Consider the following 57,671-nt stretch of genomic DNA (forward strand, 5'->3'; position numbering starts at 1 on the left):
ATATCTGCGTTCAAAAGTTATCTTTCCAAAAACAGTAACAATAGTTCTCTCTCTTATCCCTTTAACCTCAAGCCTTTCCCTGTCCCTTGTCTCCATTAAACGCTCATCAAACTCTTCAAGAACTTCCGCTAAAAGTTCTATGAATTTCCTGCGCAGTATCTTCAATAACTCTTCCTCCACACCCTTGAAAGTATCCTGACCATGTAGTACACTTAAAATGAGTTCAATCATTGGGTCTCACACTCCTTCTTTTTAGAGGTTGGTGTGTGAGACCCATTCTATATTTCTATACCATTTTCCTGCTTCTACCCACAAAAATAAAACTCAGAGGACCGGATTTTTCCTTTTTTTGCAGCCTTTCAAGATAACTGTAAAGTTCTTCCTCGACCTCCTCCCGGGAATCTATCCGGTTAACCCTGTCCTTGACCGGACTGCAGTAGGGCAGCCCTTTCAGGTACCAGGATATGTGCTTACGCATAATCCGCACTCCCCGCCCCGGACCATAATAATCCACTGCCCTGCGCAGGTGGTTGCAGGCCTGTTCGATTATCTCCTCATAATCAGGCTCAGAAACCGGCCTGCCTTTTTCGATAAGCCGGCGCCCCTGGCTTATGAGCCAGGGATTCCCTCTGATGCCTCTGGCCAGCATTACCGCCTGACATCCTGTCATCTCCAGCATTCGCCCGGCATCCTGAGCTGAAAAAATATCGCCGTTGCCGATCACAGGAACCTCCACCCTGTTTACCAGCTCTGCGATAACTTCCCAGTCAGCCTCTCCCTGATAAAACTGCTCGCGGGTGCGTCCGTGCAAAGCCAGAGCTTCGACACCAGCATCGACCAGTTTTTCAGCCAGGTCAAGACTGCTGCTGTCGTCTATATCCCAGCCCTTCCTCAATTTGGCCGTCACCGGCAGGTCGACACTTTTTTTCACCGCTTTTACAATATCACAGGCAAGCTCCGGAGTTTTGAGCAGAGCTGCTCCTGCTCCTCCCCCCGTAACCTTGGGAGCCGGACAGCCCATATTGATGTCTATCAGATCAGAAGTATATTCCTGTTCTACCCGCTCAGCCGCCCGGGCCATAATTTCAGGATCCGCTCCAAATATCTGAACGCCGGTATAACCATCCTGCGGCCTGATGTCGAGCAGAGATTCCGTCCGGCTGTTACACTGGACCAGTCCATGGCTGCTGACCATCTCGGTAAAGACCAGCTCAGCACCGTACTCCCTTAAAATCTGGCGAAAAGGCAGATCGGTCACACCGGCCATGGGAGCCGGAATTAAAGCGGTGGAAAGCTCAAGATCTCCCAGTGTGATCATTATTTTTCACCCGAGTTATAGAAATTCATTATATCCCCGGTATCCAGGTGCATAAGGTTGCCTTCCCGATCGATTATCAGCTCTCCCCTTTCGGATATCTCCTGCACTGTGCCGGAAAAAAGCCCCTGCTCGGTTCTTATCTTGATTTTGCAGCCTCCAAGGCCCAGAGCTTCGACCCAGGTTTTGTGCAGATCTTCCCTCGCTTCCTGACGGGTTACCTCTTCCAGATTGGTTCTGAACTCTGCAATTATTCTGCTCATCAGAGCTTCTACAGGCGGAGCCATTCCCTCTTCCCGTACGAGGGAGGTTGCCCGGTCAGCTATTTCCCGCGGAAACTCTTCTATATGGGTGTTTATACCCGAGCCGATAATCACAAGGTTATCACTATCACCACAGTCCAGAAGTTCGCTCAGTATGCCGGCCAGCTTTGAATCTGAAAGCAGAATATCGTTAGGCCACTTTATATCGGCATCAAAACCGAAGTGCTGCAGAGCATGTTGAATAGACAGCGAGGCCAGAACAGTATAGATATACAGCTCCTCGGGAGCAACTTCGGGCTTGAGCAGCAGAGAAAAATAGAGTCCACCTCCAGCCGGCGAGTACCAGCTTCGCTGTCGGCGGCCCCGGCCTGCGGTTTGTTCTCCGGCCAGCAGCAGGAGAGGAGGGGTATAATCCCCTGACTTAGCCTTCTTTTTTATCAGCGAATTGGTCGATTCCACCTCGGAATTGTATTTTACCTGCAGCTCCGGCCAGATTGTTTTAATGTCATCATGCAAATTCTCCAGAATCTGATCATTAAAGAGAGATTTTTTCATACTGCACTCACCTTTTTAAAGTAATTTTCCAAATCTTCTTTTTGTTGAACCAATCATAGGATCCATTTTGACTTGCTCAGACTATTATAATATAATCTTAACTGTAAAGCAACCATAAAATAAAGAAGGAGGAATTCCATTATGATAAAAAGGCTAAATAAAATATCTTTGTTTTTTATTTTTGCGGCAATCCCGCTGATGATATTCATCGCCTTTCCCGCTGCCGGAGAAGAAAACCCGGCTCAAATAGAGCAAAACTTTGTGGCCGATATAGCCGACGAAGTGGAAGAAGGGGTGGTCATGATCGACACCGAACGCCAGATAGAAATTGCCGAAAGCCATCCTTTTGAAGAAGAAATCTTTCGCTTCTTCTTCCCGGATCGCTACGATGAGATGCCCGAACCCGATGATGAACCCCGAACACGGGAAGGGATCGGCAGCGGTTTTATAGCCACCGAGGAAGGTCACATCATTACCAATCAGCATGTAGTTGCCGATGCCGACGAGATAAAAGTTACCATCAAAGGTTACGAAGAACAAAAAGATGCCGAGGTTATCTGGTCTGATTACGGACTCGATCTGGCCATCCTCAAGGTTGAAACAGATGCCGAACTGGCTCCCATACCGCTGGGAGATTCAGAAGATATCAGGCAGGGGAACTGGGCTGTGGCCATCGGCAATCCCGTAGGTTTTGATTACACCGTAACCCTGGGGGTTGTCAGCGCATTAGAGCGACCGATCGAAATCCCCACTCCCGAAGGGCAGGTCCGGCGTTACCGCAATCTAATTCAGACCGATGCCGCCATAAATCCGGGAAACAGCGGCGGACCGCTCGTAAATATCGACGGTGAAGTGATAGGAATCAACACAGCAGTAGCTACCAGAGCTCAGGGAATAGGATTCGCCATTCCCATCAACGAAGTCAAATTCGCCCTGGAAGACATTCGCGAATACGGTGAGGTTCGCATCCCCTGGCTGGGTATATATTATCGGGAGGTCACACCTGAATTACAGGATCACTTCAATCTTGAAGACGATACTGGAATAATAGTGGTCGATGTCTTCGAGAACAGTCCCGCAGATGAAGCCGGCCTGCAGCCCTATGACGTGATCACCGAGCTGGATCGGGAAGAAATCGAGACAACCGAGCAGTTCGCCGACAAAATCAGAGAGCGTGAGGTCGGAGATGAAATACTGCTCCGGGTGATGCGCGAAGGCGAGCCTGACCTCATTCCGGTCGAATTAACCAATCAGCCGGAAGAGCTTTAAAATCAGCAGCATAAACTGATATAAAAACTATTAAGAAAATATGAAAAACAATAGATTAATCCCCGCCGCCGGCAAAGTTTGCTGCCAGCAGCGGGGATTTTTATTTTCCAGACTGGCTCTTTATTTTACGATGCCCGCCCGGCCAGCTGAATTTTTTAGCCGCTGGCAGGTCGGCAGTGTTCCGGAATTTTGATCAGATTATAACGAAGCAGCATTCTGCTCAGATAGGCGTAGAGTGGAATCATTCCGGCTTGAGATATTACCCGGGACGGCACGGTAGCTATATAAGGAATGCCGAACAAAGAATTCTGAAAATAGGGGACCATCAGGACGGCGGTTATCACCTGGGTGATCGCAATGGTGATAAGTATATTGCGAAAGCTCTTTCTACCGGCAAAGAAATAACAGATGAATATACCCGGCATAAAACCGGTGAGGAATGAAGTCAGAGTAAAATGCGGCATGTAAGGGCCCATGGGGTTAATAAAAAACCCGATCAGGTCCGAAACAGCCCCGACAATACCACCAACCAGCGGTCCAAAAGCGATTCCAGCGAAGACTATCGGCAGACCGCCCAGGCCAATTCTGATTCCCTCTGCCCCACCTAGAGCGATTCTTAAACTAAATATCCTGGTAAAGATTATGCTCAGCGCTATCAGAAGCGCAGCATATACCAGGCGGTGGGTGGAGATTTTCACTGCTCCATACACCCCCTTTCTCTCTGGTCCATGGCAGGTACCCTGGCACCAAAGAGAAAGGCTCTTTGGCGACAGCGGACGCAATAACTGCACCGCAGCCTTGAGGCTTTCGTCTTCAGGCAACGTCCCATCCCGAAGCACTAACACGCACAGTTATTTACTCTGCCACTTGACAAAATTGTAACATATTTCATCGAGCATTACAACAGATTCATAATCTTTCTAATCAATGGTCGCTTCCAGTTTCAGCAGTTTTTTTGTTCTCTTCCCCCGCTCTATAACTGCCTGGACTGCCGTCAGCCCCATCGAATCTCAAAATTATTTTAGGTTCTTCTTGTTATCAGTTGATAGATATCGTATAAGATCACTATAATATCATGATAGTAACGGCTGGAAGATCCTTATTTTAGTAATAACTCAAACTTCCCATTCCTCTAAATTTTCAGCCATGTCCCAGAATTTGTATTCAAAGCGGCTGCTGATGACAAATAGTTCTTTCAGTCGCTGACGGCGTCGGTCTGATAGATCTTCCGCATAATCTTCCATAAGCTCCCGGGCCCAATCGGTGAGCTGACGGAAATCATCAGAACTATACATCTCTATCCAGTCTCGATAGAGATTTTCCTCTGAGGTATCCCCCGTCTCAACCAGCCTTTCACCTATCTCCAAAAAGCCCCAGAGACAGGGTAGCAGCACGGCCAGAATTTCGGGAACCGAGCCTTCTGACGCCGTCCTGACCAAAAAATCCGTATAGGCCTGGCAGGAAGGAGATTTTTCCTCCCGCTCAAGATCCTCCAGCTCGATACCAAATTCCTTTGCATACTGGCGGTGCAGTTCCATCTCCGTATTCAGTATTCCATCCATCAGGCCGGCAAATTTCTGCATAACTTCCAGCTTCTGCGCCCGGGCTCCGCCGTAAGCAAAAACCCGCGAATAATCGATAAGGTACAGATAATCCTGCCTGAGCCAGTACTTAAATTTGGCTTCCTCCAGACTGCCGTCACCTATTCCCCGAATAAAAGGATGCTCATGCCAGGCCGACCAGATAGAGTCCGCATGTTCTCTTAAACTTTCAGTAAAGGACATCTCAACCCCTCCTTTAAAGTTTTAGCGATTCAGTTAAAAGCGGAAACAGGCCGATTCATTGGCTAAACTCCTCCAAAAGAGGTATATCGATTAAGTTCAGAGCTTTGATGAGCACATATCCAATAATAGCTCCGGGGATGGCGCTGGCCGCAAAAATACCCATAAAATAAATCGAAGTTTGAGCGCTGCCCATAGCCGGAGCTACCAGCATGCCGCTGACAGTGCCGCCGATCAGCGAAGTGCCCAGAGGCTCGGTCAGGGCGGCAATCTTTTTATCGGTCAGTCGATAAACATATCCCACAACTATACCGCCGAAAAGACCGCCCGGCAGAGCAAATATAGTGCCAAAACCCAGTGATAACCGCAAAAATCCGGTGATCATGGCTGCTGCAGCTGCCAGCCAGGGGCCCAGAAGGATGCCCATGATGGAGTTGAGAGTATGCTGCAGAGGCATAACCCGGGTTGGGCCAAGTGGAAATGATATCCCTCCCAGCACTGTACCCAGCGCCGCAAACAGACCTGCTGCCACGACCTTTTCTGTTGATATCATTATAATTCCTCCTCAAATTTTGGTATGCGGAAAGTCTGGATTTTAATTCACGCAAAAAAGGCATGATCCGCACAGAGGCAGACCATGCCTTTAGATATTCTATCATACCAGCTATGAGCTGCTTCCCTGCGCAGGTATTATCCCGTTCAGGTTTTAGGGATCGGGATTTCAACCCCTCTCAGCCTCCCCTTCCCGCGCCAGGCGGCAGGGAAAGCTCTCCCAGCTTCAACATTTATGAGCTTTTATTTATCTGGTTCAGCTATCAGTGCCCGGGAACAGAACCGGTATCCTGTCCGCTTTCCGTGCGGGGGATATCGGGAAGCTCTTCCTCTTCTGATTCCTTTTCTTCCCCGGCAGAATCAGATGGCGATGATTCCTCTTCTTTTTCCTGAGGTTCTTCTATTTCCTCTCCCTCCATCAGCTTTTGAATCTGCTCGGATTTGAGAGTTTCATGTTCTTTGAGGTTTTCGACGACACGCTGTACAGTTTCAGCATTTTCTTCCAGAAGATCCCTGGCTTTGCGGTGACACTGCTCCATAAAAGAGCTGATCTCATCATCGATTTCAGAGGCTACATCTTCGCTGTAATTACGCCCGGTTGAGAGATCTTTGCCGAGAAAGACCTGCCCATCCTGCTGTTCACCCAGCGTCAGCGGCCCGAGCTTATCGCTCATGCCGTACTGGGTTATCATGGCGCGGACAATTTTGGTCGCTCTTTTGAGGTCGTTTTGAGCTCCGGTGGAGATGTCATCCAGGAATATCTCCTCGGCCACCCGGCCACCCAGAAGTGAAGTAACTTTGTCGAGCAGTTCCGATTTGGTCATAAAGTTTTTATCGTCTTCGGGCAGAGGAATGGTAAAGCCTCCGGCTCCTCCCCGGGGAATGATCGAAACTTTATGAGTTCTGTCAGCATGCTCCAGCAGCTCTCCCAGAAGAGCATGACCGGTTTCGTGGTAGGCCACCAGATTTTTCTCTTCCTCTGAAATTACCCTGCTCTTTTTGGCCGGACCGGCAATAACACGATCGACAGCATCATCAAATTCAGTCATCGTTATGACATCCTTGCCGCGGCGGGCAGAAAGTATAGCAGCCTCGTTGGTCAGATTCTCCATATCAGCACCGGTAAAGCCCGGTGTTCTTTTAGCCAGAATCTCGGTGTCAACGTCGTCGGCTACAGGCTTGTTCTTAAGATGTATCTCCAGAATCAGTCTTCTACCCCTGATATCGGGTTTATCGACAACTACCTGCCTGTCAAAACGTCCAGGCCTTAAAAGAGCCGGATCGAGCACGTCCGGTCGGTTGGTAGCCCCCATCAGAATAATACCTTCGTTGGATTCAAAACCGTCCATCTCGTTAAGCAGCTGGTTGAGCGTCTGCTCTCTCTCATCATGACCGCCGCCTACGCCAGCTCCTCGCTGACGGCCGACCGAATCCAGCTCATCTACAAATATTATGCAGGGTGAATTCTCTTTGCCTTTTTCAAACAGATCTCTTACCCGCGAAGCTCCAACTCCAACAAACATCTCTACGAAGTCAGAACCACTTACAAAGAAGAAAGGCACTCCGGCTTCGCCGGCAACAGCCCGGGCCATCAAAGTTTTACCGGTACCCGGAGGTCCCACCAGCAGAATCCCTTTGGGAACTTCAGCACCCAGTCTGGAGAACTTGCGAGGATTTTTTAGAAATTCAACAACCTCCTGCAGCTCCTCCTTGACCTCTTCATAATTGGCCACATCATCAAAGGTTACATCCTTATCCTGTTCCTGCATCTGATTGGCTTTGCTCTTGCCGAAAGACATCATCTTGCCGCCACCGCCCTGCATGCGCTGCATGATAAATATCCAGGCGATGATCAATATGCCTATCGGCAGCATATAGCCTAAAATATTGAGCCACCAGGGCGCGGAAGGTTCGGGTTCGGTCGATATTTCTATATTTTGAGCCCTCAGGGCCTGCATGAGGTAAGACGTATCCTCCGGAGGCACATCTACTTCAAATTCCTGGCCCTCGAAGGTGCCCTCCACCCTCTCACTGCCGACCATGGTGACCTCATCGATATTACCGGCTTCTACCTGGCGCATTAGCTCAGAATAGGTGAATTCTTCGATCTCTTCTGGACCCTGCTGCATAAAAAACTGGGCTACCAGAATAGATATTGCTATTAAAAGCAGATAAAAGCCGATATTCTTGGCAAATTTGTTCAAATGCACTTACCTCCTCTCAGGCTTCTTCTATAAAATGATTTCACTTGCTTTCTCCTCTCCGAATTATACATTGCACAATTATACCACACCGAAACCCTTTTGTAAAAGTTCCCTAGTTGTATTCACCTTCCTCAAGCACTCCGATAAAGGGCAGGTTGCGATATTTTTCCTCATAATCCAGCCCATAACCGACCACGAATTTATCGGGTATCTCAAAGCCGTTAAAATCTACATCTATATGCTTATAATCGCGTCTTTCCGGTTTGTCCAGCAGAGTGGCCACTTTTATGCTGGCCGGCTTTCTGGTCTCGAGCATGTCAACGACGTTTCTCAGGGTTAGACCGGTATCTATAATATCCTCCACTATCAGGACGTGTTCGCCGCTGATAGCATCTTCAAGGTCTTTGATAATTCTGACCGTCCCGGTCGATTCGGTGCCCGAATAACTGGAAACTTCCATAAAGTCGAAGGTTACCGGCATATTTATGGATTGAGAAAGATCAGCCATAAACATAACTGCTCCTCTCAATATACAGACCAGTCTGAGCTCGGTCCCTGGTTCATAGGCATCAGTTATCTCACGCCCCATTTCTTCAATTCTGTTCTGAAGTTCATCCTGTTCGATAATAATTTCGGCCAGCTTATCCTCAGCAATCTTGGCAGACAAAATAATTCACTCCTCTCGATTTTTACAGAAATCGACCCGCAGTATTTTCTCAGTTGCAGGGGTAACTCTAAACCTGTGATCACATCTCATATTTACAATCCAGATTATCTTTCCGCTGTAATCCACCAGCAGGGGAATTTTATCGCGGCGATGGCGGGGAACCTTTTCGTCGATAAAAAAGTCCTTCAACTTTTTTCTGCCACTCATACCCAGCGGCTGAAACCGATCTCCCGGCCTGCGTGTCCTGATGGTCAGCGGCCAGCTGATAGCTTCTGCATCCAGAAAAGCAGTCTCCGAATTTTCAGCCTGATCCCGCCAGTTCTCCGGCAGATTCTGAATTTCCAATCTGAGATTATCTCCTCCGGGCAGCTCAATTTTACCCGGATCTTCCACCCGGATATGATAATCAACACTCTCATTTAATTTCTGCCAGACCTGATCCCGAAAAGATAATACTCCATACTCCTCTCTGACCAGCACTCCTTCCGGCAGATGATAGTCCCGGCTTTTAGATTCCCGGCCGGCCTTTTGCAGTATTTCCTCCATCAACTCTATATGATCACGGTAAAAACCCTCGGTTGAGCCCAGAAGTTTCTCGACGATGAGCCTCCATAACCTCCGGCGCAGCACCCTGTCCAGGTCTTTAAGGGGTTCATATTCCACCTCAATCCGATGTTCGCTCACAACTTCTGCATGCTGACGAAAACATCTTTTGGCCAGCCCGTTCAAAAATTCGTGTTCCTCGCTGATGAGCTCGGCCATCGAATTTAAAATCGGAACCAGTTCCGGGTTAAAATTGTTTTCCAGATAGGGGATTAATTTCTGGCGTATCTTGTTGCGGTCGTAATCGAGAGAAAAATTGCTCCTGTCGATCCTGGGTTCAAGAGATCTGCTGTCACAGTAATTTTCCAGCTGATTGCGCGTAAAATCAAGCAGCGGGCGAATGAAAGGGTATCCCCAATGATTTGAACACGGACTTATACCGCTGAGACCATTCATGCCGGCTCCTCTGACGAGATTAAAAATAATGGTTTCGGCCCTATCGTTGGCCTGATGACCTAAAGCAGCCCTGTCCATCTCCTCCCGGCGCAGATATTTATAGATCAAAGAAAGCCTCAGTTCTCGGGCTATTTCCTCAGTGCTGCCTCCCCTCCGTTTTTTGACCTCATTTACATCAACCTCTTCCAGCCAGCAATTTATATCCCTTTTATCACATTGCTGTCTGACAAATTCAGCCTCTTCAGAAGCATCTTCTCTCAAACAGTGATCGAGATGAAAAACCCCCAGCTTAAGATTCCAGTCTTCCCGGAGACGATCAAAAAGATCCAGCAGAGCCAGCGAATCCGGACCGCCTGATACGGCCAGAAGAACGCTGTCGCCCTCTGAGACCAGCTTCTCACGGCGGCAGTAATCCGCAAACTCCTCAAGAAGATCCATAGGGCATTCCTCCCGATTTATATGCCTCAAGATTAAGTTCTATAAGAGCGGAAATTCTCCTGCCCGCTGTCAACTTTTTGAGCATTTAAACCCGGCCTGAAAAAACCTGTTCCAGCAGACCGAACAAAATCCCCCTATCGCTTACCTTAAGACCGCTCAATTCGAGCTCATCCAGTACTCCTGTCAGAATAGCTGCACCTGCAACTATTATATCGGCTCTTTCCGGTTTTAAACCCGGAACTTTTTTTCTCTCAGCGATCGGCCTGGAGGCCAGCTCGAAAGTGATTTTTTCGAGCTCGGAGCTGTCAAGCTCATATTCCTCTACTTTTTCCGGTCTGTACTCGCCCATTTTTTGGGATATAGCCGCCAGGGTGGTGATAGTACCACCTGCTCCATAAAAGTCCAGAATATTTCGGCTGGAATTTTCAGACTTTTTGATCCGGGCGGCCGTTTCTTTTTTTATCTCAGCCAGGGCAGAACGATCGATGGCGGCGGCAGGATCAGATATTAAATTCTCGGTCATGCTCACCGCCCCCAGCTCAAAGCTAAAATATTCGAATTTATCCGGAGAGAGAGATGAAAATATTAGCTCTGTGCTGCCTCCACCGATATCTATGACAGCATCGACCTTACGGCCGCGATAGCTTTTAACACCGGCCAGAACCAGCCGGGCTTCATCTCTGCCCGAAACTATTCTGAGAGAGCCGCCCAGAATATCGGCAAACTCCCGCCTGAGTTTCTCTCCTCTTTCAGCCCTGCGCAGAGCGCTGGTTCCGGCAGCCATCACCCTTTCAACCTGAGCTTCGGATATTATTTCGGCAAAACGTCTCAAGACAGCCCGCGTTCTCCCGGCTGCCTCTGCCTTTATCCTACCCGTCCTGTCGACTCCTTCGGCCAGACGGGTAGTTTCCATCTCATACCTCTCTCTGACAATTTCATTCTCCTGTTTTTGACCGATCAAAAGACGACAGGAATTAGAACCAATATCTACGGCAGCAGCCCGCCGAAGTGTGCTGTTAGTTTTCAGTATCAATCACCCTCTCTGTAATCGCTGCAGTCACGACAGAGTGTGGGAAATTCCAGACTGGCAGCAGTTATTCTGCCCACAGGATTATTTCCTCCGGCCAGATAATGGGCCAGATGAGTATGCAGGCATTTCAATCCTTTTTCTGTACGGATACCCCCAACCCCGGAATTTTTAAGCACCTCAATTACATCCCGGGACAGCTCCGCAGCCTTTTTCCAGAGCTTTTCATCCATCAAACTGCGGCGCTTCTGTGCGTACTCTTCATGAGCCCGCTGAACAGCCCGGGCAAACTCCTCATCGCTTTTCTCCTTTTCTGTCAGTCGATCCAGAAGACCTTCATCTTCAAGTTTTTGAACCCGGGATTTGAGCCGGGGGCAGGTAAGCCAGTAAGTGGTGGGAAACACTTCCCTCTCAAAAAAGGGATGGACCTTCACCACCCGGGGAAAGCCCGAGCTGCAGCGATCACAGATGGCCAGAGCGTTTTTAGCACTGCGCCCCAGCTGCTGCTCCACCAGTCGACGCCCGGCAGCGGATATACTGGAGTTGCTTTTTTGGGCAGCATTCATCTCCTCTTCACTCACAGAAATGTTCCTCCTGTATTATGCTGATTTGACGGTCCAATCATGAAAAAAAACATCCCCTGTACGAGGATGCTGAAGAAAAATTCCCGCAATATCAGCAGTTGTTAGGGAAATTTATTCTCTTATCCTGTCTGCCTGCCGCTGATAATCACTTCCTCTGCCGGCCGGGGCCTGCCCGGCCGGAAAATGCACGACTCTTATTGAGAATCGGCCTGCCTATCTTTGATATCTTTCTGCCTGTCGCTGCTCTGTTCCAGAAACTCATCCATCTTCTCCTCGAATGATTTCTTGGGAGCATGATCCCGGCGATCGGAAGGATCATCGAGCCGTTTTATCGAGAGGCCGATTTTTCCATCGTCGTCGATATTGATGACTTTGACCTTGACTTCCTCGCCTTCCTTAACATAATTAGTAATATCCTTAACATATGAGTTCGCTATCTCCGAGATATGAATCAGACCAGTCTCGCCTCCGGGCAGGTCAACAAATGCACCAAAATCAGTAATTCCGGTAACTTCGCCTGTAACAGTGGCACCTTCTTCAATGGACATACTTAATAAACTCCTCCTCAGGGTATTAATATTGTTTTAATTATATACCAACTATTGAGCACTGTCAAACATCGATCGATCTTACTTTCAGTCAACCTCCTCATCGCTTTCCCTTTCCGGTTCGTAGGGTATTATCAATTCCTCACCGGGGTTTACCATTCCCAGCCTGCGCCGGGCCAGGGCCTCAATATAATCGGGGTCATCGAGCCGCTCCAGTTCCAGTTTTAGTTCTTCCTGTTCGGCCTCTGCCTGCTCAATCCTCCTTTCCATGCGCTCTACTTCGGTCCGGAGCCTGCGAATACGAAAAAAATTTGCCGCTATGTTGTAAAGAAAAAAGACCGCCATAATCATTATTAACAGAGGAAGTATTCTGCGAAATAAAAGTCTGCTGAAACCGCTTTCCCTCATTTTAATCCCTCCGGGCCAGCCACAGAGCCAAAAAGTTCATGAATTCGCAAGTCTCGCAATTATAAGTTTCTACACCGCCGGGATTATTCCTGCTTGCAGCGGACAAAACCTGAATCAGAAAACAGACCCGGCAGCAGTTGCAGTCGGAAATTTGGTCTGAACTGCTGCCGATTAAAGTATGTTTTGGGTCTGCCCGATATTTTTTGAAACTCGTATAGCCCGTTCAACCCGCCGGACCTAACAAAACCACAGAATATGATCAGGAGATCAGGAATAAAAAACTGATTCCTCTGTCTCCTTATCAAAGATGTGCATATTCTCCTGAGTCACTGCCATGGTCACCGTATCCCCTACATCAGCTTTACTATCGGCGTCGACTGTAGCTATAAATTCACGGCTGCCGGTGTTGATATAGAGATTTATCTCCGAACCCATCGGCTCTACAACTTCGACCTCGGCATCCAGCGTGTTCTCTGTGGCTACATCGACATCCTGAGTTATCTCAGCATCATTGAGATCTTCCGGCCTTATTCCAAATACAACATCCTTGTCCACGTAATCGCTGACTTGGGGATTAGCCTCCACCAGCTCTTCGGCCAGTTTTATCTCGAATTCATCATCAGCCTGGACATAAATATCACCATTCTTTTCAGCCAGACTGGCATCGGTGAAGTTCATGGCCGGGCTGCCTATAAATCCACCAACGAACATATTTACCGGTTTTCTGTAAAGCTCCATAGGAGGAGCAACCTGCTGAATTTTTCCGTCGCGCAGGACCACAATTCTATCGCCCATGGTCATAGCCTCAGTCTGATCATGCGTGACATAGATTACCGTCGTCTGAAGTCTATCGTGCAGCTTGGAAAGTTCAGCTCTCATCTGAACCCTCAGCTTGGCATCCAGATTAGATAGAGGCTCATCCATCAAAAATACTTTGGGTTCGCGGACTATCGCCCTGCCCAGAGCCACTCTCTGTCTCTGACCACCGGAGAGCTGTTTGGGTTTGCGATCGAGCAGATTGGGGATGCCGAGAATATCCGCCGCCTCATTAACCCTTCTATCGATCTCATCCTTGGGAAATTTGCGAAGTTTCAGGCCGAAGGCCATGTTATCATAAACGTTCATATGAGGATAAAGCGCATAATTCTGAAATACCATGGCGATATCCCTGTCCTTGGGCGGAACATCATTTACGACATCTTCACCGATCTCTATGATTCCCTCGGTAATATCCTCCAGCCCGGCTATCATCCTCAGGGTTGTTGATTTGCCGCAGCCAGAAGGACCGACAAGAACCAAAAACTCCTTATCCCGCACCTCCAGATCAGCATTTTCTACCGCCACGACTTCACCATCGTTAAAAGTTTTGGTCACATCTTCTAAAACTACTTCCGCCATGAATAAATACCCCCTGTTATAAATGATTCATCCAACGTTCAGCTGGCAAATAGGTGTGTAAAAAGAGAGCGAGAAGAACCTTATAAATAGGATCGTAATGTATAGCATGATATAAAAAATCTATCAGCTGTTTTTACAGGGTGGTTTCACCCCGTCTGAGCTCAGGATCATAAACCTTTATCTCCTCTTCGATATCCTCATCCCTGACCAGCTTTAAAAGAGTGTTAATAGCGTCAACAGCCAGCTCCTCCAGCGGCTCGTGAATCACCGAGAGTTCAGGCTTGATCATCTCCGTCATCATATTGCTGCCGGTACCGACCACCTGAAAATCTTCCGGTATCATATATCCTCCCATTTTGATTGCTTCAATCAGACCGGCAGCCGGCAGATTGGAAGTCAGATAAAAACCCTCAGGGAGAGGATAATGTTCTTCTACCAGCTCCAGAAAAGCACGATAGCCATCCTCATGGGAAAAAACTCCGGACACAACTTCCGGCTCCCCCATGCCTCTATCCCTGCATTCTTCTGTAAAACCCTGCCGGCGCTCATCTTCTACATAATCATTTTCATCCCCCATCAGAATTGCCGGAGGACCAGATTCCAGTTTTTGGGCGGAGGAAGGCAGAAGTTCCCTGGCCGCCAGCCTGCCTCCCTGACGATAATTGACAAGATGGCTGGGAAGTTTGAGCTCCTCCACGAGCAGATTGGCCAGCACAATCCTGTTATCCCTCTCCCAGGTCAGCTCGATTAATTTGCTGCCGGCTTTAACGCCCCCGACCAGCAGGGCACCGTCCAATTGATCGTATTCGATGAGATTCAGATAATTTCGGCACTTTTTCGGATCTCTTCTGGTATTGCATATCACCAGCTGATAACCGGTATCCTCCAGCACGGATTCAACGGACTCGATTATATGATAATGGGAAGGGTCATCGAGGTCGGGGAGTATAAGTCCCAAAATTCTGGTTTTCTGCCCTGCCAGCCCCTGCGCCATACGATTGGGGCGGTAATTATGCTCTTTTGCCAGTCGCAGAATCTCCTGACGAGTTTTTTCGCTCACACCGGGACGGTCGTTAAGAGCCCGGGAAACCGTCGATTCAGCGACTTCCGCCATTTCAGCTAAATCTTTAAGCGTTACTGACATTTTCCTCCCACCCCGGATTACGCAAGCGCTTGCAAAAGGCCCAAGAAAAAATAGAGCCTGTAAAAACCACAGCCTCTATTTTAGGCTCTACATAATTCTGATCGGTGCTCTGCTGCTCTATATAAATCCTTCTTCATCATCGAACATTTTCCTGCTTGAAATCGCAAAAAATTTGCCGATGATGAAAAATCTTAAAGATTTTCGTCGCGTTCAATTATCTCATCGAGGTCTACATCTTCAACGCTGTCAAAACGAATATGAGCATGGTCGAGCCTATCTTCAGGCCCGACTCCCACTGCCATCATACCAGCTTTTAAGGCTCCATCTATGCCCGACTCAGCATCCTCGACTACCAGGCATTTTTCCGCGGACAGCCCCAGCTTATCAGCAGTATGTAAAAAGAGATCAGGTGCGGGTTTGGGATTCTTCACGCTGTAACCGTCGGATATAGCCTCAAATTCAGAGGTGATACCCAGATTTTCCAGCACGATACGGGCGTTTTTGCTGGCGGAAGCGATAGCCAGCTGCATTCCCCGTTCCCGGCATTCCTCCATCAATTCTCTCGCCCCGGGAAGCATATCATCCTCATCCATTTCTGCTATTCTCTCCTGATAATAACTGTTCTTTTTGCTCATGAGCCTTTCCATCTCATCCTCCGAAAACTCGTCAATTCTTTCTCCCAAAATCAGCTCCAGCGAGTGCCGGCGCGAGAGCCCCCGCAGTTTTTCATTATCCTCGCGTTCAAACTCAATACCTTCCTCTTCAGCCATACGCTTCCAGCTGAGAAAATGAAACTCAGCAGTGTCAGTTATAACTCCATCCAGATCGAGTATCGCTCCTTCCATCTCAGCCATTTTCATTATTCCTCCTCTCATTCAGGTCGATACTAAAATAAGTCCGCTTTTCCTCTTCCCGGACAGGACGCCAGATTTCCAGACGACTGACCCTCGATATTATGCGATTCCATTTCTCATCAAGTCTGCGGCAGAGTCTTTCAAACTCCTCCTCTATCAGGGGTTTATCGACAAACTGATTATTTATCAGAGTTATGTGATACTGCCAATCATGATAATCCGTAAGGGTGGAGATACCGGCATTTTTGAGGCGGCGATGCAGATCACGGGAAAATTCGAGAAGCGATTCGGTGGGTTTTACCTTCAGAACCAAAAAACGATTATCGTATTGCTCAAGGCAGGTAAACTCTTCCAGCAGCAAATTGATATCGGTGGTAGTGGCCTGCAGCGATTTTACCGCAATTTCAGCAGCCTCCAGCCTGTCCTCGCGATGAATTCTATCGATAGTCACATGGAGCGGAGGTTCTTCTCCTTTTTTATATAGGTGATAACCCTCATTTAAGGCCTGCCGGAGCTTTTCGGTGCTTTCGGCCACCAGTCTTCCGGGTCTTAAAACCACGAAAAGTTCTTCATCAAATGATGCAGGTCCAATCATCCGCTTTCCTCCCTGGATTCATTCTTCCGGGGGGCCCCGGTCAAAAGATTCCCAACAATAGAGAGCATCTCCTCTTCCTGCCGGGCGGTTTTCACATTTTGCCGGGCGGTGAGCTCATTCCATATCTCAGCTGCCTGCCCTCCGGTGTAATCGCGCTCCTCTATATCTCTTCTATTAAGCATAATTATATCCTTATCGGGAAATTCCTTCAACTGCAGCAGATTATCAACATTTCCATGGCCGAAGGGAAGATCACCCACAAGCACAAGTTCAGCCTTTTCAACCCATCCGGCATTTTCCTCCAGGGCCTCTTCATCAAGATAGGCAAAGGGAGGAATATCGACCGTGTAAAACCCAAACCGGCGGGCGGTATTCCAGTCGCTGTCCCCCTGGTTTATCACCCCGCAGCTCACCTGGAATCCAGCAAAGTAAAGTCTCTGGAGCAGATTGCCGGCGTTGCCTCCTCCACAGATCACATGTACCCTATCGCCGGCTGCAGAAAGACTTTGATATTCCCTGTGTTCTCGCGGCAGAACCGTGACATAGGGCCGACCGGTTATATGATTTTTTTCGACTACAACGCCGGTTTCATAAACGCTGGAGATATTATCCTCGGTGAGAACTTTATCGGGGGAGCCCTGCGAGTGGATTTCGCCTTCATCCAGCAAAACCAGACGGCGGCAGTACTGGGCAGCCAGATTCAAATCATGCGAGACGACCAGAATCGTCAGATCGCTTTCGCGGTTGAGATAGGCAAGCAGATCAAAAATTTCGCTTTTGTAATTTATATCGAGATTGGACGCAGGTTCATCGAGCAGCAAAATCTCAGGGACCTGCGCGAGAGCCCGCGCTATTATAACCCGCTGTCTCTCCCCACCGCTCAACTCATCTATGGTTTTATCCCGAAATTTGCGAACATCGGTAAGAGCCATAGCCCGTTCAACTTCATCTCTATCCTCTTCGCTCACACTGCCCCAGCGATTTTGATAGGGATTTCTTCCCATCATAACCAGATCATAGACGTTAAATTGAAAATTTATCCGCATCTCCTGCGGAACCACCGCCAGCCGACGGGCCAGCTGAGAGGCAGATAGCCGATTTAAGCTGCGGCCGTCGAGATAGATCGATCCTCCATCCGGCTCATAAAGCCGGCTCAAATTTTTGAGCAGGGTCGATTTGCCCGAACCATTGGGGCCGATAATCCCGGTAAATTCTCTGCGTTCCAGCTCCAGACTGAGATCGGTAAATATTTTCTTTTCCTCGCGGTAGGAAAAACTCAACATCTCAACTTCCAGCACTAATTATCACCATCTTCCCTGACGGCGCCGCCGCAGCAGATATATAAAATAGGGGCCGCCGGCCAGCGCCGTGATTATTCCCACCGGTATCTCCATCGGCGGCATCAGACTGCGAGCCAGCATATCAGAAATCACCAGAAAAAGCCCTCCTCCAGCAGCAGCCAGCAGCAGCAGACGGCGATGATCTGGCCCCGTCAGCATCCGGGATATATGAGGAATGACCAGACCTATAAAGCCGATGCCGCCGCTGACCGAAACCACCGCAGCTGTTACCAGCGTAGCTCCAGCTATCAATATTTTTTTGACCCGCTCGACGTCTACACCCATATGATGGGCATTCTCCTCGCCGAGCAGTATCAGATTCAAATCATTGATATAAAGTACAAGCGGCACCAATCCCAGCAGATAATACGGAAATATCATACTGATATCCGACCAGCTGCTGCCGGCCAGGCTGCCCATCAACCAGAAAACCACCTGCTGTATATCCTGAGTTCCCATCACCATAACCAGCGAGCGGAGGGCATCTAGTATGAAAGCTACTGCAACTCCGGCCAGCAGAAAAGTCATCACCGGCACCCGACCATTTTCAACCGCAAGACCATAAACAACACCTACTGTGAGCAGAGCTCCCAGAAAAGCAAAAAAAGGTATGGTGCTGAAATAAAGAAAGGTAAAACTCAAATTAAAGACGATGGCAAAGGTAACTGCCGTTCCAGCCCCGGCAGAAATACCCACTATATAAGGATCGACCATGGGATTGCGGATTACCCCCTGAAAAATCACCCCGGCAGTGCCCAAACCCGCTCCGACGAGAAAACTGAGAATAATGCGGGGCAGCCTGATATTTCTCACTATAACGATATATCTCTCAGAAACATTTTCAGGCGATATCAGAGCTTTAATAACCTTTCTGAAAGGTATACTGGTGCTGCCAACAGCCAGCGCCAGCAAAAATACAGCCAGCCCCACTACGAAAGCAGCTGCCATGATCAGCAAAAATCTGCTTTTATAAGTCATCTCTTCAAGCATAAATCATATATCTCCTTTAACCGGTGCTATAAGCAGAAATAATCGACACTGGTTTCATTAATTCCTGCTGTTCCTGTACATAATTCAATACGAAAAAAACATTACCTGCTTTGACATCCTCCCCGCCGATTCACTTCGTTCATCGACAAGGATTCCTGGAAGGAACCTGCGAGGCGGCCAAATGATTAGAGGTCAGTCCATTTCTGGCAGCCCACTATGACTCTGGCTTTAGGCTGTGCCATAAGCCCTCCTGAGATACGGATATACCGACTCAGGCACTTAGACTATTACCATCCAGGCAGATTGTGAAAAACGGCTTAAAAACTACAGGCAACAAAAATACCGAAGCCCTAAAATCTTCAGCTTCGGAAAAGATGTATTACATTATTCAAATCTGAAAAGATTAAAGCATTAAACACGATCCTTTTCTGCCAGGGGGGGCTCATTTGAAATCCCGGCCTCCAGCTCCTGCAGGGGTTTTGCTCGTTTTGTCTCCCTGACCATCTGTTTCTTATATTTCTTTTTAGACCTGTACATGGCTTTATCAGCCCGCATCAAAAGATCCTCGTAAGTATCCTCCTGCTGCAGGCCGGCCAGACCCAGACTGACCGAAAGGCAGCAGCCCTCAACTTCTTTAATTTTAATATTTTCGACCCCGGTTCTGATCCTTTTCGCAACCTGCCGGGATTGATCTGCATCGGCATTAAAAAGGGCCAGGGCAAATTCATCGCCTCCCAGTCTGGCGCTGGCGTCTTCCGCGCGGACGACTTCTCTCAACACCCTTCCCACCTGCCGAAGCAGTATGACGCCGACCTGATGGCCGCAGGAATCATTTATCTGCTTGAAATCATCCAGGTCTAAATAAATTAAGTGTAATTCCTGCTCATGTCGGCGAGCAGCCGAAATATATTTATTCAAAGTATCGATAAAAGCTCTTCTATTGGCCAGCCCTGTCAGTTCATCAGTCTGGGCCAGCTTCTCCATTTTTATGTACATCTTTTTTAGCTTCTGATTTTCTTCTCTGAATTTCAAAATAAAAAAGGCTATAATAGCATAAATAGGCACAGCCAGAGCCTGAATCGACAGTCTGTGACCGATATTGGCCATCAGCGGCTGTCCGTAATGATAATTTAGAGCCAGGGGAGTTAAAAGTCCTGAAGTAATCACGTAGGTGAGGGCTATTGTCAAAAATACAGATTTAAAAGTGAATCGTTTAAAAACACGGTTGTATAAATAACCGGCAAGTAATCCTCTCAGGACTACCGCGAAAGCAAAAAAGAATAGAAATTGTTCGAGTCCATACCAGATAGCCACGGATGTAAAATCTATAAAAAAAGCTATCAGCACTCCCGGTAAAGGTCCCATGATCATCCCGGCCATCATAGTAACCAGAGGAGTAAGCCCCAGCCTGAGTGATTCTTCTCCTCCCGGCAGCATAAAACTCACAACATTGCCGGGATTGGCCAGAAATACTCCCAGAAAGATCAAAAACAAAATAGGACTGACCATCTCAGCAGCACGCAAAATTTGTCCGAGCTTTTTGCTCCCCCACCCACGACAGGTGCTTAAAAAATTCAATTTCTGCACTCCCCGCTCCCGGGCTGCCCGTATCAGCAGCGAAATAGCAATATTCTTAATATAATTAAGCTTTTACATATTTGATTATACCTCATAAAGAAAGTGATAACAACCAAAAATGGGCGGAAAAGCTGCTTTAATCCCGTTAAACTAAAAAAATCCCCGGCACCCGCCGGTTTACTGGCAGAGATATTCCAGGATTTGTTACAAAAAGACAGCTCTGATATTTAAAAATTATTCCTGAAATAAAAAATGGAGCGGGAAACGGGATTTGAACCCGCGACCTCCAGTATGGCAAACTGGCGCTCTACCAGCTGAGCTACTCCCGCAGGATAAAAAGTGGTGGAGGGGGAAGGATTTGAACCTTCGAAGGCAGCGCCGACGGATTTACAGTCCGTTGCGTTTGACCAGACTTCGCTACCCCTCCCAAATAAAAATAATGGTGGAGATGACGGGATTCGAACCCGTGACCTCTACACTGCCAGTGTAGCGCTCTCCCAGCTGAGCTACATCCCCACTGTAAGATGGAGCCGATGACCGGATTCGAACCGGTGACCTCTTCCTTACCATGGAAGCGCTCATACCAACTGAGCTACATCGGCATAGTAAAGTGGCGGGGACGACGGGATTTGAACCCGCGATCTCCGGCGTGACAGGCCGGCGCGTTGAGCCACTTCGCTACGTCCCCGCGATAAATGGTGGGCGAAGCAGGACTTGAACCTGCGACTCCCTGCTTGTAAGGCAGGTGCTCTCCCAACTGAGCTATTCGCCCAAAATGGCACCCTCAAGGGGATTCGAACCCCTGCCGCCAGGATGAAAACCTGGTATCCTAGACCGCTAGACGATGAGGGCGCATTTATAAAGATATAAAATTTAAGCCTTATTTTCATGGCGGAGAGGGAGGGATTCGAACCCTCGCCAGGGCAAGGTGTGCCCTGCTACAGGTTTAGCAAACCCGCCCCTTAAGCCACTTGGGTACCTCTCCATGGTGGGTCCAAGAGGATTCGAACCTCTGACACCGTGGGTATGAACCACGTGCTCTAGCCGCTGAGCTATGGACCCACAAAAGAAATGGAGCGGGAAACGGGATTCGAACCCGCGGCCCTCAGCTTGGAAGGCTGATGCTCTAGCCAGCTGAGCTATTCCCGCCTGTAGAAAAAATGAGTAAAAATGGTTGCGGGGGTCGGATTCGAACCGACGACCTTCAGGTTATGAGCCTGATGAGCTACCAGACTGCTCCACCCCGCGTCGAAAAATGGTGAGCCATGGAGGATTTGAACCTCCGACAACCTGATTAAAAGTCAGGTGCTCTGCCAGGCTGAGCTAATGGCCCACTTAATTCTTGTTAATGGCTGGGGCGGCAGGATTCGAACCTGCGCGTCCTGGGACCAAAACCCAGTGCCTTACCGCTTGGCTACACCCCAAAAATCTATAAAGGAAATAAGTTCCGGCAGCGACCTACTCTCCCACAGAGTCTCCCCTGCAGTACCATAGGCGCTGGAGGACTTAACTTCTGTGTTCGGAATGGGAACAGGTGTTGCCCCTCCGCTATTGCCACCGGAAATTTATATGCTGTATCTTATTGTCTGCTTCTTATCCTGTCTCACTTCGGCAATAAACATTATAGCAGACAGTTCATAAATTGTAAAGACTTTATTCAATCTTTTTTTATTCTTTTTCAGCGAGATCTCAGCCGGCCGATTTTGCCTCTCCCGCCTCATCTCACCTCATATAGTGTAACAAATATGAGAGGTTCTGTAAAGAGAAAAATGAAATTTTCTCATTTCCGGGCGAAAACTTCTGACCGCCGCTGCTTAGAACCAGTCCTGCGTTCTTTCTCTCATCAATCCGATATTAATTATAGCAGAAGTACAAACCATTGTAAAGGGCTGCATGCTCTAAAAAACAAAGAATTAATTGTTTAAAAATTTACCTTATTCTAGAGAAATAGGTTCCGAAACCAGCGCAGTATTCTCATCAAAATCCCGGCTTTCTCGATGCGGTTTTCAGCCTCCAGTTCAGCTTCATAGACTGGCTCTCCTTCTACCAGACTGTAAATTGTACCGATGCTCTCCCCGGCTTCCACAGGAAACTCCACATTTTTATCAAGCTCGAGTTCGTAATCGATCTCAGTTGTGTCTCCTTTCTCGACCAGAGCATACAGATTGGAGCCCGGCGTTCCTTTTACATTTTCTGGAGCCGAATTCTTTAATGAAAGATCCTTCAACACCTCTTCTGCAGCCAGAACCTTTTCCAGACGGTAATTTTCAAAACCATAATCGAGCAGAGCAGCAGTTGACTCGGAGCGATTGCTTTCATTTTCAGCCCCCAGAACCACCGATATCAGGCGCATATTATCCCGGCTGGCCGTTGCCACCAGATTAAACCCGGCATCCCGGGTATAACCGGTTTTTAGACCGTCAAGACCCGAATAAGAATTTATCATCCTGTTGGTATTTACGATCATTGCCTCGCGGTCTGCCAGCTCCAGGGTTTTTGTCCAGATCTGACTCCAATCCATAACTTTTGGATATTTGACCAGCTCACGAGCCAGCCTGGCCATATCTTCAGCAGTGGTATACTGATTTTCATGAGGCAGTCCGTTGACAGTTTTAAAATGGGTATTATCCAGTCCCAGCTCTTCGGCCCGCTCGTTCATTTTCTCTATAAAAACAGAGCAATCTCCGGCTTTTGCTTCAGCCAGAACCACGCTGGCGTCATTGGCCGAAGCTACCATGATGGCTTTTAATAATTCTTCAACCGAGAGAATATCACCTTCTTCGATGAAAATTTGCGATCCACCCATACTGGAGGCATAACTGCTGGCGGTCACACGGTCCTTAAGTTTTATTTCCCCGGCTTCCAGGGCTTCAATGCCCAGCAAAACCGTCATCATCTTTGTCAGGCTGGCAGGAGGGTGCTCTTTACCGGCGTTTTTTTCATAGAGCACGCTGCCGGTCTCCGGTTCGAGCAGCAAAGCCGCCGGCGCCGTGACATCAGGTTCAGAAGCTCCGGCTGTAAAAGCATACATAAAAAGCAGGATTATAATCAACCCTGCTGCCAGAAGATTTTTTGACAAAATTCCAGCCCATCGCTTTACGCCCCGAAAAAAGAACATTAACTATCACCTTTTCTGGATTTTGCCTCTTCCCACCAGGCGTCCAGCTGTGCCAGAGATATATCCTCGATGTTATTCCTGTGTTCTTCGGCTCTCTTTTCGATATATTCAAAGCGATCTTTAAAACGGTCCAGACAGGAAAGAAGAGCGGTCTCAGGATCGATCGAGAGAAAACGCGACAGGTTTACCAGAGCGAATAAACTATCGCCCAGCTCTTCTTCCAGCCGGCTTTTTTCCTCTTCTTTTTCTACCGCTTCCCTCAGTTCGGCTACTTCTTCCTCCACTTTATCCAGAACGCTGTCGATCGAATTCCAGTCAAATCCAACCCGGGCAGCCAAACCCTGAATCTCCCGGGCCTGCCGCAGAGCCGGCCTGCTGCGAGAATAATCCTCCAGCAGCGAATCGGATCCAGTTTCAGATTCTGTCTCTTCTCCATCTTCATTCTCGGCAGCCTTGACACGGGCCCAGGTTTTTTCGACCTGGTCCGGCGTGCTGGCCTCCTCCTCATCGAAAACATGAGGATGTCGGCGAATAAGTTTTTCGTTCAAACCGGCTACTATGTCGGAGAAATCGAATTCCTCTCGCTCCCTGGCTATTTGAGCCTGGAATACGACCTGCAGGAGCAGATCTCCCAGCTCCTCTGCCAGCAAATCCATATTATCCCTGTTAATTGCCTCAACTACCTCATAGGCTTCTTCTATGACGTATTGGCGCAGAGACTCAAGATCCTGTTTTTTATCCCAGGGACACCCACTGCGGCCGCGCAGCTCGGCCATCAAATCCAGCAATCTATTTATCTTCTGACCGTTTTCCCTCTTCGAGCTTTTCTCCTTTTTTGTATCCATCGATTACACCTCTTTTTCCCAGAAATATAGCAATATTCTCCCCCACTCTGGGGAGCAAAATCAGATCATCATATCTCAGCGCTCCGCTCAAAAGCATTAAGAATGAATAGATGACGGCCCCAGCCGCCACCGAGGCCAGCAGAATGACCAGTTCGGCCAGCGGCAGTCTGCCGACAAAAGTTTCGGCCATAAACCCGTGCAGAAGCAAAACCGCTGCTCCCATGAGCAGAGAGGAAAGAGCGGGATAGACGACTGCAGTTCTTAATGACTGCAAGTTTTTGACCCGCCGCAGAACTGAGATGATGTTAAGGGCGGCAGCAGTAAAAAATCCTAAAACGGTGGCTGCTGCGGCTCCGTGAATATTGAATAAAGGAAGACCGGTGAGCAGATAATTTAAAACGGCATTGCCAGCCGCTCCCAGAGCCAGATTGCGAGCAGGTAGATCTGTGCGGCCAATCCCCTGCAGAACCGCCGAAGTCGTCTGCTGTAGGGTTATGAAAATAACCCCCCAGGCCAGAAGACGCAGAATACTGGCGGCCTCGGGCTCGGAAAAAATTACACCGGATAGCGGCCCGGCCAAAACAGTCAGACCCACCGCGGAAGGCAGGCCCAAAAAGAGTGTGAATCTCAACGCTGTATGGGTTCGATGAGCGATCAACTCGCGATCCTCAAGAGCATCGGCTTCCGAAATAGCTGGAACCAGGCTGGCGGCCAGCGAGACAGTTATGATGGCCGGAAAATTGACCAGCGGCATGGCTACGTTGGTAAAAAGCCCGTAAAGCGTTGTGGCTTCCTCCATAGCGAAGCCGGCAGTCTGCAGTCTTTGAGGTACAAAAACCCAGTCCACAAAATTCATAAGCGGCCTGACCAGGGCTCCAAAAGTTATGGGCAGGCCCAGCCGGGCGAACTCACTCAAAATGCTGCCGGTCTGATAATCTTCCACGACCTCTTCTGATTCGACGAAGAACTCGAAAATATCACCGCGCCGCCTAAAGTAAATATAAAATAAAAGCAAAAGACCGGCTGCCGCTCCCGTGACCGCTCCGAAGGAAGCGCCGGCGGCGGCAAATTCCAGTCCCAGAGGCAGCAGATAATAGGCCAGCCCGATCATCGTTATAGTCCTGATCAGCTGCTCAACTATCTGGGAAGCAGCGGTAGGACGCATATCCTGCAGCCCCTGAAAAAAACCGCGGTAGGTGGCCATTATAGAAACCAGAAAGATCGCCGGAGCTATGGCCAAAATCGCATAATAAGCCCGGGGATCAAGTCTCAAAATCCTGATCAGAGGACCGGCCAGAACCAGCATACCCAGAGTAAAAACTGCTCCGATAATTACACTCATAACCCGGGCTATGGTGAAAACCCGATAGGCATCTTTGTTCTCATCTCGGGCCATTCTGTCGGCAATCATTTTGGCCATCGTCACCGGAATGCCCGAACGGGAAACTACCAGCATAATCGTATAAAGAGGATAAGCCATCTGATATATACCCATACCCTCGGCTCCGATCATCCTGGTCAAAATAACTCTATACCCCAGACCCATAAATCTGGATATAATTCCGGCCGCGCTCAAAATAGCCGCACCTTTGATGAAAGAACCGGCGGCTTTATCATCAGCCACCGCCATCACCCGCTTTTCCGCTCCGGAAGCAACGACTATCTTTCTGGAGCTCCAGAAAATTATTTAAAATTTCAATAAGCCTGGAAATACTTTCTTTGCTGCCGCCGCTTTTTTTGACGGACAGCCGGGGGCTGCGGCCGGAGCTTATCCTGAGTTTGCGCGGATGCTTTTTGGCCAGCGCCGTCACAGCTTTGCCGTCAACCCCATCTTTGTCCCGGAAATAACAGACAAACTCCTGATCCTTTTCCTCTATGAGATCGATATTGAGCCTGGTCGCCCTCATTTTTATCCGGCTGATATCCAGAAGATTTTCCACCTGATCAGGCAGATTGCCGAAGCGATCTTCCAGTTCGGACCTGATTTCGGCCACTTTCCTTTCTGAACGGGCGCGCATGAGCCTTTTATACACATCTATCTTCTGGGGTGAGCTGCCGATATAATCATCGGGCATATATGAATCCAGCTCTAAATTCACCTCGACATCTATCTCCTCATCCTCATCCTCACCTTTGATCTCGCCCACAGCCCGATCGAGCAGCTTGCAGTAAAGCGAATAGCCGATGCTGGCAATATGGCCTGACTGCTCCGGGCCCAGCAGATTTCCTGCGCCGCGAATCTCCATATCTCGCATGGCAATTTTAAAACCAGAACCGAGATCTGTAAATTCGCGGATAGCTCTGAGGCGCTTTTCGGCCTCCTCAGAGAGAATTTCATCCTCATCATAAAGCAGATAGGAATATGCTATGCGGTCAGTTCTGCCCACACGTCCCCGGAGCTGGTAAAGCTGCGCCAGACCCATCTTATCAGCGCGATTTATGACGATCGAGTTAACGTTGGCGATATCTAAGCCATTTTCGATGATCGTTGTACAGACAAGTACATCGTATTCGTGATTATAGAAATCCATCATCAGCTTTTCCAGATGATTTTCAGCCATCTGCCCGTGAGCCACTGCCACCCGGGCCTCGGGCACGAGCTCCCTGATCATTCCGGCCTGCCTGTCAATGTCCTCCACCCGATTGTGTACATAATACACCTGACCCTCCCGGGCCAGCTCCCGGCGGATGGCATCGCGTATCAGATCCTCATCTCGCTCTTTAACGTAGGTGCGTATGGGATAGCGATTTTCGGGCGGAGTTTCGATGACGCTCATATCCCTGACCCCGGTAAGCGCCATGTGCAGCGTCCTGGGGATGGGGGTAGCCGTCATAGTCAGCACATCTATATTCTTCTTGATATCCTTCAGTTTCTCCTTGTGCGAAACGCCAAATCTCTGTTCTTCATCTATGACCAGAAGGCCCAGATCGTTGAATTCGACATCATCCGAAAGCAGCCTATGAGTACCGATGATTATATCGATTCTCCCCTGAGCCAGTTTTTCCTTGATAATCCTCTGTTCGGAGGAGGTCCTAAAACGGGAGAGCATGGCCACGTTGATGGGGAATTTGTCTATCCGTTCCTTGAAGGTATTGAAATGCTGCTGGGCCAGAATGGTGGTAGGGACCAATACAGCCGTCTGCTTGCTATCAACGGCCGCTTTAAAAGCAGCCCGAATGGCCACTTCAGTCTTACCATAGCCCACATCTCCGCAGAGCAGTCTATCCATGGGATGCGGGCTTTCCATGTCTTTTTTGACATCTTCTATAGCCTGAAGCTGATCTTCTGTCTCCTCGAAGGGAAAAGCTTCCTCAAATTCCTGCTGCCATTCGGTATCCCTGCTGAAAGCATAACCCTCTAAGGCTTCCCGGGCGGCATAAAGTTCCACCAGGTCGACGGCCAGTTCTTTGACCGACGATTTAACCCGCTCTTTAACCTTCTGCCAGCGGTTGCCGCCCAGCCGATATAAGTTAGGTTCAGCTCCTTCGCCACCTATATATTTCTGAACTAAATGTATCTGTTCGGTAGGCACGTATAATTTGTCCTCGTCGGCATACTCAATGAGCAGATAATCCTTCTGCTGCCCCTGAATGGAAAGGGGTTTAAGGCCCAGATAACGGCCGATTCCGTGGTTTTCATGCACGACATAATCTCCCGGCGAGAGTTCAGAGAAAGTAGAAACCTGTTCTGTATCTTCCAGATCCTTAATCTTCTTCTTTTCACGGCGCTTTTCTCCCATGATCTCGCGCTCACAGAAATAGGCCAGACCTAAATCCTCCAGCTGAAAGCCCTCAGCCAGGTTGACTTGCAGTATCAGCACCTCGCCGGCGGGAGAGCTCATGTCAGGATCCTCAGCTGTTTTCACCTCGAGATAACTTTGCAGATGCTCTTTCAGCTGCCGGCACTTATCCAGGCTGCTCATGCCTAAAAGCACCCTAAAATTCTGCCCGGTAAGCTCCTCTATGCGCTCGGCCAGCATATCAAAACGACCGTGATAGGGTTCCACTCCTCTGCCTTTAAAATCGATTTCGGGCAGCCGGCTGTCGCCTTCCATTCCGTCGTAACATTCTATATATTGACGGCTGTACAATTCCCTGTTCATCTGCTCCTGATCCAGAAAATTATCGATATAATATGGTAAAACTTCGCCTTCTGCAAGCAGATCTGTGAATTCCTCGTTGATCTTCTCCCACTCGGTGCCGAAAGTTTGCTTCAGACGCGAAGGTCCTTCCAGCACGTACAGGGTGCCGCTGCCCAGATAATCAAAAACCGTATCCAGACGGTCAAAGAAAAAAGGAAGATACTGGCGCAGAACTATGCTGTCCAGATTTTCACGCCCCTGACTTATCAGCCTATCCCGTCGGGACTTTATTTTTTCAGCAGCTTCCGGCCGGCTATCTTTCAGCTCCTCACGCCTGTTTTCCAGCCTGCTGACCACATCTTCTACACGTTCGGCAAATTCTTCCGGCAGAATCAGCTCCGAAGCCGGATGCAGAAAAAGTTCTCTGTGCTGCTCTCTGGAGCGTTGATCATCGATCGAAAAACTGCGGATCGATTCCAGCTCTTCGCCAAAAAATTCCAGCCGGCGGGGGAGATCATGACCGGGAGGAAAGATATCGAGAATACCTCCCCGAACACTGAATTCGCCGCGCGAACCGACCATATCCAGCCTTCGGTAACCCATATTGACAAGCTCGGAGGTCAGCTCACCCATATCATAACTTTCGCCCACCTCCATACGGCGTTCAAGCTCGCGCCAGCGTCCCAGCGGAGGCAGCACCTTGTTCAAAGAGGCTATAGAAGCAGCACAGACAAGGCCGCCTTCCTCCTGCTGAAAGCGGTGATAGATTTTCAGCCGCTGTTCCTGTTTTCTCTCGTCGACGGGAATTTCCTCATGAGGCCTGACATCCTGCTCGGGGAATAAAAAAACTTTTTCTTCAGGCAGCAGCCTGGAAAGATCCTCATAAAGCTCGCCCGCCCGATAATCATCCCGGCAGACGATCATGAGATTGCGGGCGACATTTCCGCTCAAATGGGATATTATGTAGGCCAGTCTTGAGCTCCAGAGCCCGGTTATTTTGAGGTTTTCTCCTGATCTAACCCCGCTGATAAGCTTTTCTATTTTTTCCGGTATTTCTTCTTTGAACCTAATCTCCATCTCCTCCTTAACCTGCCGCTTTAAGCCGGCTGTTTCCTCTCTCAATTAAACCTGTTCATAGCAGCATCGAGATCTTCTTCCAGCCACAGTTCCACAGCCTCGACAGCTCTGGCCAGAGCAGGTTCAATGACTTCCAGTTTCTCCTCAGAAGAAAACTTATCGAGCACATAATCCGAAGCTCTAACCCCCGGGGGTGGTCGGCCGATTCCCAGCCTGAGACGATTGAATTCCGGAGTGTCCAGAGCTTTTATGATCGATTTTATACCGTTATGGCCGCCGCTGCTGCCCCCGTATTTTAGCCTGATCCTGCCCATCTCAAGATCGAGATCATCGTGGATTACCAGCAGATCCCGGGGTTTTGCCGAATATTCATCGACGAGCCAGCTGACCGCCCTGCCGCTTCTATTCATCAGGGTTAAAGGCTGAGCAATTGCAGCGGGATAGCCCTTGATTCTATCCTCGGCCACCATAGCTTCATCCCTCTTTCTGGCCTTAAAATTGTGTTTTTCGGCCAGTTTCCTGACAGCCTGGAAGCCTATATTATGGCGGGTGTTTTCATATTTCGGAACCGGATTGCCCAGGCCGACTATCAAATTCATTATTCATCACCAGACCTTCAGTTTTCTTTTTTTAATCAAACAGCAAAAGGCGCAACCCCACCATCAGATGAGGTTACGCTGTTTTTTTCAGCTATTGCTGCTGTAAAACCTGCAATTACATATAATCGCGCTGTTCCATATCTTCTTCATCCTCAGCCTCTTCTTCAGCAAGTTCTTCTTCTACTTCCTCTTCCTCTTCGCCGATAACTTCCGGTTCGAGAGTCTCAACATCGACAAGTGTCTCTTCCTCTTCGGTAATCTCTTCGCTGGGCGGCACGACGGTGGCCAGCACATCGTCAGGATCATGCAGAATCTCGATCTCCTCGCCAGCATCCAGCTCACTGACCTGAATCGAGTCACCGACATCCAGCTCGGTTATATCGACTTCTATGGACTCGGGTATATCTGCGGGATAGCATTCAATTTCGACTTCGCGCATCAGCTCCTGCAGAACACCACCCTCTTTGACACCGACAGAGGTTCCCACTACTTCGGTGGGGACAGTGATAGTAATTTTCTCATCCATCGATATGGCCAAAAAATCGACGTGCAGAAGTTCATTCTTGATGACATGCTCCTGATAATCTTTGAGCATGGCAGTCTCCGTCTCCATCTCTTCATCGTTTTCTAGAATGGTCAATTCCACGATAGCGTTCTCACCGATTATCTCCCTGATCTCCAGGGGATCAACCGTAAGCGGCTGAGATTCCCGATGAGGACCATAAATAACTCCTGGCACCATGCCCTCCCGTCTCAGTTTGCGGGCTGTGCCTTTACCTGTATTTTCCCTTTTGTTGGCAGTCATCTCAACTTTTTGCATGCTTCTCACTCCTTACCCACATTTTTGGACAATATTTATTTTTGACTGAAAGCAACCTTTTCAGGCGCCCCAGAACTGCCGTCAAAAACTCACAAATTTCATTATAACATTGTAAACGAATCGGAACAAGCCCTAACACGAACTTTTCTTCAATAAACGATCGACCAAGTTTTATCACTTGAAAAGAACGCTGACAGAAACATCCTTGAAGATCCTGTCGATAGCTTCTCCCAGAAGAGGCGCCACCGACAGAATTTCCAGATTATCCAGCACTTCAGCATGTTCTTCCTGCGGTATAGTGTTGGTGGTTATTATTTCTTCCACAGGAGAATCTTTCAAACGGTCAACAGCCGGCCCCGAAAATAGAGCATGAGTACAGCTGGCGTAGATATTCTTAGCTCCCATCTCGTCCAGCACCTCGGCCGCATTTGTGATAGTACCCGCTGTATCTATGATATCGTCATAGAGGACGACATTGCGATCCTCCACAGGTCCGATAACATTCATAACCCGGGAAACGTTGGGCTGGGGACGTCTTTTATCTATGATGGCCATCGGTATATTGAGTTTTTCAGCAAAGGTCCGGACTTTTTTTACCGAACCCACGTCGGGAGCTACAGCGGTCATGTCATCGAGATTTTTATTCTGAAAATGATCAACCACAATATTGGTGGAAAAAAGATGATCGACAGGTATATCAAAAAAGCCCTGGATCTGAGGAGCATGCATGTCGATGGAGAGCACCCTTCTCACACCCGCGGTATAGAGCAAATTGGCCACAAGCTTGGCGGTAATCGGCTCTCTACCCCTGGCTTTCCTGTCCTGACGGGCATAGCCATAATAAGGTATGACAGCGGTGATTCGGCGGGCTGAGGCCCTGCGCAGAGCGTCTATCATCACCAGAAGTTCCATAATATTCTCGTTTACCGGCGGACTTGTAGGCTGAATAACGAAGACATCGGCCCCTCGAACCGTCTCCTCTATCTTCACCGAAATTTCTCCGTCTTCAAACCTTCCTATCTCGCAACTGACCAGTTCGGTGCCCAGATACTGACAGATATCCCGGGCCAGCTTCTTGTGACAGTTACCGGTAAATATTTTCAGCTCTTCGCCATAAGCAGACATTTTTTAAATCTTCCTCCCTGTCCTTTAGCGGTAATATTGAACGCTTTAAAGTATAGATCTATTAATGCGGCTAATCCTCGCGCTTATAAAAACGGGCGGGAACGCCCAGAACTGTGGTCTTCGATTTCACATCGTCAACGACCACTGAGCCGGCGCCGGTTTTGGCTCCGTCCTCGAGCTTGAGCGGCGCCACCAGAGTTGTATTGCTGCCGACAAAAACTCCGTCTCCAAGCACGGTTTTGTGCTTGTTTTCTCCATCATAATTGGCAAAAACAGTTCCTGCCCCAACATTGCAGCCGCTGCCTATCTCGGCATCACCCACATAGGTGAGATGAGGTACCTTGCTGCCCTCTCCAACCGAGGCTTTTTTGAGCTCGACAAAATCCCCTATTTTACAGCCCCGCGCGATGCTGCAGCCAGGTCTGATATAGGCATATGGACCTACACTGGTCTCTCTCTCAATCCGACTTTTCCTGATGACGCTGCCCTGGAGGACATTCACTTTTTCAGCCAGCCGGGCATCTTTAAGCTGACAGCCCGGTTCCAGCAAGCACTCCCGGCCTATTCGAGTCTCTCCGCGCAGGGTCACACCCGGATATATTGTGGTATCGCGGCCGATCTCCACCCTTTTTTCGATGTAAGTTCGTTCGGGGTCGATTAAGGTTACTCCCCTGTCCAGATGAGCAGATTTTATCCGCCTCTGCATAACCTTTTCAGCTGCAGCCAGATCACTGCGGTCGTTAATGCCGATGATCTCGGCTGGATCACCCTCTGCTGAAGCCAGTTCAGCCTTTTCTTTTATGTAATAAAGACAATCGGTGAGATAATATTCATTCTGGGCATTATCATTGTCTATCTGTTTGAGGGCTTCATGCAGAAGCTGGCTTGCAAAGCAGTAAATGCCGGCATTGATCTCCTTTATCTGCGCCTCCTCGCCCCGGCAGTCGTGTTCTTCCACTATATCCATTATACTGCCGCTTTCATCGCGCAATATTCTACCGTATCCGGCTGGATCATCCAGTTCAGCCGTCAGAATACTCATGCCGGCCTGCCGGCGGCGGTGATTGTTTATGTAATCTTTCAATGTCTCCGCGGTGACCAGAGGAGTATCACCGTAAAGGACCAGGGTATCACCACTGTGAGATCGAATGTATTCTTCAGCCTGCCAGACCGCGTGACCGGTACCCTGCTGATCTTCCTGAAAGACAAATTCAACCTCTTCCCCGGCAGCCCCCCTGACTTTTTCGGCCTGATGCCCCACCACGCAGACGATATCATCGGTCAGTTCCCGCGAGGTATCGACAACATGTTTTATTAGAGGACGGCCGGCCAGCCCGTGCAGCATCTTGTTACGGCTGGAATTCATCCTGGTTCCCTTTCCGGCTGCCAGAACGATTATGAGCAGATCATCCATGATATTTATCAACCTCCAGCAGGCAAAATTGTAATCGTATGAAGTATATCAGAACCGCAAAAGATTGTCAAACATAAAAAAACCGAGAAAATCGAACAATCCAGAGATCGTTCGGCTTTCCCGGCACCAAAAAGGACCTTCTGAAAAGGCTAATCTGTGCCTATCAACCGGTCTTTTCGCTGGCCCGATTAAACCCATTGAGTACCTGTTCCTGGATATCTTCGCGCAGGGTGTTGGTTACCGGGAAACAGACATCATAATAACTACCTTTCCATTCCCGGTCGGGCATGGAGGCAAAAAGTCCGTTTTTACCCTCGATCACCTTGATTCCTCTGACCACAAAACTATCCTCCAGCGTCAGAGAAGCAAAGGCTTTGAGGTTGCTGCTGCCGGATACTGGAAAAATTCTGACATCGGTGATATCCACTCTCTACTACCCCCTTTTTTTGTGAGATACCACCATTATAAATGTAAATAAAAGGAAAGTCAAGGTATTTATTTCATTTTTTTAATAAAATCCCAGAGTTCGTCTCCCCCCTGCCAGGTGAGCTGATAGGTCCTGCCGTTTTCCCTGACGAGCCTGCGGCCGGAGGTCACTTTACCGATTTTATAAGAATCTATTCCTTCCTCCCTGAGCCTCTGCTGCAGCCCCTCTCCATCTTCCAGCGAAATCAGCATACTGCCAGAAGAGATCAGACCGCAGGGATCGATATTGAGCCGGGAGGTTATCTCCTTAACAGGGCCGGGGACTATCTCCTCGCTCTTCTCGAGAAGAAAACCCACACCGGCTGCCTGGCTCATCTCAGTCAAGGCCCCGTAAAGACCACCTTCTGTTATATCATGCAGGGAGTTTACTCCATACTCAGCCGCAGTCAAGCCCTCCGGCAGCACACTTATCTTATGCTTATACTCCCGGGCTATATCTATGGTCTTCTGGTTTACCCCCTGTTCCAGCAGATAATCGCCGAAATCGCTGGCCAGGATAAAACAGCCTTCCAGCCCCACACCCTTGGTGAGAAGAAGATCATCCCCTTCACAGGCTCCTCCGGTGGCTACAAAACGTTCGCGTTTGGCCCGGCCAATGGCAGTTACCACTATCAGGCTGCGGCTGACATCGCTGATAATCTCAGTATGTCCGCCCAGTATTTGAATATCCATATCCGCGGCCGTCTTATCTATCTCCCCCATCAGCTGACTTATCTCTTTATCCTCTATATCGGGAGGCAGCAGCAGCACCACCTGGATACCTATCGGTTCAGCTCCGGTGGCCGCCAGATCATTACAGGCCACCTGGACGGCCAGATACCCCGCCTGTTTGCCGGCTCCGGTAATAGGATCGGAGGAGATGGCCAGCACCTCATCGCCAAAATCCACCACGGCGCTGTCCTCGCCCAGACCGGAATTTACCAGCACGTCCTCCCGGTGGTTGGTTATCCTGCTCAAAACAGTCTCCTGCAGTCTCTTGGAAGTTATTTTGCCTACCTGCATTTTCTATTAATTACCTCCTGCTCTCTGAAAATAAATTATTTAACGGATCTTCTTGTATTCAGCTGGTTAATAGGTGTGTAAAAAACCTCATTTAGTTGTACTGTAAGATATAAAGCTTCGCTCACAATGAAATTTTTCCCCGAGCTTATACGATATCTATCAACTGATAACAGGAAGATCCTATTTAACAAACTCTAGCGCGTAGACCTCATCATCTTCCTCCGACCACGTTTTCTTTACCTCTTCAGCCCGCCGCTTTTCATCAAAAAAAGCCATAACCGTGGGGCCACTGCCTGTCATCTGAACATGCAGCGGATCGAAGGACTCAAGTTTTTCTTTGATTTCGCAAACCCGCGGATAAAGCCGACAGGTAAAACTTTCCAGGGCATTATGCCAGCCCTCCTGCCAGCTGATGCTGACCTTTTCTTCGATGAGTTCTACGAGCTCAGATGCTGAAGCCCCTTCCCTGTCCACCCTTCCGGAAACCTCAGCAAAAATTTGCCGGGTGGAAACTGAAAAAGGCGGCTTGACCAGAACCAGCGGCTGATTTAAGAGCGGAGATAACGGGGTGATTTTTTCGCCGGCCCCCCGGGCTAAAGCAGTTCCGCCGGAAATACAAAAAGGCACATCCGCTCCCAGTTCAGCTCCGAGTTTTTCCAGTCCGCTCCGCGAAAGCCCCAGATCAAAAAGCCGGTTTACAGCGCGCAAAACCGCAGCGGCATCGGTGCTGCCGCCGGCCAGTCCGGCCGCAACCGGAATTTTTTTATCCAGCACTATTTCCAGCCCCGGCTTGACCGCGGCAAATTTATTCATCATCAGACTGGCAGCCTGCCAGACCAGGTTGTCTCGATCGGCTGGAAGCTCTTTTCCGCGCACTTCCAGCTTTATCCTGTCTCCCCTGTTTTTATTCGCCGCCACCAGCAGACGATCGTAAAGCGAGATACTTTGCATAATAGTTTCCAGCCTGTGATAACCATCAGAACGACGGCCTATGACATCCAGATGAAGATTGATCTTGGCCGGCGCCCTCTCCTCAACCCTGTTCATTCTTTGCAATCCTCCCGAAAAAAATAACGAGCACCAGACGATCGTTTTAAAAACTATACCATTCAGGCTTATTATAACACCTGTTAGAACATAAGTTAAGAAAAACAAAGAATTATGTTTTGATATAACACGGGAACGTTGTACGGCGAGGACACAGCTGATATAATTAGTATTATGAAGCAAGGCCTGGACTTTGAAAAATGGGAGCTTCTCCATATCAGCTGGTTCAATATAGTTTTAACAGGGGAGGTAATAAAAAAATGAGCCGAGAAATCAGCTTAACCATATGGCATATTTACCACAGCGGTTCGGCAGTTTTAAACCACGAGACCAAAAATCTGCATATTTTCGATTATTACCGGCAGGCAGGCAGCAAATTCCCGGAAATATGGCGGAAAAATTATGATATCAACAGCGCCTATATCTATGTAAGCCACAGTCACGGAGACCATTACGATCCGGAAATATTCAGCTGGGGCGAAAAATTTGCCGGGCCCAGATATATCCTGAGCAGCGACCTCAGATCGCGGACCGAAAAATACGAAAAAAGAAATTTTGAGTTCAATTATATATCTCCCGGTCAAAAGGTTAAGTCCGGTGAAACCATGGTGGAAGCTTACGAAAGCACCGATGAAGGTATCTCGCTCTTGACCGGACCTGCCAGCAGCAGACCGTCGATCTTTTTCGCCGGAGATCTCAACTGGTGGGACTGGCAGAGTTTTTCCGAAAAAGAGCGCCGGACCGAGGAAAAAGAATACAAACAGGTTATAGATAAACTGGCAGGCAGGGAGATCGATCTGGCTTTTGTTCCCGTAGATCCCAGGCTGGAAGAAAGCTTCGATCTGGCCGGCCGTTATTTTATCGAGAAGGTCAGCCCCAAAAACTTTGTGCCAATCCATTTCGGCGATGATTATGAAACTCCGGAGAGATTTCGCCAAAAATACGATGGAGATAAAACGAACATCCTGACCGTAGAAGAGCCGGGACAGCGACAGGAACTAAAGCTTTAAACGTCGACGAAACACACGCGTGAGAAATCCCCCGCACAAAAGCGGGGGATTTTTACATACAGATCAAATTTTGCCCGGCAAATCGCCGATCACTCGATTATATCCAGTTCCAGCCCTATTTTTTTGAATTTGTCCAGGGCAAATTCGAGATCATCCTGGCCGTGCGAAGCCGAGATCATAACCCTAATGCGGGCCTCTCCTCTGGGTACAGTAGGAAATCCTATCGACTGAGCGAAAATACCCTCCTCAAAGAGGCGTTCGCTGAAGCGGCTGGCAGTTTCCGCCTCACCCAGAATGACCGGAGTTATCGGAGTTTCGGTGCCCCCGACATCAAATCCAGCTGCTTTCATCTCCTTCTGGAATTTTTCAGCATTATTCCAGAGCATTTTTACCAGGTCGTTGTTCTCCTCGAGAATCTCGACCGCTCTTATAGTAGCAGCCAGATCCGGCGGGGTTACAGCTGAGCTGAAAAGAAAAGGTCGGCCCTTCTGGCGCAGAAATTCCACCAGGGTCTCGCTGCCGGCAATCGCTCCGCCGACTGTGCCGAAAGCCTTGGAGAAAGTACCCACCTCTATATCGACATCGCCGTGCAGATCAAAATGGTCGACGATTCCTCTCCCATGGCTGCCCAGCACCCCTTCACCGTGGGCGTCATCAACCATAACCACCGCGTCATGCTCCTCGGCCAGCTCGACTATCTCGGGCAGGGGAGCTATATCGCCATCCATGCTGAAAACTCCGTCGGTAACTATTAGTTTATGTCTCGCTTCTACCTCCTCCAGGACCGACTCCAGCGAATCCATATCGGCGTGTTCGTAAACTTCCAGATCTGCCCGTGATAAACGGCAGCCGTCTATGATGCTGGCGTGATTTAGCTCATCGCTAATGATGACATCGTCTTCACCGGTAATGGCCGGTATGACGGCCAGATTGGCATTGAAGCCGGATTGAAATGTCAGAGTCGCCTCGACCTTCTTAAAATCAGCCAGTTTTTCCTCCAGTTCACGGTGCAGTTCCATCGTTCCCGCTATGGTCCTCACCGCTCCCGGCCCAACACCGTACTTATCGACAGCTCTCTGGGCAGCCTCGACCAGCTCGTGATGATTGGCCAGTCCCAGATAGTTATTGGAGCAAAAATTCAGCTTCTCCTCGCCCTCGATATCAACCCAGGCTCCCTGAGGGCTTTCCAGAGTACGTATGCGGTTATATAATCCTTCTTCTTTTAATTCGGCTATATCATCCTGCAGTCTGGCCTCAAAATTCTCATTCATAACTTGTTACCTCCTTTTAAGTCAAGAGCACGATCTTGCCGCAGTCACCCGATTCCATAAGTTCCATCCCCCTTTCGAATTCCTCCAGAGGAAATTTATGGGTGACAAGCTGCTTTAGATCTATAATCTGCTCTCGCAATAACCGCCTGGCTGTGTACCAGGTCCGATACATCTCACGCCCGGTAATCCCCTCCACCCTGAGATTTTTAAAAACCTGCTGGTTGATATCCAGACTCACTTCACCGTCGAATGCACCTAAAATGGCCATTTTACCGCCGGGAGTCAAATATTCAAGGCCCTGGCGCAGGGCATCTTTGTTCCCGGACATCTCGGCTGCAAGATCAAACCCCTCCGCCCGGAGATTCTGATTTAAATGTTCCTCGAGATTTTCCGGCTCGATGGCCCAGCTGGCCCCCAGTTCTCCTGCCAGGTTACGACGGTAATCATGCGGTTCGGTCACCGTTATCGTGGCAGCCCCCAGAGCCCGTGCCACCAGAATACCCATAAGACCTACCGGACCCGCCCCGGTGATCAGGACATTGTTCCCGGCGGGTTCTCCGGCATTTATCGTGTCGATAGCATTCCCCAGCGGCTCCTGCAAAGAGGCCAGTTCCGGCGAGAGTCCCGGCGGATTTATTTCCAGCATATCGGCCTCAATAGCTGTATACTCCGAAAAGACACCATCGGTATGAACCCCCAGTATCTCCATATCCTGACATATATGCCGCTGACCGGTCCGGCACTGATAGCATTCTCCGCAGTTAATATGTGTTTCAGCTGAAACAAAATCACCTTCTGAAATTCTCGTCACCAGTTCGCCCGTCTCAATCACACGACCGGCAAGCTCATGTCCCATAATATGAGGCAGCTCGATATCTTTTTCCTGAGCCCACTTATTCCAGGCGTAGATATGATAATCGCTTCCGCAGATTGAAGTGCGTTCTACCTCAATCAAAGCCTGAGTGGGGGAAGGGCTGGGCACCGGCACCTCCTCCAGGGAAGCCCCCGGAGCAGTTTCAGTCTTGACCACCGCTTTCATGGTATCCTTCAATCTGATAACCCCCTATAAAATGTCCTAAAAACCAGATCGACCTCTCTCACCGACCGCAGGTTTTAGCTCTCAATCAAAAACAACCTCTATACTGCTGGCCGGACTCGCCACCTCTATAGTTATTTTCTCGTCAGCCTCCTGAAAATTTTTCGAAAGATAGGTGCTGGGATCGACCTCTTCCAGGTCCACATCGGCAAAATTATTGCTGCTGACCACATTCTCGGTGTCGATTTTTAGTCCCACTTCATCCGGCAGGTAAAAGGTCATATCAGAGGCTCCGGAACTGATATTCACATCGCTGGAATAGCGACCAAAATAAATCTCCAGATCACTGACGCCGGAGTTGATATCGAGGCTGCTAATTTCAAGATCTCTCAGTTTCAGTTCATAATGCCCGGCACCTGATTCTATCTTCAGCTCGTGCGGAAGTCTATCGCTCAGCTGCAATACTGCATGGTTGATAAAATCCATCTCTTCCAGCTCAAAACGCTGTTGTTGATAGATCGAAAGCCGGCCGAGCCTGTCCTGGCTATCGTAATCGTAATCTATTTCCGGTTTCATCTCTCCGTATTCAAAATTCAATTCATAAAGCTTGTCTCCTTCTTCCTCCGGGAAAAGAGGCTTTACATCCAGCCCCCCCGCCTCAACATTAAATTTGACGAGGAGTTTTTCGATCTCAGAATCGTAGGTCATTTCTTCTCCCAGAGTCTCGGTGCTTTTTTCAACCTGCTGCCCTGTTCTTCCCACCATATGCCAGTAAATAGGATTGGCGGGATTGGGAAAGAGCAGTCCAACGAAAATTATGATCAAAAGCAAAGGTGTAATCCACCATAATTTAGTGCCCCGAAATATTATGTTCATGCCAAGCAGGATCAGAAAAAGAGGCCAGCTTCTCATGAGCAGGCTCCAGAAATCAAAGCCCAGATAGCCGAAGGTATCCAGCAAAAAAAGTATACCCGTTCCTATCAGAAAAATACCGAAGGTGATATCTGCTCTGCTGTAACGGCTTTCACCCACCGAAATCAACCCCCCTGACCAGAAGCAGCAGGCCCAAAAAGATGAGTATCAGAGGCCAGAACGGCCTTAGATAGAAGGCTGGAAACCACATATTGAACAAAAACAGGGCTCCCAGCAGAACGAGAAAAATTCCCAGGTACCGCTCGCGGGAACTAAAAAAACCGTCCGCCCTGCCGCTCCGGCGATCCTGCCCTGTACAAGAACGGTCCTCCTCGCGGTAAAAGTTTTGCTGCCGGCCATCTACCGGCAGAGGTTCTAAAGGTATTATTATCCAGGCTATAATGTAAACCAAAAAACCCATGCCTTCGGCCAGGAGCAGCAAAATAAAGAGAAGCCGAATCAATATGGGATCGATATCAAAATAATCAGCCAGCCCCCCGCAGACCCCGCCCAGTACTTTATGACGGCGCGAGCGATAAAAACGAGTCCGGTCTTTTTTGCTGTCCTGCCGGCGTTTCATATTAATCCCGCCTTTCCCTCTGCGCTTACATTATATCTTATCTAATGGCAACATTCAAAACTCAGAGGAGAAGAGTTATCCCATCCTCTCGGCCGAGCGGCGGCGATTTTGACTGTAAAGCCTATCATAATAATTTTTCATCATCTCAGCAGCGGTAAACTCATCGATAGTCGAGGCGATGCTGTTTTCCCTTATCCGGGCAAATTCCTCCGGTTTTTCATAATAAAGAGGTACAACTTCTTTTAACAGAACCCGGTAGAGTTTTTTGCGATCGTGTTCATCCTGCTTTTGGGCTGTATCCGCCTCAAAACCATCTCCTATCTTCCAGCCGTTGACACCGTGCTGGCAGGCCTCAGGCCACCAGCCATCGAGAATGCTCAGATTGGGAATGCCATTCATCGCCGCCTTCATACCGGAGGTTCCGCTGGCCTCCAGCGGTCTGCGGGGATTGTTGAGCCAGACATCAACACCGCGGGTCAAAAGCCGGCCTATTTCCATATCATAATCGGGCAGAAAAACCACCGCTTCAGGATATTTACGGCTCATTCTGACCAGTTCGGCCACGATATCCTTGCCGTTATCATCAAGGGGATGAGCTTTGCCGGCATAAACGATTTGAATTTTGCCTTCCTCCAGATAGGGCCCGATGCGCTCCTCATCAGAAAAGAGCAGAGTGGCTCTCTTATAGGGCACTGCCCGCCGGGCAAATCCCAGAAGCAGTCTGTCTTCAGCCAGCTTCTGGCCGGTGCGTTCAGTTATAAAATCCAAAAGCTCAGCTTTGTTTTTAGCATGTTCTGCAGCCACCGAAGGACCTCCGTCCTCGCGCCAGGCGCTGACGACCTCTTCATCGACCCAGCTGCCGCGATGCACTCCGTTGGTTATGGCCTCTATAGGAGCCCTATCATCGACGTCCTCCCACATCCTGCATGCGGTCCTGCCGTGGAGCTGAGAGACGCCGTTGGCCAGCGAGGAAAGGCGCAGGCCTGCCACCGTCATATTGAAAGGCGCCCCGCCGATCTGTACCATCTCATCCAGGCTGAGACCGTTGAATGCTCCCATGTAGGAAAGAGTTCTCAGGCTGTGCTCTTCGTTACCCTGCTCAACCGGGGTATGCGTGGTAAAAACCACCTCTTCCCGCGTATTTTTTAGAGCTTTTTCAAATCCCGCTCCCCCGGCTCGCTTCTCCTCTATCAGTTCGGTGCCGGCCAGAGCAGCATGCCCTTCATTAAAATGATAAACATCGACATCTATATTAAGCGCCCGCAGAGCTCTCACACCGCCTATACCCAGAATCATCTCCTGAGCTATCCGCTCTTCGCTGAACCAGCCGTAAAGCTGACCGGTAAGCCAGGCATCACCCGCCTCATTGGCAGGATGATTGGCATCGAGCAGATAAAGGTCAGCATTGCCAAAACCGCTGGCCCGGTAAACAGCACAGATCACCTCTCGACCCCTTATATCGACGCTAACTCGAACCCCCGTATCATCAACAAGATCATATACATGATCATGGCGGGGATAACAATCGACCGGTCTGCCTTCCTCCAGACGCTGTGAGGTATAGCCCTGCCGCCACAAAAGTCCTATGCCGACAAGAGGCATATTTTCATCCCGGGCTGCCTTCAAAACATCGCCGGCCAGAATACCCAGGCCCCCGGCATAAATCGGCAGACTGTTATCGAGTCCGTATTCCATGCAAAAATAAGCGACTTTAGGTCTTTTGCCCTTTCTTTCCAGCCGCTTATGAATACCCCGGGCCGGCCTTGATCGGCGGACCGGTCTGTCCTGTTTGAGCGATCGGAGCTTCCTGTCAGTTGTCTTAAAAAATTTCATTTAAAAATCACCCTTCCCGGCTGAACTGATGCGGGCCAGAAAATTCTGGACCCTTGCATTTTCAGCTGATTTATTATATTCTTAACACAAAGTTTAATCGTGATTATAATATAAACATTATTTATGTCAGGGGGGAGTCCCGTTAAATGATAGAATTCGATAAAAAAGATGTTAAGAAAATTCGTACTATCAAAGTTTTTATCGATGCGGCAGCCCAGATCATCGAAGATGAGGGAATTGAAAATGTCACCATCCGCAAAGTCGCTGATATAGCAGGTTATAACAGCGCTACTATCTACAATTACTTCGATAACTGCAACCAGCTGGTTTTTTTCGCCGCCGCCCGTTTTATGAAAGATTACATAGATGAGATGCCGGAGTATATCGCCCGGGGCGAAACAGAGTTCGAAAAACTCCTGCTCATGTGGGAATGCTTCTGCTACCATTCCTTCCAAAAACCCAAAATCTACCATGCTATCTTTATAGACGATATCGGAGGCAGACCGGGCACTCTTCTGGAAAATTACTTTCAGCTGTTCCCGAAAGATTTAAATTCCCCGCCGCAGGAGCTTATTCCCATGCTCAAAGCCACTGATTTTTCGCGCCGCACCTCGCTGGCCATAAAACCCCTGGTAGAAAATGGAACCCTCTCCGAAGAAATGGCCCGGGAAATAGATGAGCAGATCCGTCTGATATATCAGGGTATGGTGTCATTGATAATCAATAACCGCCGCCCTCATGCCCCCGATCAAAATACCGAAAAAGTTATGAAACATATAAAACGCATCTTTGAATACGGTCGGGAACATTCCTGATCGACCTCTGTATTCTCCTATCACTCCTATCAGACAGCCGCGAAAAGAGCCAGCCGCAGCAAAAACACGAAAACAACCATTCCGGCGGCCAGGCGGGCATTGAGTTTGTGTATGACGGTATAATCTCCTTTGATCTCATCTCCGCGCCAGCTTATGATAATGCTGTAGGCCATCTGGACCAGATTCAGACCGGTCGATACCAGCACGGCCGCCAGCGCTATCTCATCGAGCCTCAAAAGAGCACAGCTTAAGGTTATAATGACGGTCAGCGCCGACTCGCCAAAGATTCCCGAACTGGCAAATAAAAAACCGTACTCCCAGAAAACATCATAACGCGAATAAGCCTTTAGAAAATCCTCCTCGTTCGAACTCACCCATCTCTCCCCATCATAGATCGAGGTGCGCTGGGGGAATTCACCCATATCGATTTTGATGCTGCTGCCCGGCACTCCCAGCCGGAGGCCGAGAAGATATCTGCCCACCTCCTGGCTGAAATAAAGCAGATATAAAAGAAATATATAGCTTAAGATCCTCAATATCCAGATTGCCATTCCTGCGCCTCCTCAACTTCTGACCAGCCGCCTCCATCTTTTCCGAGCTGTCTCATTCCGCTGCAGCTGTTTTCCTGCTATCATTTCAGAATCTTTTTGTCTTCAGTGGGTAAATAGGTATTTCAAAAAAAGTATCAGGAAAGACCAAACCCAGTTTCATAGCCACTATTTATTCTGGCTGGCAAGTTTCTCCTTCAGCCGCTCATGACGGTGAACCAGCTCCTCCCGGCGTTTTCTCCAGTCCGACATGATCTGTCTGTATTCGCGAAGATATTCCCGGGCCCGGCGGCAAAACTTCAATGCCCGGGCATAATCCCTGCGCTGATGCTCGTAATATTTGGCCAGCTCCCGGTAGGGAAAGAGACCGCCCCGCCCCTCATCTGCCATCCTCCGCCAGATATCAACAGCCTCCTCATAACGATCAACCCGCTTGTACTGCCAGCTCAATTCTTTTTCTATTTCGGTCTTCAGCCGCCTGCCCCCGGCTTCAGCCAGTGCCCGCTCATAACTTTCTATGCTCCGCTGACGGCGTCCGCACTCCTCCAGCTGATAGGCCAGATTGTAATATTCGCGGGCATTATGGCGGTAATTCCCCTCAGCTTCAGCCGCTCTTTCCAGAATTAGAGCCAGAAAAGCCATGGAAATTACATCATAACGATTGTGAAGCAGTATCGGCTCCAACAATTTCCAGCTGCCCCGTTCGAGAAAAGCCCTGTAATAATGAGGAACTTCGCTGCCGTCTATATCATCCTCCCGCTGAAAATCCAGCAGATTTTTCTCCAGGGCTGTCAGGCTGCAGGAACTGTGATGTTTCCAGAGCCGACGGCAGGGGTGGAGCAGGTCGAGATGAGACTCCGGTTCTGGTGGGTCGATCCGGTTGAGGATAAAACGGTTTTTGAGCAGCGGCAGATCGAAGGATTTGCCGTTAAAGGTCACCGGCACCGGCCGGCTCTCCATTTTAGCTTTTATCTCCTGCAGCAGCGAAGCTTCCTCGACAAAATCACGCATGAGGTGCTGTTCAACGATCAGAGTGCCGTTTTGAAAATAACCCAGCCCTACAAGAAAGGCACTGGTCCCCGTGCCCCCGGCCAGACCGGTGGTCTCCGTGTCCAAAAGCAGCAGCCGCTCGCGGCCTACCGCTTCCTGCCGCCGGAACAGGAAATCGGAGTCGCTGGCGAATTCAGTCGGCAGATCGCCGAGGGAGAATTGACCGTGCTGGTAATTTCGGTCCAGTTTTCTCTGCTCGAGATAGTGATCGCGATCCTCTGAGGCCGCCCCTGTCTTTGCCGAACCTTTCTCACGATCTTTACAGTCTTTTTTTCCCCGGAGAGAGCCCGGCGGCAAGCCTTCAGATCCGTCCCGTCCGGTTTCGCCGGCTGACTTCTCAGCTGCTCTCTTTTTCAGCCTCTCCAGCTTATTCTTTATATCCATCTTCACCGCCTCCCTGCAGCAGCTTACTCAAAATCAGTTCAGCTCCCTCACGGGCCTCAATTCCCACCTCGCTGCCCGGACCCACACAGGAGGGACAGCCGCTCTCACAGCCGCAGTCCCTCAGATGTTCCCTGGCTCTCTGCAGAAGTCTCTCGTGCACGCGGTAAAGTTTTTCGCTGAGGCCTATGCCGCCGGGATAGCTATCATAAAAATAAATTGTCGGCTCACCTGTATGAGGCGAACGGATCTGAACAGTCTCCTTTATATCCCCGGGATCGGAGAGCAGAAACAGTGGCGCTATATTAACGATCAGCCCGGCCGTTCCCAGCATCCCGTTCTCCAAAACTTCAGACCCCAGTTTTTCCCGCAGGGATCCAGGAACGGTAAACCAGCAGCCGGTGGTATGCATCTCCTGTTCCGGCAGATTTATATCTCCATAGCCCACGTTCTCGTGGGTTTTGAATTTTACCTTCTTGAACATGGTAGCCTGCGCCGTAACCGAAACTTCGCCGTGACAGAGCCGGTGGCTGGTTTTTTCCTCGCAATCAAACTCCTCCAGGACCCTCAAATCCACCGCCAGAGAAGCGTCGGTATAATAATTGACATCCACCTTTTCGACCAGAGCCTTCCTGTCCTCAAAATCCAGCTCCTGCACCTGGTACTGGCTGCCGCCATGCAGATAGATAGCCTTTTCGTGAATTGTGGTGGGGGCGCTGTGATAGTCGACCCGGCCTATCACCTGATGATTTTTCGAACTCACATCTATGACGGCAAAATCATCGCTGGAGGCGCTCCTGAGACTTATATCTTCGGCCGGATATTTATCGGCCATCCAGTGCCAGCGTCCGCCGCTGTAACGAAGAACCCTCTCCTCCTCGAGATACTCCAGCATCTCGGCGGTCGATTCCACGCCGAAAGTCTCGCCCTCTTCAAAGGGCAGTTCGAAAGCGGCACATTTCAAATGAGAGATCAAAATCAGCAGATTATCAGGGTTTATGAGACCGCTTTCCGGGGGCTGCTCAAAAAAGTAATCGGGATTTTTTACCATAAACTGATCCAGAGGGCTGGAGGAAGCCACCATAATCGTCAGGGCACGTTCCCGGCCCCGGCCGGCCCGACCGGCCTGCTGCCAGACGCTGGAGATAGCTCCCGGATAGCCGGCGATCAGACAGGCCTGCAGCTGTCCGATATCGATGCCCAGCTCCAGGGCATTCGTACTAACCACCCCGGTGATATCCCCCCTTCGCAGACCTTTTTCGATATTTCTCCGCTCCCCGGGCAGATAGCCGCCCCGATAGCCCTCGACCCGAATAGAAGAGGGCAGCTCTTCCTGCAGATAGGAGAGCAAAATTTCGGTGTTGAGCCTGCTCCTGGCAAAAATGATGGTGGAAATTTGATTTTTCAAAAGGCGCCGGGCCAGTTTTTTGGCTTCTTTAACGCAGCTGCGCCTGACCCCCAGCTCTTCATTGACCACCGGAGGATTATAAAAGACAAAATCACGCGGTCCCTGCGGGGCTCCGTTCTCATCTATTACCTTCATATCCTCGCCGGTAAGGCGGGCGGCCAGTTCCCCGGGATTTTCAATGGTGGCCGAAGAACAGATGAATTGAGGGCTGGACCCATAAAATTCCGCTATCCGCTTGAGCCGGCGAATCACATTGGCCACATGGCTGCCGAAAACACCCCGATAGCTGTGCAGCTCATCGAGGACAATATAATCCAGATTTTCAAAAAGTTTTACCCATTTGGTATGATGGGGCAGAATACCGGTATGCAGCATATCCGGATTTGTGATCACTATGTGAGCTGCGTTCCTGATGCTCCGGCGCACCGAGGGTCGGGTATCACCATCATAGGTGAAGGTTTTGATCTCGCCCGGCAGTCCCCCGGCCAGACCGTGCAGCTCCTTGAGCTGATCCTGAGAAAGAGCCTTGGTGGGAAAAAGATAGAGAGCCCGGGTCGATCCCCCAGAGATGATCGAGTTCAGCACCGGAATATTATAACAGAGAGTTTTGCCCGAGGCGGTCGGCGTAACCACCACCGGATTCTCACCTTCCCGGGCCTTATTTACCGCCCGAGACTGATGCGAATAGAGTTTTGTGATTCCCCGCTCTTTTAAAACTTCGACCAGCTCGCAGTCCAAAAAATCGGGAAAATCAGCGTATTCCGCCTCTTGACCGGAAAGCTCACGCCAGTGAGTTACATTATCCAGATTTTGCAGCCTGCTGCGGAGCTGATTTAAATTCATGATAAAGCCCCTTTCCCGGGCCGGAAATAAATTATGCGAAATTTTTCCTCCGCTCAGATCAAGAAACCGCCCCTGATAATGTACCAGACCAGAGCGAACCAGGCATGGAACATTACGGCAGCCAGATAACCCCGCCGTCGGAACTGCCAGGCAGCCGCCAGAGCCAGCACCAGATTCATCAGCAGAACCTGCAGCCAGGCGAGCGGGGGCAGCTGGGTCATAGAAATCTCCCCCAGAGAAACGATCATATCGAATCCGTGAGCCAGAGTATAGATAATACCGGCTGCGGCGGCGGCCGGCCAGAAAATGCTGCCGCTTAAACCCTTTTTGCCTTTCGGGATCGCTTCCCCCGAAAATCTCTGCTGTCGGTAGGCCAGGATGACCGCGACCAGCACAGGTATCAAAAAAAGGCGATAAAGAATTTCTTCGGCCACCGCCCCGGTGATCAGAGCAAAAAGAGAATGAGGAAAGTCCAGCCCGGAAAAATATCCCAGTCCGTGCAGCCCGGCAAAACCGCTTTCGAGGAAAATAAAAATTAGCCCGACGGCGATGCCAGCAAAGGCAGGTTCCAGATAATCTATCAGGCCTGGATATTGCACGCTCCAGACCCCGGGTAAACCGATCTCTCCGGCCAGTTTGAAGCCAAAAAGACCCAGAAGACCGTAAAGAAAAAACATGATCACCATATCGATCAGCGTGCGGGCATAAACTGACAGATCCAAAAATCCGGTCATAAAGTAAGAACTCTCTCCCATGAGCGTATTGAGCCCGGTGGCTGTAGTCGCTGTAAGTACCAGCAGCACATATATTTTAAAAAATTTTCCGCTGAAGCCCTTTCCCCTATTCATCCAGGGCACCTCTGCTTTCATTTTGTGGTTGTTCTTGAAGAACCTTTATTATCAATTCTAGCTGACCGCACCTCATTCCTGCCTGAAAGACAAAAGCCTCCCGATACGGGAGGCTCAGCATGGGTTTATCAAATTCTTTAGATTTTCAAAAACTTCTACCCAGTCTGGTAAACAGCAGTTTGACCGCCAGACCGGTCAAAAACAGCAGAAAGAAAAGCCATATCGGTCTGCTGCTGAAAACTACCATCAGCGGCGCGAAAAAGCTGATTATTCCAGCCAGTATAAAGGCTCTGCCCAAAAAGCGCTGTCCGGCATTTTTATCCGAGTTGAAAAGCCGAGTCAACCAGACTGAGGGCAAAGAAAGATCTCCTGTCATGAGGGCAAATCCGACCATAACCAGCCCCATGCCCAAAAGAGATAATATATAATTGATGCTGCATCACTCCTTTAACGTGCGATCTGAGTTTTGATTTCTGTATTGAAAACTTTATCTTTTTATGGGAAATTTATTCCGAAAAAAAGCCCCTGCAGCTGTAGAATCGGTTAAAACTTTAAATTTCAGCAGCAGGCCTGACTCGAGAAAATGTTAACACAGAGCCTGCTTAATTGCAAGCATGCTGCCTTCAAACCGGCCAAATTTATCAGGATTCCTGCAGAGCCTCTACAGCTGATTGGGCGAGAATCCCGCTGCCTACCGGCAGAATCGATCGATAGACAAAATTTTCTGAGGCGATCAATTCTATAGAATTTTCCTCGCGCTTTAGTTCTTTATCCAGAATTGCTTTTGCTTCCGGATCGGTATATGATAAATAATCCATAATTTTATCCCCTCCTCAGCTGCGGTTTTTAAAGCTTTTATTTGAGGATTTTGGATCTTCCTGTCCTCAGCTGGTAAATAGGTGTGTAAAAAACCTTATTTAGTTATGCTGGAAGATATAAAGCTTCGTTCACAATGAAATTTTTCCCCGGCATAAGTTTAGTTTTCGGCCATAAAATTATACTTGTTGTTTGTTTTATTATACACGAAGATAGGAAAGTCCTTTTCTAATGCTTAATTCCCATCATGATTGGTCTATTCAAGGTCTTTTATCCTACTGAAAAAAACTGCGGGTATATGAAGTCTCCTCCTGCAGGTACTCGATCGGCACGGTAAACTCCCGCGATTCTTCGTTCAAAAAGGTCACTTCCACCCGGAAGACATCGTCAGCCTTTTCCTGCTGCTCTTCCTCAACTAAATCTCCCTCGGGCAGAGTGCGCCGCAGAAGATTCCAGATCTCCAAAACCTGCTGATGATCGCGAATGACCACCGGGCCCCAGCTGAGATCTGATATTTTAAGTTCTATCGGGGTCTGGTTTTCCAGTATTCTTAGAGCCTCATCCTCGTCGACAGTTACCAATTCCCCTTCAGGGAGCACCTCCCCGCGGCCGTTGATCATAAAAACGGTCAGGACGATCATCAGCGTCAGAATTACCAGTATGGGCAGGCTGTATTTTCCCTCAGGCATAACTTTCACCCCCGAATACCGACGCCGGCAGTATGATCCTGGCGGTAGTTCCCCGATCAGGACTGCTGTTCAATTCCAGCTCTCCTCCGTGCAGATCAACTATACGACGGGCTATATCGAGCCCCTGACCGCGGCTCAACTCGCCGTTTTCTATCTTTTCCAGCTTCGAACGCTTTATACCGCAGCCTTCATCCCTGATTATTATCTCGCAGCCGCCGTCCTCGCGCCGGCGCAGGCTCAGCTTTATTATATCTGTGCCGCTGTAGGTTATGGCATTATCCAGCAGATTGAGCAGCACTTCCTTAATTCTCACCGGATCGATTGCCGCCGGTTTCGAAGATTCTGCCTCTCCTGTGGATCGTCCCGCAAATTGGTCTTCAAAATCCAGCAGCATCTCGATATCTCGGCTTAAAGCTTTGACCTCAATCAGATCTACCGTCCGCCGGCAGAGCTCGACCAGGCTCACCGGTTCTGGTTCGATCTCGAGAGAATAATTGCCGCTGCGGGAGCTGCTGAGCAGATTTTCAACCATCTCCAGCATCCGATCGGATTCGAGTCTGATTCTATCAAGACAGCGGGAGCGTTCCTCTTCAGTATCCACTTTATCATACATATCGGCAAAACCGCGGATTATGGTGAGAGGTGTTTTGAGTTCGTGGGTCATCTTCTCAAAAAATTCTTTCTGCTTCTCTTTTTCCATTCTGAGGTCCGCGATCAGCTCATCGATGCCGGAGCGCATGTTTTTAAAAGCCCGGGCCAGCTCACCGATCTCATCCTGACCTTCGATATCGAGTTCGGCCGGCTGTCCAGCTCTCTCCTCCCCCTTTTGATACCTCTCGATAGCCTGCTTTAAAGTCTCGAGCGGTGAGATCATCCTGGTTATATAGAAATAAAGAAAAGCCCCGGTGAAGACCACCAGAGCAGTAAAAGCCAAAATCAGCACCAGCCTGAGTCTTTCCAGCAGACGATGTTCTTCGGAGAGCTCGTATTCCAGACCGACAATCCCGCTGATCTCCGCTCCGATTTCGAGGTCGTCATAATAAGGAAAATGCATGATCAGACGGGGATAAGAGAAATTATCTGAATTGAGCCTGACCATGCTGCGCTCAGCCCGGGCAGCTCTCTCCTGCGACTTTTCTATAGTCTCGATTCTATCGCCATAATTGCTCTCCAGATAGAAGGGCTGTTCACCTCCGGCCGGACCCTCAGCCCCGTAAAGCCAGATGCGCATACCTTCATGCCTGGTTTCGAGGCTGTGTTCCAGATAGGTCAAATTGCTCTCATCCAGCATATCATCACCGTACTGCCGGGAAACTCCGAAAAGATACTGCTGAATTTCATAACTGCGGGCGGTCATCTCCTGCCTGACATTATCCATGATGTGTCTTTCCAGAGCGCTGTTTATATATAGAAATACCATCAGGCTGAAAAGAAGCAGGGCCAGAATGGTACCTATAATCAGTTTTGCCCGGATACCGCCTCTGATAGATAATGACATTTACTCCACATCCAGCTTATAACCGGCACCATATACTGTGGCAATACAATCACGGTGCTCACCAAGCTTTTTACGCAGCCGATTGATGTGCATATCGATCGCCCGGGTTGTGGTTCCCGGCAGCTCGTTCTGCCAGAGACAGCGCAGTATCTTCTCCCGGGAGATAACCTGGCGGGGGTTGGCCATCAATTTTTCCAGAACCAGAAACTGCGAGGCGGTCAGCTCGCGTTCCTCGCCATCCACCAGCAGCAGATGGCGTTTCTTATCCAGAACAAGCGGACCCGCTCTTAAAGATTCATCCTCAGTTTCATCGCCGGTACGCCTCAGTACGGCTTTCACCCTGAATATGAACTCCTCCACCTCGAAAGGTTTGGTTATATAATCGTCGGCTCCCAGCCGGAAGCCCAGAAGCCTGTCCTCGAGATCGCTCTTGACGGTCAAAAATATGACCGGATAATCTCTATCCTGGATCTCTTTCATGAAATTAAAACCGTTCATCCCCGGCAGATTGACGTCAAGCACGATCAGCTCCGGAATAGAACTTTCCAGCTCTGCTTTAGCAGTCTCAGCCCGGGCAAACCTGACGACTTCAAAGCCTTCCAGCTCCAGATTCATTTCCAGCAGTTCGGCCAGGGAATCCTCATCCTCGACCAGAAAAATAGACATCGACAGCCACCCTCCTTTTTCGACATGATATCTCTGGTATTATTCTTTCATATTATGGGCGGACCGTCAATGCTGAAAAAATCCCGACAACAATATCAGGGTCGGAGCTGGAAAGCTCCGGCCGGAGATTATAAATTCGGAATCTTATTGTCTTCAGTTAGCAAATAGGTGTGCCAAAATCTCCCCATAATCTGCTCACTGACTGTCTTCACCCTCTCCAGCTATATTCTGTGTCATCGACTGCTTTTTCGATCTTAGTTTTTTCATAAAGAATGTCAAAAAGAGACTGACAACTGTCAGCACTATAAGCCCCAGCGAATAGGGTCGGGTAAAAAACGGAGTTATCTCGCCGCCGGTGGCCATCATGGTGGTGCGCAGATTGTTCTCCATGATCGGCCCCAGAATAAGCCCCAAAATCAGCGGCGTCAGCGGAAAGCCCGATTTCTTCAGCACATAACCCATAAAAGTAAAGAAAATGAGCACCCAGAGATCACTGATGCTGTAGCGAATGTTGTAGGTTCCGGCCACCGACATAAGCACGATCACCGGCAGCAGAACTTTTTTGGGAATTTTGAGCGCCCAGGTGAAAAATCTGATCATGACCGAGTACTGCAGAGCGAACATAAAAACATTGGAAACTATAAGCCCCACAAACATGGCAAAGACCAGATCGATCTCGTTGAGAAATAGTGAAGGACCCGGCGTCAGACCGTGGGTTATCAACCCGGCCAAAAGCACGGCTGTTACGGTATTGCCCGGTATGCCCAGCGTGATGGTGGGAATGTAAGCCCCCCCGGTCACCGCGTTGTTGGCCGATTCTGCGGCCATAATTCCATCCAGTTTGCCGGTGCCGAATTCCTCCGGGGTATCCGAAAATTTCTTGGCCTGATCGTAAGCAACGAAGTTGGCGATAGTACCTCCTGCTCCCGGCAGCATCCCCAGCCCCAGACCGATAGCAGAAGAACGGAGCAGATTCTTAGCCTGTTTTTTCAGGACCGAAAACTGAAGTTTGAGCGAGTCCATTTTGTTCGCTGAGAAAACATAATCTCTATCTACCTCAGCCGACTGAGTAAATACCTCTGTTATCACGAAAAGTCCTATCATCGCTACCAGCAGCTCCACGCCGCCCTCTAAAGCCCTTTGACCGAAGGTAAATCTCACCGAACCGGCGATAGGATCGCCGCCGATTGTCGCTATCAAAACCCCCAGACAGCCGCTGACCAGCCCATCTATGACGGATTTACCGGTGGTGCTGGCCACTACCGTCAGGCCAAATATACCCAGAATAAAGTACTCATAACTCTGAAAACGCAGCGTTATTCTGGCCAGCTGAGGCGCCAGCAAAATCAGCGCTATCATACCAAAAAGCCCGCCCAAAAACGAGGCGGCTATTCCATAGGTCAAAGCTTTACCGGGATATCCCTTCTGAGATAGGGGGTAACCATCAAAAGTGGTGGCTATCGATGAAGGCGTACCCGGCATATTCAAGAGAATGGCCGGAATTTTACCGCCGGATATACCGCCCACATAAAGCGCTCCCAGAACGGCCATGCCGATAGCCGGCTCCATGCCGAAAGTGACCGGCAGCAGCAAAATTAAAGCCAGCGTGGCCGTAAGCCCGGGAATGGCCCCGAATATCAGACCTAAAAATGTCCCCCCCAGCAGATAAAGCAGCACCATGGGTTGAAAAATTATCTCTGCGCCCTGTAACAAATTGGCAAGCAAAAATTTCACCCCTTTAAAATAGAATTCCGGTCGGCAGATAAATATTCATCACTACACCGAAGACAAAGTAAACTGCCAGCGTAATGCCTGAAGCGAAAAGCAGCGAATATACCAGATTCCGCACATTTTTCTGGCCCAGAAAGAAAATAGCCAGAGCCAGGAAAATAAAACCGCTCTCAAAGTATCCTAAAAAGGGAATCAAATATATATAGAAGATTAACAGGCCAAAAAGAACCAGAATGCGCGGACCTACACTGAGCATCTCTTCAATTAATTTCACATCTTCGCTGGTAAAATCATCCCGCCTTAACCGCAGATGATCTTTGATAAGGCTGGCCAGACAGAGAGCGATAAGAATTACAGCAAACCAGCGCGGATACTGATCAGCCCCCACAACCTGCTGAAAACCGGGGCTTACCTCATAGGATTCGACCAGAAAAAATGCGCCTATAACTATCAGGAATAAATTCACAAAACTTTTGACCAGATACTCCTTATTTTCCAGCACCCTATCACCTCATTTCCGCTGATAAATTTCGGCAATATTTAAGAAAGGCCCCGGACAGCGCGGCCCGGAGCCCGAATTTAGCCTTAAAAAATCTTCAGGCCGAAAAGTCTTTATTCGTCCAGATCATATTCATCGATGAGCTCATATATTGTTTCTTCGTCCTCTTCAAAGTATTCGCGCAGAGTCTCGCCATCCTGAAAGTTGACAAAAAGACCCTGATCGGCAGCCCTTTCTTTAAAGGTTTCGCTGGTGACTAACTCTTCAAAAAAGTCTGCTATTTCATCCACGAGTTCCTGATCCATACCGGGAGGTCCCCAAACTCCCATGCGGTGAGTTGTGGTGAGAGGGAGATCATAGCCGAGTTCTTCAAAGGTAGGAACATCAGGAATGGAATCGAGCCTCTCTTCGGAGGATACACCCAGTATTTCGAAGTCACCATCTGGATGAGGAGGCAGCACAGTAGGTGCCTGAGTTACTGCCATTTCATCCTCGCCGCCGAGCATGGCTGCAGTCATGGGACCGCCGCCTCCATGAGCCACATAGGAAAGATCATCTCTTATACCGGCAGCATCAAGAAGCATCTCACCCATCATGTGAGTTCCGCCGCCCAGAGAACTTCCGGCAAAGGTGGTCTCACCGGGATTTTCTTCGACATATTCCACGTACTCGTTGAAATCCTCCCATTCTCCCGGCAGAGCAAAGGCAACCTGAGGCACTTCAAACAGCATGGCTATGGGGGTGAACTCCTCATAACTCCAGTCTCTAACTCCGAAGGCCATATGGGTGATGAAGGAAGTGTGATGATGCAAGAGCATCGATCCATCGGGATCGGCATCGCGAACTTCCACCATGGCGTTGCCGGCGCTGGCACCAGCGATGTTCGTTATAACGAAATCTGAGACCTCCCAGTCCCACATCCCTTCTTCGCGCAGTACCTCACCCATCAGCCGGGCGGTGATATCGCTCAACCCTCCGGGCTCATAGGGAACGACATAGCGCACATCGCGCTCACCGGGCCATTCGGCAGCCTCGGCCGGACTGACGGTCAAAACCATGGCCAGAGCAACAACAACCAGCAGAGAACAGGTCAAAAACTTCTTCATAAATTTAATCCCTCCGCTTTCTGCAGCATGATATGATAATAAAAGAGGCAGGAGGACAAAATCATTTTTTGAAAATTAAAACTAAAAAAATGGGGGCAGCCTCCTGCCTCAGCGCTCAACTATAATACTAATATATTATTGTTAAATACAGATAACAAAATTGTAACGATAATGTAAACTTTAATAGAAGTATATCAGGCTCCAGGGAACGATCGCCTCGAATAGGGTGCTGCTGCCGTGCAGATAGCGCGGTTCTTCGTATTTATTGCTTTCATCGAAGTGGTGATTGATACTGAAACCGTGATCGGCGAAAAAAAGCACCGGCTGACGCTCCGGCAGATCATTCAGAAAGGGAAGCAGGCGATTTTGAGTTTGGAAGATAAGCTCATCCAGAAAATCGAGATAATGCTGACGGGAAGAATGAACCTTATCATCGATAAAAGAAAACCTGATTATCTGCGGCTTTTCCGGATCCTGATCGTCCGGATCAGCCAGGCTGCCAGGATCGAACTCCTCTGCTTCGATGATTTTCCCGCCGAAGGAGGATTGTCGCAGGGCTTTAAGCTGTCTTTCTGTGCTGGCCGGTTCGAGAGCGAAATGCGATCCTTCAGCCAGCTGCCGGCTGGAAAACTCCTTTTTAATAGTCAGCCGGAGCTCGCTCCAGATATCATGCCTCAATCCGTCCAGCAGCAGACAGAGACTGCCTTTAAGCCTCATCCTCTGCAGAAGCCGGGGGAAATGCCGGTTGATGAGCCGGCGTATATCGAGTATATCCTCTTCTGAATCGGCCGCCGCAGAGCCTTCATCCTCACGATTATCCTCTGGATTCGCAAGACTGCGCTGCAGCCGGGGAGACTGATAGAAATCGGCAAATTCCTTCTGGCGCCGACGCAGCAGGCTGTGTACTTCCTCGCGCCTGCGGTTCAGGGGCAGACTTTCAGCGAGTTCGAGTCTGGCGGCCTGAGAGGCCAATCGTTCCAGGTTCAATTCCAGACGGGATAGATGATCTTCATAGAGATCGATCCAATCCGCCGGCGTTTTTGGCCGGGAAGAGCTTCCCTCTTCCAGGGCCAGTTCGACCTCGAGAAAATACTCCACCAGCTGCCGCTCTTCTGCTGACGCGGAAAAAGAAGACTTTTTCTCCGTATCCTGCTTCCATTCCTGCAGCTGCTGCCGGCATTTTTTCAGCTCCTGATCTGAACCGGTGCTGGCCAGCTTCTGGATTAGTCTCAGGGCCAGCTGTCTTCTCAAAACCGGCGAAATCCGCTCGACCAAAAGCGACTTAAGCCATTCCCGGCTGTTCCCGGCCGGTATTTTTTTCAGCAAAAATTCGGCCAGGTTCTTTTTCCGGGTCAAATTCTGCACCCGGGAAAGGATCAGCTTCTGCAGAAAATCCTCATCCGAACCCGGGCCGGGCTCTTCATCAGAACCCGCCGGCTCTTCCTGAGTTCCGGTCAGCACCCTGTCAGCCAGTTCGGAAAGGCTCTCCTGCAGGGCTTTGTTTCCAGCCAGATTTTGAGCCGGAGTTTCACTCTCCTGAGAGAAAAACTCCTCCAGCAGATCCCGAACGTCTTCCCAGCTCAACCCGTGGGCGGACTGCCATTCAACCGAGGCCAGCAGCAGAGCAAACCCTTCAGGGCCGAGCCGGTCATTTATCTCCATAAGCTCGGGAAAATAATCCCTGAGAAAACGCTCGAGTCTGGCTTTTACCTCCGCCCCGCCGTCGATAAGCTGTTCAGAATCTCCGGCTCCAGAACGAAATCGTCCGGCCTGTGCATCTTCTCCGCCGGCCCGGACCTTAATATAGGTGTTCTTCTCCAGTTCGCCGCCGCCGGTCAGCCACTCTTCCAGAATGTTGCGGATCTGCTCCGGTTTAAAGCTGCGGTCGACCAGGTGTTCATAAAGCTCATTGAAATCTCGTTCGATCACTGAGATGTCCTCGGATAATGCTCTGTTTACGCGCTTGATCACCCGCCGGTTCAAAATTTCCTCCAGTTCCTCAATCAG

General features: G+C 49.3%; 53 protein-coding genes, 13 tRNA genes, 1 rRNA gene and 2 riboswitches (1 of these 69 running past the window's edge). Of the genes, 5 read left to right on the forward strand and 62 right to left on the reverse strand.

What is annotated here, in order from left to right:
- The 3 genes from BLT15_RS08825 to BLT15_RS08835 all read right to left on the reverse strand — a co-directional run.
- The coding region (locus BLT15_RS08825) for a UPF0236 family transposase-like protein (protein WP_200769730.1) at nt 1-231 on the reverse strand (231 nt) is incomplete at its 3' end.
- A 55-nt stretch (nt 232-286) separates the two neighbouring features.
- Nucleotides 287-1,318, reverse strand: coding sequence for a tRNA dihydrouridine synthase DusB (dusB, locus tag BLT15_RS08830; protein ID WP_234985572.1), 1,032 nt, complete (start codon nt 1,316-1,318; stop codon nt 287-289).
- Complete coding sequence (locus tag BLT15_RS08835; protein ID WP_089760822.1) at nt 1,318-2,133, reverse strand: biotin--[acetyl-CoA-carboxylase] ligase; 816 nt, start codon at nt 2,131-2,133, stop codon at nt 1,318-1,320. The genes dusB and BLT15_RS08835 overlap by 1 nt, the downstream gene beginning before the upstream one ends.
- A 141-nt stretch (nt 2,134-2,274) precedes the next feature.
- On the opposite strand from BLT15_RS08835, the gene BLT15_RS08840 reads away from it, so the two are divergent.
- A complete protein-coding gene (locus BLT15_RS08840; RefSeq protein WP_089760824.1) occupies nt 2,275-3,402 on the forward strand; it encodes a S1C family serine protease in 1,128 nt (375 codons plus the stop codon).
- 40 nt (nt 3,403-3,442) lie between these two features.
- A complete protein-coding gene (locus BLT15_RS13230) occupies nt 3,443-3,595 on the forward strand; it encodes a hypothetical protein (RefSeq protein ID WP_159429883.1) in 153 nt (50 codons plus the stop codon).
- On the opposite strand, the gene BLT15_RS08845 is transcribed toward BLT15_RS13230, so the two are convergent.
- From BLT15_RS08845 to ispE, 42 genes are all read right to left on the reverse strand, one after another.
- Nucleotides 3,558-4,100 carry a folate family ECF transporter S component gene (locus BLT15_RS08845; protein WP_089760825.1) on the reverse strand — a complete coding sequence of 181 codons (543 nt, stop codon included), beginning with the start codon at nt 4,098-4,100 and terminating at the stop codon, nt 3,558-3,560. The two genes, BLT15_RS13230 and BLT15_RS08845, sit on opposite strands and share 38 nt — an antisense overlap.
- A gap of 70 nt (nt 4,101-4,170) precedes the next feature.
- A riboswitch (THF riboswitch) is annotated at nt 4,171-4,267 on the reverse strand.
- Between the two features lie 250 nt (nt 4,268-4,517).
- Nucleotides 4,518-5,186: a thiaminase II gene (gene tenA / locus BLT15_RS08850; RefSeq protein ID WP_089760827.1), complete on the reverse strand. Its 669-nt coding sequence runs from the start codon at nt 5,184-5,186 to the stop codon at nt 4,518-4,520.
- Between the two features lie 55 nt (nt 5,187-5,241).
- Nucleotides 5,242-5,736 (reverse strand): energy coupling factor transporter S component ThiW, encoded by a 495-nt coding sequence (gene thiW / locus BLT15_RS08855; protein ID WP_089760830.1) that lies wholly within the window; start codon nt 5,734-5,736, stop codon nt 5,242-5,244.
- 106 nt (nt 5,737-5,842) lie between these two features.
- A riboswitch (TPP riboswitch) is annotated at nt 5,843-5,967 on the reverse strand.
- 31 nt (nt 5,968-5,998) lie between these two features.
- The gene (gene ftsH, locus BLT15_RS08860; RefSeq protein ID WP_089760832.1) at nt 5,999-7,939 is read right to left on the reverse strand and encodes an ATP-dependent zinc metalloprotease FtsH; all 1,941 of its coding nucleotides are present in this window, start codon (nt 7,937-7,939) and stop codon (nt 5,999-6,001) included.
- A gap of 112 nt (nt 7,940-8,051) precedes the next feature.
- The gene (hpt, locus tag BLT15_RS08865; protein ID WP_427854225.1) at nt 8,052-8,609 is read right to left on the reverse strand and encodes a hypoxanthine phosphoribosyltransferase; all 558 of its coding nucleotides are present in this window, start codon (nt 8,607-8,609) and stop codon (nt 8,052-8,054) included.
- A 3-nt stretch (nt 8,610-8,612) separates the two neighbouring features.
- The gene (tilS, locus tag BLT15_RS08870) at nt 8,613-10,043 is read right to left on the reverse strand and encodes a tRNA lysidine(34) synthetase TilS (protein ID WP_089760835.1); all 1,431 of its coding nucleotides are present in this window, start codon (nt 10,041-10,043) and stop codon (nt 8,613-8,615) included.
- A gap of 85 nt (nt 10,044-10,128) precedes the next feature.
- Entirely contained in the window at nt 10,129-11,076 is a 948-nt protein-coding gene (locus BLT15_RS08875; RefSeq protein ID WP_089760837.1) for a Ppx/GppA phosphatase family protein, read from the reverse strand.
- A complete protein-coding gene (locus BLT15_RS08880; RefSeq protein WP_089760839.1) occupies nt 11,073-11,651 on the reverse strand; it encodes a DUF501 domain-containing protein in 579 nt (192 codons plus the stop codon). Before BLT15_RS08880 ends, BLT15_RS08875 begins: the two co-directional genes overlap by 4 nt.
- Before the next feature lie 197 nt (nt 11,652-11,848).
- The gene (locus tag BLT15_RS08885) at nt 11,849-12,202 is read right to left on the reverse strand and encodes a S1 RNA-binding domain-containing protein (protein ID WP_089760841.1); all 354 of its coding nucleotides are present in this window, start codon (nt 12,200-12,202) and stop codon (nt 11,849-11,851) included.
- An 87-nt stretch (nt 12,203-12,289) separates the two neighbouring features.
- Nucleotides 12,290-12,610, reverse strand: a complete 321-nt coding sequence (locus BLT15_RS08890; protein ID WP_089760843.1) for an FtsB family cell division protein — start codon at nt 12,608-12,610, stop codon at nt 12,290-12,292.
- Nucleotides 12,611-12,877: 267 nt separating this feature from the next.
- Nucleotides 12,878-14,008 (reverse strand): ABC transporter ATP-binding protein, encoded by a 1,131-nt coding sequence (locus BLT15_RS08900; RefSeq protein WP_089760846.1) that lies wholly within the window; start codon nt 14,006-14,008, stop codon nt 12,878-12,880.
- Nucleotides 14,009-14,141: 133 nt separating this feature from the next.
- Nucleotides 14,142-15,152, reverse strand: coding sequence for a LacI family DNA-binding transcriptional regulator (locus BLT15_RS08905; protein ID WP_089760848.1), 1,011 nt, complete (start codon nt 15,150-15,152; stop codon nt 14,142-14,144).
- 191 nt (nt 15,153-15,343) lie between these two features.
- Complete coding sequence (gene pgmB, locus BLT15_RS08910) at nt 15,344-16,006, reverse strand: beta-phosphoglucomutase (protein WP_200769732.1); 663 nt, start codon at nt 16,004-16,006, stop codon at nt 15,344-15,346.
- The gene (locus BLT15_RS08915; protein ID WP_089760851.1) at nt 15,999-16,601 is read right to left on the reverse strand and encodes a 2'-5' RNA ligase family protein; all 603 of its coding nucleotides are present in this window, start codon (nt 16,599-16,601) and stop codon (nt 15,999-16,001) included. Before BLT15_RS08915 ends, pgmB begins: the two co-directional genes overlap by 8 nt.
- A complete protein-coding gene (locus BLT15_RS08920) occupies nt 16,598-17,899 on the reverse strand; it encodes an ABC transporter ATP-binding protein (protein ID WP_089760853.1) in 1,302 nt (433 codons plus the stop codon). The genes BLT15_RS08915 and BLT15_RS08920 overlap by 4 nt, the downstream gene beginning before the upstream one ends.
- Before the next feature lie 6 nt (nt 17,900-17,905).
- Nucleotides 17,906-18,931: a FecCD family ABC transporter permease gene (locus BLT15_RS08925; protein WP_089760856.1), complete on the reverse strand. Its 1,026-nt coding sequence runs from the start codon at nt 18,929-18,931 to the stop codon at nt 17,906-17,908.
- Nucleotides 18,932-19,342: 411 nt separating this feature from the next.
- Nucleotides 19,343-20,509, reverse strand: a complete 1,167-nt coding sequence (locus tag BLT15_RS08930; protein ID WP_089760858.1) for a GGDEF domain-containing protein — start codon at nt 20,507-20,509, stop codon at nt 19,343-19,345.
- A 253-nt stretch (nt 20,510-20,762) separates the two neighbouring features.
- Nucleotides 20,763-20,838: transfer RNA gene (locus tag BLT15_RS08935), tRNA-Gly, on the reverse strand.
- 11 nt (nt 20,839-20,849) lie between these two features.
- Nucleotides 20,850-20,936, reverse strand: a tRNA-Tyr gene (locus BLT15_RS08940).
- Between the two features lie 13 nt (nt 20,937-20,949).
- Nucleotides 20,950-21,025, reverse strand: a tRNA-Ala gene (locus tag BLT15_RS08945).
- Between the two features lie 9 nt (nt 21,026-21,034).
- Nucleotides 21,035-21,111 (reverse strand) — tRNA-Thr (locus tag BLT15_RS08950).
- Nucleotides 21,112-21,120: 9 nt separating this feature from the next.
- Nucleotides 21,121-21,197: transfer RNA gene (locus tag BLT15_RS08955), tRNA-Asp, on the reverse strand.
- A gap of 8 nt (nt 21,198-21,205) precedes the next feature.
- Nucleotides 21,206-21,281 (reverse strand) — tRNA-Val (locus BLT15_RS08960).
- A 4-nt stretch (nt 21,282-21,285) separates the two neighbouring features.
- Nucleotides 21,286-21,361, reverse strand: a tRNA-Glu gene (locus tag BLT15_RS08965).
- Nucleotides 21,362-21,398: 37 nt separating this feature from the next.
- Nucleotides 21,399-21,494 (reverse strand) — tRNA-Ser (locus tag BLT15_RS08970).
- 1 nt (nt 21,495) lies between these two features.
- Nucleotides 21,496-21,571: transfer RNA gene (locus BLT15_RS08975), tRNA-Met, on the reverse strand.
- A 10-nt stretch (nt 21,572-21,581) separates the two neighbouring features.
- Nucleotides 21,582-21,658: transfer RNA gene (locus tag BLT15_RS08980), tRNA-Gly, on the reverse strand.
- Between the two features lie 22 nt (nt 21,659-21,680).
- Nucleotides 21,681-21,757, reverse strand: a tRNA-Met gene (locus BLT15_RS08985).
- 8 nt (nt 21,758-21,765) lie between these two features.
- Nucleotides 21,766-21,842: transfer RNA gene (locus BLT15_RS08990), tRNA-Lys, on the reverse strand.
- A gap of 16 nt (nt 21,843-21,858) precedes the next feature.
- A tRNA-Gln gene (locus tag BLT15_RS08995) sits at nt 21,859-21,933 on the reverse strand.
- 21 nt (nt 21,934-21,954) lie between these two features.
- Nucleotides 21,955-22,071 (reverse strand): 5S ribosomal RNA (rrf, locus tag BLT15_RS09000).
- A 377-nt stretch (nt 22,072-22,448) separates the two neighbouring features.
- Nucleotides 22,449-23,588 carry a D-alanyl-D-alanine carboxypeptidase family protein gene (locus BLT15_RS09005; protein WP_159429884.1) on the reverse strand — a complete coding sequence of 380 codons (1,140 nt, stop codon included), beginning with the start codon at nt 23,586-23,588 and terminating at the stop codon, nt 22,449-22,451.
- A gap of 38 nt (nt 23,589-23,626) precedes the next feature.
- Complete coding sequence (gene mazG / locus BLT15_RS09010) at nt 23,627-24,472, reverse strand: nucleoside triphosphate pyrophosphohydrolase (RefSeq protein ID WP_089760862.1); 846 nt, start codon at nt 24,470-24,472, stop codon at nt 23,627-23,629.
- Nucleotides 24,417-26,096, reverse strand: a complete 1,680-nt coding sequence (locus BLT15_RS09015) for a putative polysaccharide biosynthesis protein (RefSeq protein ID WP_089760865.1) — start codon at nt 26,094-26,096, stop codon at nt 24,417-24,419. Before BLT15_RS09015 ends, mazG begins: the two co-directional genes overlap by 56 nt.
- On the reverse strand, nt 26,089-29,676 hold the full coding sequence (gene mfd / locus BLT15_RS09020; RefSeq protein ID WP_234985573.1) for a transcription-repair coupling factor: 3,588 nt from the start codon (nt 29,674-29,676) through the stop codon (nt 26,089-26,091). Before mfd ends, BLT15_RS09015 begins: the two co-directional genes overlap by 8 nt.
- The gene (pth, locus tag BLT15_RS09025) at nt 29,673-30,230 is read right to left on the reverse strand and encodes an aminoacyl-tRNA hydrolase (RefSeq protein ID WP_089760867.1); all 558 of its coding nucleotides are present in this window, start codon (nt 30,228-30,230) and stop codon (nt 29,673-29,675) included. Before pth ends, mfd begins: the two co-directional genes overlap by 4 nt.
- A 115-nt stretch (nt 30,231-30,345) precedes the next feature.
- On the reverse strand, nt 30,346-31,050 hold the full coding sequence (locus tag BLT15_RS09030; protein ID WP_089760869.1) for a 50S ribosomal protein L25: 705 nt from the start codon (nt 31,048-31,050) through the stop codon (nt 30,346-30,348).
- 174 nt (nt 31,051-31,224) lie between these two features.
- A complete protein-coding gene (locus BLT15_RS09035) occupies nt 31,225-32,175 on the reverse strand; it encodes a ribose-phosphate diphosphokinase (protein ID WP_089760872.1) in 951 nt (316 codons plus the stop codon).
- Between the two features lie 70 nt (nt 32,176-32,245).
- A complete protein-coding gene (gene glmU, locus BLT15_RS09040; RefSeq protein ID WP_089760873.1) occupies nt 32,246-33,589 on the reverse strand; it encodes a bifunctional UDP-N-acetylglucosamine diphosphorylase/glucosamine-1-phosphate N-acetyltransferase GlmU in 1,344 nt (447 codons plus the stop codon).
- 163 nt (nt 33,590-33,752) lie between these two features.
- Entirely contained in the window at nt 33,753-34,016 is a 264-nt protein-coding gene (locus BLT15_RS09045; RefSeq protein ID WP_089760875.1) for a SpoVG family protein, read from the reverse strand.
- 68 nt (nt 34,017-34,084) lie between these two features.
- A complete protein-coding gene (locus tag BLT15_RS09050; RefSeq protein ID WP_089760877.1) occupies nt 34,085-35,077 on the reverse strand; it encodes an AIR synthase family protein in 993 nt (330 codons plus the stop codon).
- 180 nt (nt 35,078-35,257) lie between these two features.
- On the reverse strand, nt 35,258-36,124 hold the full coding sequence (gene ispE, locus BLT15_RS09055) for a 4-(cytidine 5'-diphospho)-2-C-methyl-D-erythritol kinase (protein WP_159429885.1): 867 nt from the start codon (nt 36,122-36,124) through the stop codon (nt 35,258-35,260).
- 260 nt (nt 36,125-36,384) lie between these two features.
- On the opposite strand from ispE, the gene BLT15_RS09060 reads away from it, so the two are divergent.
- Complete coding sequence (locus tag BLT15_RS09060) at nt 36,385-37,134, forward strand: MBL fold metallo-hydrolase (protein WP_089760880.1); 750 nt, start codon at nt 36,385-36,387, stop codon at nt 37,132-37,134.
- An 89-nt stretch (nt 37,135-37,223) separates the two neighbouring features.
- Here the strand turns inward: BLT15_RS09060 and BLT15_RS09065 are convergent, their stop codons facing one another.
- The 5 genes from BLT15_RS09065 to glgP all read right to left on the reverse strand — a co-directional run bounded on the left by BLT15_RS09065 (nt 37,224) and on the right by glgP (nt 42,766).
- The gene (locus BLT15_RS09065) at nt 37,224-38,405 is read right to left on the reverse strand and encodes a glycine C-acetyltransferase (RefSeq protein ID WP_089760882.1); all 1,182 of its coding nucleotides are present in this window, start codon (nt 38,403-38,405) and stop codon (nt 37,224-37,226) included.
- A gap of 16 nt (nt 38,406-38,421) precedes the next feature.
- Complete coding sequence (tdh, locus tag BLT15_RS09070; RefSeq protein ID WP_089760884.1) at nt 38,422-39,456, reverse strand: L-threonine 3-dehydrogenase; 1,035 nt, start codon at nt 39,454-39,456, stop codon at nt 38,422-38,424.
- A gap of 69 nt (nt 39,457-39,525) precedes the next feature.
- The gene (locus BLT15_RS09075) at nt 39,526-40,473 is read right to left on the reverse strand and encodes a LiaI-LiaF-like domain-containing protein (protein ID WP_089760885.1); all 948 of its coding nucleotides are present in this window, start codon (nt 40,471-40,473) and stop codon (nt 39,526-39,528) included.
- The gene (locus tag BLT15_RS09080; RefSeq protein ID WP_089760887.1) at nt 40,466-40,933 is read right to left on the reverse strand and encodes a PspC domain-containing protein; all 468 of its coding nucleotides are present in this window, start codon (nt 40,931-40,933) and stop codon (nt 40,466-40,468) included. The genes BLT15_RS09075 and BLT15_RS09080 overlap by 8 nt, the downstream gene beginning before the upstream one ends.
- A gap of 75 nt (nt 40,934-41,008) precedes the next feature.
- On the reverse strand, nt 41,009-42,766 hold the full coding sequence (glgP, locus tag BLT15_RS09085) for an alpha-glucan family phosphorylase (protein WP_089760889.1): 1,758 nt from the start codon (nt 42,764-42,766) through the stop codon (nt 41,009-41,011).
- A 146-nt stretch (nt 42,767-42,912) separates the two neighbouring features.
- Here glgP and BLT15_RS09090 point away from each other — a divergent pair, with 146 nt between their 5' ends.
- Complete coding sequence (locus BLT15_RS09090; protein WP_089760891.1) at nt 42,913-43,581, forward strand: TetR/AcrR family transcriptional regulator; 669 nt, start codon at nt 42,913-42,915, stop codon at nt 43,579-43,581.
- Between the two features lie 29 nt (nt 43,582-43,610).
- Here the strand turns inward: BLT15_RS09090 and BLT15_RS09095 are convergent, their stop codons facing one another.
- From BLT15_RS09095 to BLT15_RS09110, 4 genes are all read right to left on the reverse strand, one after another.
- Nucleotides 43,611-44,132, reverse strand: a complete 522-nt coding sequence (locus tag BLT15_RS09095; RefSeq protein WP_089760894.1) for a hypothetical protein — start codon at nt 44,130-44,132, stop codon at nt 43,611-43,613.
- 165 nt (nt 44,133-44,297) lie between these two features.
- Nucleotides 44,298-45,563 (reverse strand): ribonuclease H-like domain-containing protein, encoded by a 1,266-nt coding sequence (locus BLT15_RS09100; RefSeq protein WP_089760896.1) that lies wholly within the window; start codon nt 45,561-45,563, stop codon nt 44,298-44,300.
- Complete coding sequence (locus BLT15_RS09105; RefSeq protein WP_089760898.1) at nt 45,547-47,811, reverse strand: DEAD/DEAH box helicase; 2,265 nt, start codon at nt 47,809-47,811, stop codon at nt 45,547-45,549. Before BLT15_RS09105 ends, BLT15_RS09100 begins: the two co-directional genes overlap by 17 nt.
- A 53-nt stretch (nt 47,812-47,864) precedes the next feature.
- The gene (locus BLT15_RS09110) at nt 47,865-48,659 is read right to left on the reverse strand and encodes a CPBP family glutamic-type intramembrane protease (RefSeq protein ID WP_089760900.1); all 795 of its coding nucleotides are present in this window, start codon (nt 48,657-48,659) and stop codon (nt 47,865-47,867) included.
- Between the two features lie 119 nt (nt 48,660-48,778).
- Here BLT15_RS09110 and BLT15_RS09115 point away from each other — a divergent pair, with 119 nt between their 5' ends.
- Nucleotides 48,779-49,087, forward strand: coding sequence for a hypothetical protein (locus tag BLT15_RS09115; protein ID WP_089760902.1), 309 nt, complete (start codon nt 48,779-48,781; stop codon nt 49,085-49,087).
- A gap of 213 nt (nt 49,088-49,300) precedes the next feature.
- Here BLT15_RS09115 and BLT15_RS13090 read toward each other — a convergent pair whose 3' ends face one another.
- The 8 genes from BLT15_RS13090 to BLT15_RS09150 all read right to left on the reverse strand — a co-directional run.
- Nucleotides 49,301-49,477 carry a hypothetical protein gene (locus tag BLT15_RS13090; RefSeq protein WP_143423052.1) on the reverse strand — a complete coding sequence of 59 codons (177 nt, stop codon included), beginning with the start codon at nt 49,475-49,477 and terminating at the stop codon, nt 49,301-49,303.
- A gap of 273 nt (nt 49,478-49,750) precedes the next feature.
- Nucleotides 49,751-50,164, reverse strand: coding sequence for a DUF3919 family protein (locus tag BLT15_RS09120; protein ID WP_089760905.1), 414 nt, complete (start codon nt 50,162-50,164; stop codon nt 49,751-49,753).
- Nucleotides 50,157-51,662 (reverse strand): sensor histidine kinase, encoded by a 1,506-nt coding sequence (locus BLT15_RS09125; protein ID WP_089760907.1) that lies wholly within the window; start codon nt 51,660-51,662, stop codon nt 50,157-50,159. The genes BLT15_RS09120 and BLT15_RS09125 overlap by 8 nt, the downstream gene beginning before the upstream one ends.
- A complete protein-coding gene (locus BLT15_RS09130; protein ID WP_089760908.1) occupies nt 51,663-52,328 on the reverse strand; it encodes a response regulator transcription factor in 666 nt (221 codons plus the stop codon). It abuts the gene before it with no gap.
- A 195-nt stretch (nt 52,329-52,523) separates the two neighbouring features.
- The gene (locus BLT15_RS09135) at nt 52,524-54,053 is read right to left on the reverse strand and encodes a tripartite tricarboxylate transporter permease (RefSeq protein ID WP_089760910.1); all 1,530 of its coding nucleotides are present in this window, start codon (nt 54,051-54,053) and stop codon (nt 52,524-52,526) included.
- Between the two features lie 13 nt (nt 54,054-54,066).
- Nucleotides 54,067-54,561: a tripartite tricarboxylate transporter TctB family protein gene (locus tag BLT15_RS09140; protein WP_089760913.1), complete on the reverse strand. Its 495-nt coding sequence runs from the start codon at nt 54,559-54,561 to the stop codon at nt 54,067-54,069.
- Nucleotides 54,562-54,671: 110 nt separating this feature from the next.
- The gene (locus BLT15_RS09145; RefSeq protein ID WP_089760915.1) at nt 54,672-55,664 is read right to left on the reverse strand and encodes a Bug family tripartite tricarboxylate transporter substrate binding protein; all 993 of its coding nucleotides are present in this window, start codon (nt 55,662-55,664) and stop codon (nt 54,672-54,674) included.
- A gap of 180 nt (nt 55,665-55,844) precedes the next feature.
- Nucleotides 55,845-57,671, reverse strand: partial view of a DUF6079 family protein gene (locus tag BLT15_RS09150; RefSeq protein ID WP_234985574.1) — the final stretch only. 3,780 nt of this gene lie beyond the right edge of the window; 1,827 of the gene's 5,607 nt are visible here — the last part of the coding sequence; its start codon lies beyond the right edge, outside the window; the stop codon is at nt 55,845-55,847.

The sequence above is a fragment of the Halarsenatibacter silvermanii genome (assembly GCF_900103135.1).
Classification (GTDB): domain Bacteria; phylum Bacillota; class Halanaerobiia; order Halanaerobiales; family Halarsenatibacteraceae; genus Halarsenatibacter; species Halarsenatibacter silvermanii.

Coding starts and splice junctions, on each gene's coding strand:
- dusB (WP_234985572.1), bottom strand. CDS start 1,318: ATGATCACACTGGGAGATCTTGAGCTTTCCACCGCTTTAATTCCGGCT.
- BLT15_RS08835 (WP_089760822.1), bottom strand. CDS start 2,133: ATGAAAAAATCTCTCTTTAATGATCAGATTCTGGAGAATTTGCATGAT.
- BLT15_RS08840 (WP_089760824.1), top strand. CDS start 2,275: ATGATAAAAAGGCTAAATAAAATATCTTTGTTTTTTATTTTTGCGGCA.
- BLT15_RS13230 (WP_159429883.1), top strand. CDS start 3,443: ATGAAAAACAATAGATTAATCCCCGCCGCCGGCAAAGTTTGCTGCCAG.
- tenA (WP_089760827.1), bottom strand. CDS start 5,186: ATGTCCTTTACTGAAAGTTTAAGAGAACATGCGGACTCTATCTGGTCG.
- thiW (WP_089760830.1), bottom strand. CDS start 5,736: ATGATATCAACAGAAAAGGTCGTGGCAGCAGGTCTGTTTGCGGCGCTG.
- tilS (WP_089760835.1), bottom strand. CDS start 10,043: ATGGATCTTCTTGAGGAGTTTGCGGATTACTGCCGCCGTGAGAAGCTG.
- BLT15_RS08885 (WP_089760841.1), bottom strand. CDS start 12,202: ATGTCCATTGAAGAAGGTGCCACTGTTACAGGCGAAGTTACCGGAATT.
- BLT15_RS08890 (WP_089760843.1), bottom strand. CDS start 12,610: ATGAGGGAAAGCGGTTTCAGCAGACTTTTATTTCGCAGAATACTTCCT.
- BLT15_RS08900 (WP_089760846.1), bottom strand. CDS start 14,008: ATGGCGGAAGTAGTTTTAGAAGATGTGACCAAAACTTTTAACGATGGT.
- BLT15_RS08905 (WP_089760848.1), bottom strand. CDS start 15,152: ATGTCAGTAACGCTTAAAGATTTAGCTGAAATGGCGGAAGTCGCTGAA.
- pgmB (WP_200769732.1), bottom strand. CDS start 16,006: ATGGCTGAGATGGAAGGAGCGATACTCGATCTGGATGGAGTTATAACT.
- BLT15_RS08915 (WP_089760851.1), bottom strand. CDS start 16,601: ATGATTGGACCTGCATCATTTGATGAAGAACTTTTCGTGGTTTTAAGA.
- BLT15_RS08925 (WP_089760856.1), bottom strand. CDS start 18,931: ATGCTTGAAGAGATGACTTATAAAAGCAGATTTTTGCTGATCATGGCA.
- mazG (WP_089760862.1), bottom strand. CDS start 24,472: ATGGATACAAAAAAGGAGAAAAGCTCGAAGAGGGAAAACGGTCAGAAG.
- pth (WP_089760867.1), bottom strand. CDS start 30,230: ATGAATTTGATAGTCGGCCTGGGCAATCCGGTTCCGAAATATGAAAAC.
- BLT15_RS09030 (WP_089760869.1), bottom strand. CDS start 31,050: ATGCAAAAAGTTGAGATGACTGCCAACAAAAGGGAAAATACAGGTAAA.
- BLT15_RS09035 (WP_089760872.1), bottom strand. CDS start 32,175: ATGTCTGCTTATGGCGAAGAGCTGAAAATATTTACCGGTAACTGTCAC.
- glmU (WP_089760873.1), bottom strand. CDS start 33,589: ATGGATGATCTGCTCATAATCGTTCTGGCAGCCGGAAAGGGAACCAGG.
- BLT15_RS09050 (WP_089760877.1), bottom strand. CDS start 35,077: ATGCAGGTAGGCAAAATAACTTCCAAGAGACTGCAGGAGACTGTTTTG.
- ispE (WP_159429885.1), bottom strand. CDS start 36,124: ATGAACAGGGTTGAGGAGAGGGCGCCGGCCAAGATCAATCTTCATCTG.
- BLT15_RS09060 (WP_089760880.1), top strand. CDS start 36,385: ATGAGCCGAGAAATCAGCTTAACCATATGGCATATTTACCACAGCGGT.
- BLT15_RS09065 (WP_089760882.1), bottom strand. CDS start 38,405: ATGAATGAGAATTTTGAGGCCAGACTGCAGGATGATATAGCCGAATTA.
- BLT15_RS09080 (WP_089760887.1), bottom strand. CDS start 40,933: ATGAAACGCCGGCAGGACAGCAAAAAAGACCGGACTCGTTTTTATCGC.
- glgP (WP_089760889.1), bottom strand. CDS start 42,766: ATGAAATTTTTTAAGACAACTGACAGGAAGCTCCGATCGCTCAAACAG.
- BLT15_RS09090 (WP_089760891.1), top strand. CDS start 42,913: ATGATAGAATTCGATAAAAAAGATGTTAAGAAAATTCGTACTATCAAA.
- BLT15_RS09095 (WP_089760894.1), bottom strand. CDS start 44,132: ATGGCAATCTGGATATTGAGGATCTTAAGCTATATATTTCTTTTATAT.
- BLT15_RS09100 (WP_089760896.1), bottom strand. CDS start 45,563: ATGGATATAAAGAATAAGCTGGAGAGGCTGAAAAAGAGAGCAGCTGAG.
- BLT15_RS09105 (WP_089760898.1), bottom strand. CDS start 47,811: ATGAATTTAAATCAGCTCCGCAGCAGGCTGCAAAATCTGGATAATGTA.
- BLT15_RS09110 (WP_089760900.1), bottom strand. CDS start 48,659: ATGAATAGGGGAAAGGGCTTCAGCGGAAAATTTTTTAAAATATATGTG.
- BLT15_RS09115 (WP_089760902.1), top strand. CDS start 48,779: ATGGGTTTATCAAATTCTTTAGATTTTCAAAAACTTCTACCCAGTCTG.
- BLT15_RS13090 (WP_143423052.1), bottom strand. CDS start 49,477: ATGGATTATTTATCATATACCGATCCGGAAGCAAAAGCAATTCTGGAT.
- BLT15_RS09120 (WP_089760905.1), bottom strand. CDS start 50,164: ATGCCTGAGGGAAAATACAGCCTGCCCATACTGGTAATTCTGACGCTG.
- BLT15_RS09125 (WP_089760907.1), bottom strand. CDS start 51,662: ATGTCATTATCTATCAGAGGCGGTATCCGGGCAAAACTGATTATAGGT.
- BLT15_RS09130 (WP_089760908.1), bottom strand. CDS start 52,328: ATGTCTATTTTTCTGGTCGAGGATGAGGATTCCCTGGCCGAACTGCTG.
- BLT15_RS09145 (WP_089760915.1), bottom strand. CDS start 55,664: ATGAAGAAGTTTTTGACCTGTTCTCTGCTGGTTGTTGTTGCTCTGGCC.